Source organism: Akkermansia sp. JRP_AM1 (assembly GCF_049262625.1).
GTDB classification, from domain to species: domain Bacteria; phylum Verrucomicrobiota; class Verrucomicrobiia; order Verrucomicrobiales; family Akkermansiaceae; genus Akkermansia; species Akkermansia massiliensis.
The window spans coordinates 2,692,309-2,748,724 of the sequence record NZ_CP118234.1 but is presented as its reverse complement, the minus strand read 5'-3'; the positions used below and the strand labels follow the sequence as shown (position 1 = coordinate 2,748,724).

Genomic DNA, 56,416 nt, shown 5'->3' with positions numbered 1-56,416 from the left:
ACAGTGCCTTTCCCTGCTGGGGGAACAGGAGTATGTGCTTGATTCCCCCGCGGCCAGGACGTGCGATTTGTGGTTTCCCTCCGTGATGCTGGAGGCGGTGTCTTACGGGCCGTGGTCGTTTGCCACAAAGGAGTCCGTGCTGGAGTGCCCGGAGGGAAACGGCCGGTTCCCCTTGCCGGAAGATTGCCTGAAGCTGTTGAAGGTGGATGCCAGGCATTGGCGCATGTCCGGCCGCACGGTGGTTTGCGAGGAATGCCCCTCCCGCCTGCAGGTGCGGTTTCTTTCCAACGATCTGGCCCTGGCGGAGATGCTGCCGGATAATGCGCCCTTGTTTGTGGAGGCGGTGAAGTGCCTGTTGGCCGCCAAGATGGCTACGACGGTGACGGGCAAGCCGCAAAATGTGGGCGTGTTCCTGGATTTGTACAGGCGCTACATTGCCGACGCCCTGCACCACGACGTGAGCCAGCGGGGAAGCAATGACCAGCACCCCCTGAATGATATTTTAAACCGTTCCATTTTATAGGGTTATGGGAAGCATTGGTTCATACGCGACGAATAAGGGCAACGCGAAGAGCGCCCTGGCGCAGGGACGTGCGGCGAGGGATGCCGCTTACGTGAACGCAGCCAATACGGAAGCCGAGTCCGCTTCCGCTCTGCGTCTCACTGCCGAGAATATGGCTACGGCCAGGCGCAACCAGACGGCCGCCACGGCATCCGTGCGTGCCGCCCGCGGGGCTTCCGGCCTGACGACGGAGGGGAGCGGGTTGCAGGCGGAGCTTGCTACCGCAGAGATTCTGGAGAAGCAGATTTCTGACATGTCCTTGGGCGCGGCGATCAACGACCAGAGTAAACGCCACGAGGCCGCCATGCAGCGCTGGGAGGGGGACGCTACGTTGGTGAGTGCGCAGAACCAGGCGGCGGCTTACAGGTCCGCGGCGAATGGAGCCCTGGTTTCCACGGGGATTCAGGCGGTGGGCGCCCTGGCTGGAGGCATTGGCGCCGGCTTGGGGGCTTTCGGTTCCACGACGGCTGCCCAGGGAGCTTTTGCCGGATATAACCTGGGAGGGCTGGCCGGGAGCGTGTTTCCCGGTTCTACGGCAGATCCGCGCCTGGGCATGATGGAGCTGGGGTCCTGGGCGGCCAGTCCGGCCAGGAGTGATTTCAGCTTTTATAATTACGCGCAGAAGTTTAACCCCTTCTTGAGATGATGAATGCTTTTGATGCAACCGTGGCCGCTTATGCGGAGGTGGGCCGGGATTTGTGGACGGATGTGCGGGATTGCGCTTCCATGGGGCTGGCTTTTGTTTCCCCGGAGGAGGTGTGCCTGGCTCTTCCCGTGGACCAGCTGGTGGAGATGTGTTTTCCGCCTGAAGAGATTCCGCCGCTTCCGGAGATGTGCCTGTTTGTGTGGTGGGCCGCCGGGAAGCCGCGGGAACTGGCCCGCCTGGCACAGCAGTTTGCCCGGAGAGGTTTTACGCATGTGGCCTGGCAGCGGTTTTTGCGCGGCCCCAAGGTGCATGTTTTTCCTATTGAACAGTTAATCAGTTACGCAAGATGAAAGAGATTCCATTGTACGGAGGGCCGTCCCTCCAGACGGCGAAGGCTAATCCCGGTACCGCCGCCCGTGCTGCCAACGGGGACCAGGGGCAGATGCTGGGCGCGTCCGTCCAGAAGGCCGAAGAAGCAGTCCAGGGGAGCGCCGAGGCGTTTGCCAGGATTTCCGATTTCGGGGAGATGCAGCGCCAGGAGGTGGAGCTGCGCCGCATCCGGGACGAGTCCGACGCAAAGTTTTCCAAGATGCTGGCTTATGCTCCTGGAACGGATGGGAGCGTTTTTGAGAAGGACGGTTCCATCCGCCAGGGGAAACTAGATGATTTGGCTTACGAGTTCGGACAGAAGATTGAAGGGCTGGGAGGGAGCTTCTTCCACCCGGAGAATGCTTTGAAGGCCGGAGCCACCAGGGATTCCGTGAAAGCGAGTCTGCCGGAGCGTTATTGGGGGCTGGCGGCCAAGCATCAGCTGGGCGTAGCCAGGCAGACTTTTGAGACGAGCTTGAAGCTGGCCGAGGAAAAGGGGGATTGGGGAGGATATGAGTCTTCCGTCATGGGAGCCGTGGAGTCCGGAGCAATTTCTCCCAATGAAGGGGAACTTCGATTGTTGAGGGGAAAGAAGAAGGAAACCCTTCAGGACTTTGGTAATCTATCCGCAACCAATCCGGACCTTGCCGCTGAAAAGATCAACCGCGGGGAGTTGGACGGCCTTTTTTCCGCCGCCGAGCAGGATGAGATGATGCGGTCTTTGCGGCGCCAGGACGACAGCAGGCTGACGGAGTTGATTGAGCAGATGGCTTCCAAGCCAAAGTCGCAGAGCACCAAACAGAATGCTGTTGATGTGATGATGTCGGGTCCCATGTACACCGATGAGGTTGGGTTTTTGGATGTTCTTTCCAGGGATGGCAATTTTGAAGCCTGTTCTCCTCAAATTGATTCCTTCATTTACAGGGTGGCAGATATGGTTCAAGCCGGCGAGGAAGGCGCAGCCTTTGCATCAAAAAAGGAAGATGTAATTCGCCTCTGCAAGAAGTACGGGAAATCCAGCGAGTTCAAGCAGGATGTGCTTAACCGCATGGATAAGCTTGCCAAGCGCAAGGAGGAATATCCGATGTTGAAGGTTTCCGAGCGCATGAAGGAGATGGAGGGAGCTCCATTGTTCCGTCAGGCGGATTACAATAACGCCATTGGCACCCTTGACGCCGAGGCGAAGAGTGCCTATCAACTTTATGCTGATTCCGCCAAAGGGTCCGACATGCCGAAGGACAGTGAAGACACGTGGACCAAAAAGTACAAGAAAGAGAAGATTGAGAACCTGCAAAAGAATCTTGCCGCCAAGACCGAGATTGCCGTGCGTGAACGGTTTGAGGCTTGGTATGAGGGAGAGAAGCAAGGAAGCGGGAAGGAGCCTTCCTATGTTTTGCAGGAGGACATGCTTCAGACTATTTTAAGAGAGACTACTGGTCGCAATGATTTGGTTGTTCCAAGCCGCGGGCGATTGCTGAATGAATACCAGCAAAATGTCAGCGAAAAATGGAGGGACTGGAACAAAGAGCGATTTAGCGCAGGCCCCAAGAAGTTGGCTGAAGCTGAGAAACAGGCTCTACAGCAAAAGGAGGTGTTGCGGAAGCCTGTTACATTCCCCGCCACGGTTTCCGTGGATACTGTGAATACAAATGCCCCCGCCGGTATTCTCCTTCCTGAAAGCATGAGAGGGCGATTTGGAGATGATCTTTCCGGTCTGGCCGCCCTAGTTCCCTCTTCCTCTTCTTCCCGCCGCGGGAAGCCGCTGCCTGTGGTGGGTTACACCAAGGAGAGTTCCCCGCAGTTGACCTTATCCGGTGCCAGTAAGCTGCGGATGACGTTTTCCTCCAAGATGGATGTGAATGTGACAATCTCCCCCGCAAGTCCTGAAATGAAGGAGTTTTTCAAGAGAGAGTATCTGGGATATGGCGACGGAGCGCCCCCTGATGATTACGGACTTCTTCCAGCGGAGACGGCTACCCCCGTTTCTTCCGTCTACACCAATGATGCAGGTACGACCAATTCACTTCTTCCTCCCCTTCAATAATTTACAATACTAACATTTAATATTTTATGGACTATTCGTCTTTTGCGGAAACTAATACTGACGCCACTGTGCAGATGCTTGAAACTCCGGAGGCAGCCATTGAAACCGCGACCGCTCTTCATCAGGAACCAGACAACAACCTTTTGAGTGGAAGCGACGTGATGGAAACTACTCCTTCCATATTTCCAGCTCCAGTAGATGCGCCCGAAACGGAATTCCGCCCACAGTTAACGGAGCTGGAAGCCCTGTACGAACAGGGGGCTACGATGATGTACGGCATGGCGGAGCGTGAAGAGAAACGCAGGAGGGAGAAGCAAGCACGGCTGATGGATGTACTGCGGGCCGGGGCCATGGATGAAGAGGGTAGAAAGAAAGCCACAGAGCTCTGGGGCCAAGACACTCTGAACCGCCTGGATTTGGCAAATGAACATGACCGAGCCTATATGCTTGGGAATCGTCTAATGGAGACTATCGGTGACGGCGATAGAGATATAGGGCATCAAATTTACAAGAACGCCAACAATTTGTGGGGGACAGGTGTTGTCACAGCAGACCAAATATGGAAGGATTTTCAGGGGAGGCATCAGAAGGACCTGGATGCCTATAATGAAAATCTGAGGTTGATACGGCAGGAACAGGAAGAGATTTCCCGCCGGATGGTGGATTGCGTTGCGGGGAAGGAAGGCAACTGGGATGCGTGCCCTGCTGATTTGCTGAAGTATGCCGAGAGGCCGCAGGAGGCCGCCGATTCTATCATGAGGGCGCGCCGGGCGTATGCTTTTGCCGAGAGACGAGGATTTGAGGATGTCTGGCGTTCCGACGCGCTGGACATGGCCGATCTGCTCACGGTGAATGTCAACGGGAACGAGGTGCTGGACCAGCAGGCGTTGAGGCTGCTGATGACCGCGGTTGACCGGAAGGTTCAGGAGAGCCAGACGGATAGCACAGCTTTCTGGCGCAATTTGTACGGGAGTTTTGCCGACACGGTGCGCGGCGCCGAAAGCCTGGGCATCAAGACGATTCAGGCCGTGCGTGATGTGCCGGGGATGGAGGGCGTGGAAAACCTGTATTCTGGGACGGTGGCGTCCGCGCTGGGCATGAAGGGGACGTTTGACGGACAAAGGCAGCTCTACGACCGTTACGAGCAAAGGCGCGGGGCACTGAACACGATGCAGGATGTCATGCACGAGTTCGGCCAGCGGATGCGCGGCACGAGTCCCGATGCGTCCTGGTACGTCAAGGCGATTAACGGAGCCGGAAATATTACCGGACAAAGCCTTTCCTACATGGCTCCCGGAGGCTGGGCCCTGGCCCTGGCCGGGGATATGGGGCACGCAGGCAACGCTGCCGCCCGCAACGGGGATTCCCTGGTGGACGTGACGATCAACGGCCTGCGAAACACGGTGGAGGAAAAAGGGTTCGGGGTGTTTTCCGTGTTCGGGCGCATGGGGGCCATCAACAAGCTGCTGACCAAAACAGGAACCGGCGCTCTGGCGAGGCTGGCCGCGAAGGTGCCGGGACGCACGTTTTTTGCAGGGACAAGAACCGGCAAGATGCTTTCCGCCCCGGCGTTTGCCTACGTGGAAGAGATGGGCGCGGAACCTCTGGCCGGGGAGGTGTTCGAGTGGACGGCCCGCAAGCTTTCCGGCCTGGTGGGCGCGGAGGTGAAGCCGAAGGATTTCGAGGTGGTGGGGCCCGTGTTGCAGGCGATGGGGGATGTGGAGCAGTCCGGCGGGTGCGCCTTGTTCGTGGCGGCCATGGCCGCCGGCCACGCCCCCAGGCTGAAACAGGAGGTGGCGGCGTTCGTGATGGATGCCCAGCGGGCCCAGCTGGCCGGTTATACGAAGAAGCACGCCGAGGAAATGGCGTCCTTTTCAACCATGGAGCACAAGGCCGCCCTGGCCCAGCGTTATTTCGAGTCTGATGTTTTAAAGGACCCCGAAGGAGCCGCCGAACGGGCGCGGAGGGCCGGCGCCGAGCTGGCGGAACGGCAGGAAGCCCGGCTGTACCAGATGTCCGGCGCCCTGGATAGGGTGCTGGAGAAGGCCAATATCGGCAGCATCCGCAAATTGGAAGGAACAGACAGGTACGAAGTGAGCCTGCGGGAAGGCGCCGAAGTAAACGGCGTGCAGATGGAGGAAGACAGGACCGTGGAGATGAGCGAGGAGCAGACGGGCGCCCTGGTTCAAGTAGTGCTGCAAGGAGCCTATCTGAATGGGGTTCGCTTGATGCAGGATGCCATGCTTGGGAATGCCGCCGTTTCGGAAGCCGGGAAGATGGATTTCATTGAAACGCTGGACATGCTGTCCGAGGAGGCGCCGGCGGAGTACCGGAAGGCAGCCGCCGAAACCGGCGGGATGACCGTTCCCGGGTTCATGGATGTGGCCGCCCGCGCCCAGGCGCGGATTGACGCGATTGTCCGGGAAGAGGGCGTGTCCGTCCAGGAAGCCCGAAGGAGGACGGATGCCGAGGTGATGGAGAAGGTGCAGCTTGGTTCCATTGCCGATTTGGCGGCGTCTTTCGAGAGGCGTCTTGATCAGGCGGTGCGGTCTGGAGAGATCACGAGGAGGCGGGCCGAAGAGATCAGGAGCGGCACGGCGGCGGCCAGCGCCGCCCACCGGTTCACGATGGCAGCCGACCCGGGAAGTTCTCTGCTGCTTTACGCGGGGGGCCACGCCCGGACGGCCAACGTGATGGAGGATGTGCAGGAATCCGCCCTGGTCCATTACATGAATCTGACCGGGAAGGATTGGCAGGATTTGTGGGAGCATTTGCAGGCGGCGGATGCCGTGCTGGGCCGGTATGGCGTGAGTCTGGGAACGTATGAAGGGCCGGCGCATGATGCCGGGGACGTGGTGGAGAGCTTTTCCAATTTGTCCCTGTCTTCCTCCCTGGCGGATATTGAGAATCTGCCCGTGCCCCAGTGGGTGAAGGATACCGCGGAGTTCGCCCTGAAGAATCTGGAGGATTCCGCCCGCATCATGCGCATGGGCGAGCAATGGAACGAGTTTGCCGCCACGGAAGAGGGAAGGCAATTCATGAAGGAGCACGGCGGCTTGGCAGAGGCGCTGCAAGCCGTGGGCGTGAGTACGGAGAACGTTTTCCGCCAGGCGCGGATGGATGCCGCCCAGAAGATGGATGTGGAGATGGTTCACGCGGACCTTGTTTCCGGGAGGGTTCCGGGGGATGCCACACTGACACTGGGGGAACTGGAGGCGCTGGAAGAGACGATGGCGCAGATGGACGCCGCGGAGGATGTGGAAGAGACTGCGGAGGATGAGGAAGGAGCGCCCCCCGTTGCCGGAAATCCGGCTTTCCCCGCTCCGCTGGTGGAGGATGCCGGCGGCGCCCTGGAAGGGGTGGGAGAAGAGGCCGAACACGACGAGGAGACCGGCGCGGAGTTCCGGGACCATGCGTTTGTGCGGGTGGCTCCGGACTGTGTGTTTGCCCAGGTGCGAGTGGATGCCTTGGCCCTGGCTCCGGACGTGGAGCAGTTCAAGCAGGGGGATCATAATGAACGCGGGGCCGTGAAGGGGCGCGAGCTCCAGGGAAGGTTCCGGGAAGATGCCCAGCCCGTTTCCGTGTGGCGGCGCAGGGATGGAGCCCTGCATGTGATTACCGGACGGCACCGGTTCAATCTGGCCGTGCGCGACGGGGTGGAGTTTATTCCGGCCTACGTGTATCAGGAAGACGAGGCGCATGACGCCACCTGGGCGAAGATGCACGACGTCGGGCAGAATATGCTGGACGGCCAGGCGTCCGCGCTGGAGGTGGCCTTTTTTGTCAGGAATTCCAATATGGGCCGGGACGAGATGGAGGCCCAGGGGTATTTGCGCCCCGGGTCCGCCAATGTGATGGGCTGGGATATTGCCACCCTGGCTGGGGATGAGGTGTTTACCCGCCTGAAGAACGGGGTGATTACGGATCATGAGGCGCACCGTATCTGCCGGCTGTCTGGAACGGAGGCGGGGCAGATGCTTGCCCTGCAGCTGCGCGAGAAGGGGAAGCCGTGGGATTACGTGGCAGCCTATGTGAAGGAGGCCGACCGGGTGGCTGCGGAGAAATCCCGGGAAGGTGAGGCATTTGATTTATTCGGCAATGATACGTCCTGGCAGGAAGATTGTGAAAAGGTGGCCCGCTTTACGGCCAGGGGGATTGCCCTGATTGCCGAACGCCTGTCCCTCCTGAAGAAGTCCAGGGGCATCAGCCGGCGCAAGGATTTGGCGGGCAAGATGGGCATCCGCCTGGAGACGGACGCCGATCTGAATGCGGCCATCCATGATTTGGAAGCGGCCAAGGGGGCGTGGCAGTCCCATGACCCGGCGCTGCGCCTTCATGACCGCGCCCTTGCCTGGGACGGTACGAGCGAGGTGAATCCGTTCGAGCATGTGCCCGTTTCCGGGGCGACTTTTTCCGTGGTCGCCATGGATAGCTCCGGAACTGTCCTGGAGCCGGAGACGTTCGTCACCCGGGAAGACGGAAGCCCTGATTGGTTTGTGATTCCTCGCCGCAAGGGGCAGCCCTCCATGCCGGTGCGGCTGCTGGTGGGTTCCGATGTCGGGGAGCATCGCGGCTACGGCCTGACGCATATTCTGGCTTCCCGCGGGTTTTCCTTCTGGAAGGACCGTTCCCCGGAACGCTATATCAGTTCCATTCTGGCGAATGTGAGCGAGCTTTACGAGGTGGCGCCCGGGCGTGAGCTGCTGGTCAAGGGAAGGCAGCCTTCTTCATGGATGCTGCTGCAACTGGACCGTCAAGACGGGTTTTATTCCATTGTTTCAGCTTATCCGGTGCGGCAGGGCAAGAAGCCGATGGGAAAGAAGCTCCCCCTTGCAGAGCGACAACCTGCAAACGCGAATAGCGGCACCGCGCGCCTAGGTCCAGGATCGGCAAGCAAGGCCGCTCTGCCGTCCCAATCCGCTGGCGGGGGAGATGGTTTTTCCTTACCACAAGGGGCGCGTGTTGTCAACGTGAATGAAGTGGAATGCCGGTTTGACGACGGCGCCATTGTTCCGGCAACGTTTTCCCTATCTCCGGAAGAAGAGGCAATCAGGCAGGAAGCTGTGGCTGCGGGTACGTTCCTGAAGGCTCCCAACGGGGAGGATACGAACCTGACGGAGGATCAGTGGCTTTCCGTGCGCACGGAGGCGTTTAAGCGTTGGTTTGGGGATTGGGAGCATGACCCGGAGCATGCTTCCAAGGTGGTGGACGAGAACGGGGAACCGAGGGTGGTGTATCACGGGACGCGGCATCAAGGCTTTACGGTGTTTGAGAAAAGCATGATGCGTTCAGGCGGCGCCAAGAAAAACAAGGGAAAGAATCTTTACGGAGACGGGTTTTATTTTGCCGCGGATTACTATACGGCACAGAGTTATGGAAGAAATATCCTCGAATGTTTCCTTAATATCAGGAATCCCGCTCCTAACGATTTGATGTTGGATGCGGAAAATGACGGCATCAGAGGCAGTGTGCCGGGTAGTGTCATTTTAATCGCTTTCGATTCTACACAAATCAAGTCTGCCACGGATAACCGAGGTACGTTTGACGGAGAAAACCCGGATATTACGTTTTCCATTCGAACCGAAGAACCGCCTAAGAATACAGGAATTGGGTATAAGGTTTTTTATCGGGGTAAGGATGGGAAACTCTATCCTCCAATGGTCGCCAATCCAGATGGAAAGGATACGCCTGTCGGTGTCTGGTTGGACGCCGACGAGGGAGTGCGCGCCGGTGTAAGCAAGACGGGACGACCCCGTGTGAAGGCTGGGGGAAAAGGCACACAGGGAGGAAGCGGCACTCTTGCCTATAGGCCGGGCTGGCATCTTGGGGAGATTCCCTATGCGCTGCAATTTAACCGCCGGAACCCACAGACGGGGGAGAGAGATTTGTTCCCCGCTGATTTTGTTTGGGCGGAAGTGGAGTATGCAGCGGATCACGATTACCAGCAGGAGGCCATGAGCCATGGTATCAATCCGTCTGGGAAGTTCCAACACTCTTTGGCGGGGCTCCCCGTATTCCGAAGGACGGTTTCTACCGATACCGCACCAACCCGAATCCGCAGACCGACCCGTGGATTATTACAGGAGCCATGAAGGTGAGGCGCATACTTTCCAAAGTGGAAGTAGATGATCTTGTCCGAAAAGCAGGGAGGGAACCACAGAACATGGACCCGACGGCGAGTTTTTCCCTTGCTACAAGAGAAAGTATCTGGGTGACGCTGGAACAGGAAGCACAAAAGAACCGTCTGAATGTCCTGCGCAACCAGACGGCAAAGGCACTGGAAACATGGCGCCGGGTTTGCGCGGCCAACGATTTGAAGCAGGGGGACGGAGCAGAGGCGTTCGGGCGCGTCATGGCTGTGGTGGCGTCTATTTACAAGACGCTGCCGCAGGGATACAGGTTCGGTCTTTATCCCTACATGAGAGCCGCCGAGAATCTCGCCACCCGTCTGGAGGACGGCCAGGCATGGCTTTCCGAAGAGCTGAAGAAGGAGACGCTGATGGACGATACCAGCGAGCGCATGGATGCCGTGATCGACAAGCTGCTGGCCCGCACGCTGGAACAGGCGGACCGATATGCCATCGACCAGCTGCGGGCGGAGATGGTTGCCCGCATCAAGGCTGTGCAGCCGACGAAGAAGGCGAGCGGGAAGTTCAATAAGGGAAAGTTGAGTGCGGAGGATTACAGGCATTTGCACGGGATGGTTTCTATGATGAATACGGACCTGGAGGCGAAAGAGAAGCGGATGCTGGAACTGGAGGGCGTGCTTTCCAGCAACCAGTCCACCGACGAGGAGCGGGATGCCGCCGAGCTGGAGCTGAAGGATTGGCATACGTTCGGACATTTGTCCGGTATGGGGCTGGAGCAGACGCGCGCCTGTGTGCGTGCCCTTGCCCTGTTTATCACGACAGGACGGACGGCCTGGTCTGCCAGGCTGGACGAGGAGAGGCGCCGGACTAAGTTCAAGGCCGAGAAGATTGTGGAGGGGCTTGGACAGGCCACGCCCCAGGGAGGACGCAACGCGGAGGAGGATGCGAAGGCGTCCACGAAAACGAAGGTGGCCAAGTATCTCAAGTACGGCTTGCAGTCCTATTCCCAGATGTTGAATGGATGGAAGAGGATTCCCGCCCTGCGCGATCTGGCTCATGGCGAGGTTACTGCGATTGCCGAGGCGAATGTGGCGTTGAGGAATATGAAGCATGCGCGGGACCGGGAGGTGACAGCTCTGGTTAAGCGGTGTTTTGGCGTGCAGCGCACCAGGGATGTGGCAAAAGCTCTGTCCGATTTCAAGAAGACCGGGGATTCCGGCGTGGCGCTGAATCCGCTGGTGAAGGTGGAACGCACGGTGAAGATTGCCGAGGCCCGCGAGTGGGTAAGCCTGTCTTTTGAGGAGAGGGAGGAGCGGCGCAAGGCGATCAAGAAGGAGTACAATGACCGGGGGCTTTCCGATGACAAGGCGTCCGTACCGGAAGCTCTTATTCCGGAGATGCGCCGGCAGCTTGCCGAGTTGGATGAACTGGTGAAGGCCGGAGACGGACGGGCCAGGAGGCGGAAGAATATTACGGCGAAGGCGGATGTGGTGCGCCAGGGCAAGAAGGGAGAGACGTTGAAGGTTTCCCGCGCCCAGGCGATGTATGCCATTTTGCTTTACGAGCAGGCCGAGTACGTGGAGACGATGCGGAATGAAGGCATTGGAGAAGCGGAGGTGGCCCGCCTGCGCCAGTTTGTGGGCGCCGAAGGGCTGGCGTTCGGCTACGGATTGCGGGAGATGATGAACCGGCAGGGAAAACTGCTGGCCCGCGTGTACGAGGAGCGGGAGGGGGTTCCCTTCCCCGCGGTGGAGAATTATTTCCGGGCCGTGTTCCGGGCGGACCACAAGCTTGATACGAAGGCGTCCTTCGGGGAGCAGACGAATGCCGTGGCCGGCGGAGCGAAGTATGGGATGCTGATTCCCCGGCGGAAGCACAATCTGCACCTGGCGTGGAATATGGATTGCGAAGCCGTGTTCCAGGCGGCGAGCGCCGAGGTGGAGAATTATATTTGCACGGCAGATATTACTTCCCGCTGGCGGGGCATCCTGGCGGACAAGGAGGCGGCAGCGTCCCTGAAGGAGCATATGGGGCGCCACGGGATCGATTCGCTGCGGCACTGGCTGGACGTGATTGACGGGGCCGGAGTGATGGAGGGGGGCGCCCTGCTGGCCGGGGCCCAGGCGACGAGCCGCTTCCAGAGCGCCAAGGCAGTGGCCCTGTTGTCCTGGAACGTGCTGACGATGCTCAAGCAGACCAGCGGCCTGATGCACGGGATGTTTGCCGGGGAGGTGGGCATGGGGAGTTTTCTGCTGCACCTGGGGCAGACGATGTCCATGAGCGGACGCATGGGGGTGTTTGAGATGATGAAGACGGATTCTTTCCGGGCGAGAACCAATGACGCGCAGGCGCAGATGGTGAGCCAGTTGATGGGGTATGCTTCCGATCAGCATTACAACGGGGCGATTCGGTTTTCCATGGCCGGCATGAGGGCTATTGAGAAGATGGACGTGTGGAGCAATGCCGTATCCATGACTGCCCTGTATAATGCGAAGTGGGCCGAACTGGAGGAGGCCGGCAGAAGGACCGGCGCCCCGATGACGGAGGATGAGATGCACGCCCTGTGCATGCAGAGCGTGACCAGGGCGCTGGAGCTGGTGGCCCAGCCGCTGACGCAGAGCCAGAAGAGCATGCTGGGGACTTCCACTAGCCTGTTTGCGAAGATGGCCTGTTTCATGAGCTCCGAGGTGCTGAATAAGGTCGGAATGATCGTGTCCCATGTGAGCGCCGGGAATTGGGGGCGGGCTCTTGCCCTGTACAGCGTGATGTCCGTGGCTGAACAGTCGGTGATTGCCCTGTGGCATGCCCTGCTGGATGACGAGGACGAGTGGGAGAAGAACGGCGGATGGTTCGGCGCCATGCTGGGGGCTCCTGTTGCCATGATCGGCGGGGTGCCGATGCTGGGCGCGGCAGTGGAGTTTGGCTACAAGCAGGCGACGGGCCAGCGCATTTACGTGGGCACCGCGTCCGGAGTGATTGATTATTCCGCGATTCACCGGGCAGCCAAGAATACGTGGAAGGCCGTCACGGGAGAGAAGGAAATGACATTTGCCGATTGGGCGGAACTGATTTTGCTGGACGCCAAGGCGGCGGCCTACGTGGCCGGGGCTGGCGCCGGGAGCCGCAGCAAGGCGGTTGATTCCGTGGCGTCGTGGCTGCTGTCCGTAGCAGGGGTGGCGAATTTGTCCAAGCCGGGGTTTAGCTTGGCGGAGTGAGGGTAAAAAGACACCCTCTCTGGAAGGCTGGAGAGGGTGGGATCAAAATATCTAAAAGAAAAGTGCGACTACTTAAGAATAGTCTCTGCTTTAACAACTTTTTCTTTTGCTTGTTTCTCCAAATTTGGAACTACCCTAAACATAGACGCAAGCTCTTTTGCATCTTCAATTGACATTCTAATTGAAAATTTGCCTGTCCCTGGATCATTAAAAAACAACTGAACATGAGAACTTGTTTTTCCAAGCACATCTATCATAGATTCATTCAACATGGATATAAAATAAATATCAAACGAATACTTTCTTGGATTTTTTTCTAATGGAGCATAGTAAGAGGCAACAAATTTATTTGTTTCTAATTCACTATCTTCCACTATGTCGGCCCATTTTGTACATTTTTCTAAACTTTTTGCTATATTAATTGCATCTTTGTTTGAAAAATATTGTACAACAAATCTAGGGTAGATATTTTTTTTACTTTTATCTTTTGGATGTATAAAAACCACCAAGTTACACCATTCATCACTTGAGACATACAAGTGTATTTTAAAATCACATTCATTCAAACAATGTATATTTAATATTTTATCACTCTTTACAGAACATTCGGTTCGAGCAAATGAGACTCCCGAAATAAATACCCACACCACAAATATCACATATAGAATCTTCATAGTGTTTCAATATTATTTGCTGGTTCCTCCACAAATCTTGCAGTTATCACCGCTTCCTGTATCACTCCAATACCCTTTACAGTTGTTATAGTACCGACAGGAAGAGTTATGCGTCTTCCCGGTTGAGCTGATCCAGTATTTCTTTTGCGCGGCTTCTACTTTTACAGAGGTCTGAGTGCTTTCCACCGGGCAAGCTCCAATGGAAGCCACGGAGAGGCAGACAACAGAGATAGCAGAGAGAAACAGTTTTCCCATAGTCATACCAGAAAGCTATGTCTTTTCATGGAGAAAGACAATAAAAAAGCCCCCTGGCCCGAAGGCCAAGGGGCGAAGTATCCTAACGTAGAGTGAGTAAATAATGACTTCTCTTCCGGAATATGCAAGCCTTAAAATAACTATTCCGTTAAAATGTCGGCCAGTTATGTACCGAATAAGGTGCAAAGTCAGTTATATTCTGATCCAACTCGTCAAAGTTGTTACATAGATGCCCGATATACGTCCTCCATCCATTGGTACAATGTCTTTGTACTCCGGATTGATCGGCTTGAGAACATATTCCAGCTTGCCGGTTTCCGGATTTTTACGGCGTCCCAGTTTTTTGAGAGTGACGCCTCGTTCGTCATTGTACTCCACAATTGTTCCTACTTTGGGAATGGGGGAACGGTATATTTCTTCACCACGATAAGAGAACCGTCCATGATTTTAGGCTCCATGGACTTCCCGTTGACCCGCAACACGTATTCTCCTTTTCCGAGCGGCCTGTCTGTACGGATCATAAAAGGTATCGTATCTCCTTCTTCCAAATTGCCTGCTGCAATATTACCGATGACCTCCGCCTCTTGAGCAGGCACGGGATTTACTGTACGGAAATAGCCCTGATGACTGCTTTCCTCTTTCTCTCCAAGGTTGATTTGGGGCTGGTTGGCACACCACTTTACAGATAGAGAACAATACTCGGAGAGTTTCATGCCACGGCGGAACGCTTCCTGTTCGGCCTTGTGCAGGGTAGCCATGTCTATTTCCACGGGTAGCCGGAACTTTGTCTCCATTTCAGCTTCACGGTGGAATTCAGGCCCGTACTCCTTCTTTCCGGTGATTTTGAAAATAAGAGTCTGAATAGTCAATTGAGCCTTAGAGGGAACCCCCCAATCTGACGACAGCCATGTATCCACCGTTGCCTTACTAACGCCACACTCCTTTGCAAGCCATGCGCGTTCAAGGTTGTTTTCCTTCATCCAGTTTTTAATCTCATTTTTAGTTACCCTCATGGCCTTGATATTATGCGATTATTACAAATTGTCAACACGTAATTCAGACAATAACTAGACGCTTCCGCATAATCATCTTGACCACTCTATGCGAAAAGCGCAAATTGACCCCATGCGAACAAATCCATCACGGAACAGATTTCTCCGAAGCATCCTGCTGTCCTCGGTATGGCATGGCGGTATGCAGATGCAGCGTAGCATCAAGCCATTCCTCCGTGGTCAACCCGCGCCTTTCCGCCTCAATCTGGATAAGCCTGTAGCGTTCGTTGGAAACCCTGATGTGGACATCTGTTTCGCGGTATACTTTGGCGTAATGGCTGTCGATGAGAGTATCCAGCAGCCGTTGTTTGTCAGCAGGAATGGGGACCGTAGACAGCCACTTGTCTATCATACCCTTTTTGACGGCGCACCGCTCCGCCAGTTCCTCCCGGGTCATACGCGTTTCCCGCAAAAATACTCTGATCTTGGCCTTGAGGTCATCCATGCGTGCATTTTTCGCATACACGAAATCTTAGCAAGGTTTTTCTTGGGTATTTTCGTACACAAGAAATATTTATTGACTTTTGCTAGAGATGAGAGAAAAAATGTTTTCGCAATCCAATAAAAATCCAAATTATAAAAATGATTTACCCAATCTATCCATCGGCCCTACTTCGCAGGCTTTCCGTATTCATCCGTATCTTCAGCGATTCGAGAAGGCAATTCCCTGGTATCGTTCAGATATACAGTCTCCAACACTCCCTGCTTGGAAGACAAAGCTTTCATAGCTTTCTCCTTACCTTCGTCCGTAGTGACATACCATTCAACAAGCTTCGAGATAAAAGCATTCGGAGTCATACCTTGCTGGAGAGCTTCTTGAGCAATCTTCTCTTGAAGTTCTGGTGTAAAGTTGACAAAGAGCTTTCCCAAATCAGGAATGTTTTTCAAATCCTGAAGTGGTTGATTCCGCGCATTTTCTCCCTTCATGAGCAATTCAATGATTGCCATTTTGGCAGGAGGAATACGTTTTTTTGCAAACCAATTTCTTACGGAACCTTCAGACACACGACATTGTTCCGCCAGCCAAGAATATTTGATTTTTCGATCCTTTAGCCATGTTTTGACCTCATCTGTGCTCCGTTGCATGGCTAATGTGTAATATTTTTATTACACATTGTCAAGGAGTTTTGAACAAAGTTCAGGATATTATTACATTTCTCTTGTCAAGATGCCATATTTTTATTACGTTTAAATCATCAACCAACCACGACAATGACAAAATCGCCCGCCATGGAAACCGACATTTTCGAACTAAGCGAGAAAGCAAGGACCGGCCTTCTAGTTCTTGCTGCTCAAAAGAACATTTCCCCTACACTTGCTATTCAACAACTCGTAGAGGAAGCCGCAAAAAATGACTTCTCCTTCATTAGAGTCATCCTGTCCACCAAAGACCAGCCCAAGAAGCCCGCGGCATGAACGAAAGCGCAACGCTCCACCAAGAGAGAACCATGAATACGAATACTGAACTGCCGAAGAACGCGAAGCTGCTCACCGTGGAGGAAGCTGAGGAGCTGGATGATAAAGGAGAACGCTACGTTGTAAATGACGGCGTGATTAAAAGGCAATCCGCCATCGCTCCGGTCCATCTCCATGGAACGAACTTCAAAGTAGTTGGCTATGAAGGAGTAACATTCCTTATCGCCCAAAATCATGAACTGGCATGATCATCGAATACGACACCGAAGACCGCTGCATCCGCGTGAACGATGTGGCTGTGAGTCACGGAGAAGCTGAACGACTCATGAACGAGCATGAAACCGCAGCCGCAGCCCTCGAAAACGCCCTTGTGCAGTATGAACGTGATCATGCCACCTGCGACAACCCCGATGGACACAGAGATTGAAATTGTCCCGGAACTGGCCGATGTGCTGCGCCTCTTGGGATACTTCGAACCCTAACCCTGAAATCCTATGACCTACCCTGAATCAGAGTTTTACGACTGCAAGACCTTGGCCCTGATGTACGATTCCGACCGGGATGTTATCAAGGAAACGGTGCATGCGTTGCGCAGCAAGGGGCATGTCATTGATGTCCTGTACTGGGGCAAGCAGGGGAAGCTGAAGGTACATGGCAAGCAGTTCCGAGTGGCGCTATTCCGTGAATACGGAGAAAGGGGAATGAGTAGATGAAGGCGTTACTCCGAGCCTTGGCCGTTGGCACATGCCGCCTGATTGCTGGCGGTGCCTGTGGACTCTTCGCCGTCGGCTTGTTCTGGCTGGCTAGAGATGGACAACGCCGATCTCCAGGCCGGCAAGTCCCCGCATTCCGGATTTACGCCTGACTGCCCGAACCCTTTTGACGGCTTCGCAAAACCGTCCCGCCCTCACGGTTTGAGGAAAAAATTAATAATCAATAAATAATCAATATAATGAAGAGTAAAGATATGAGGCTTGGCATGCCTGTTGCCATTTATGGGACCATCTGCCAGCTTAGAGAGCTTAACGGTGTGAGTATCAGGACGGACAACGGGAATACACTGGATGTGCCGTGTGGATGCTTGCACAAGTTGGTTGCTGAACCAGAGGGAACGGGAGAGAAGAAGCCTGTTTATGACTTGCCGTTTCATGAGGCTGTACGCCTGATGATGGAAGGGAAAAAAGTAGAGAGGAATGACGGTCTTCTACATCAGTTCGATAAAGAAAGAGCAATGGCCTTTGATAAGGAAAGACAAATGTGGGTGCATGCCATTTTTGACGAAGATGACTTCCTTTTTAAGTGGAGGGTTGTTTCTGACGACGAACAGTAAAGGATTTAACCGAAAGCAAGTAATCAAAATCCGATAACTAACCATCAATATTTATCACGATATGATAAACACTATACAAGCAAAGCCCTTCGATACGGGCGACAGGGTGATGTTAAACTCCCAACTTATCATCACCATGCCTAACCGTGGCAGAACTTATCGTTTCTCTCCGGAAGACGAGTTTATTGTTGTTCGTCGCAAGGACGAGAGAAATTTCTATGTCGCCTTTATCAAAGCTCCCTGGCTGGGCGTCTTTGAATTGGATGACGAAAGCTTCACCTTGGCAGACGAAGACTGATTATTCCTTCGTGCCTCCATTCAAGGGGCGCGTCGATTGAACCTGATAAACGAGATAAAATAGTAATAGTTAATTGATAATAAACAAGAATAGAAAGAATACGATTATGATCGCTACGAATACGACTACAGCCCTACTGGCAAACGCAGAACCCCTCTCCCGCGGCAACGGGAAAGGGGCCGATGTCGTGAATAATGGCAAGACGGCTAATCCTATCATTGCTCACAAGCCAGTAAGTACGACAGAGAGGAAGCCCTGTCAACCGGCAAAGGCTGCCAAGACAGCCAAGAAGCCAACTGCCCCACGGAAGAAGCGGTACGATGAAGAGGATTTGATCTTCTTTGCGGAGAATGCCTGCATGCTCAGGAACGCCGCGGAGGCCCTGCTGGACATGTTCCACGCCCTGTATTACTGCGACGACGACCAGAAGCAGATTGTCAACAGCGTGAAGGAAGCCTTCCAGGAGGGCGCCTTCCTCCTGGAAACTGCGGCGGATGTGTTTGAAGAAGAAATCCCTCTCAAGGTTCTGGACAAACGGAGAAAGACTTTCTCTGCTCTGGCTGAAATAGATGAAGAGGATATGGGTGTTCTTGCTGCGTTCACCGCCATCAACAGCGGGGGCTTCCGGTGGGATGAAGGAAAGGTTCACATAGACCAGACGCGCTATCTCATGGCAACAGAATTACTGGGGCGTGCGTTGGAATCTGCCGAGAAGTCCTTCTGCGTTGCCGAAGAATCAACTTTCAGGCCAGCGCTTGCCGCAACCCTCGCCTCCATGAAAGGAGGGTCCAAGTAATGAAGGTTGTTACCCTGAAAATACCCGTCTCTCAATCTATGTATGATACCGCCAAATTTGCGGTGGGAGATGGGTCGGCGAGAATCGAAGAAGAGTTCCTGGCTCGCGCTGCACTCAAAGGAATTTTCTCTGATTTTTTTGAAGATAGGCAACTACGCTTGGACTTAAGCGGCTATTTGGACGAGGCGATTAAAAACGTCTACACCGAGGAGCTTGCCGGGGAAACCCGGCAAGATTCCAAAGAAGGTCAATGCGAAGGCTGCATCTTTGAAAATGGCACGCGTGCGGATTGTTGTGAATGCTCACGCGGAATGACCGATATGTACACTCCCAAAAAGGAAGGAGAGAATAAATGAACTCTGTTGAAAGCTATGAAGTCAGGGTTATGAGGTATTCGCGGTTCGCACCGGATGATACCACTAGCGGCTATCAAGTAGTTCATCTGGTTAGCGGTAGGCCTGTTGCAAGATTCTATATAGGCAATCTCACGAAGGAAAGTGCGTTCAACCATGCCCGCATCCTGTGTGATGTTCTCAATAGGGAGGAGGCCGAACGTGACGCCTAAATGTCCGCTGTGTGGTACACCTTTGAAAGCCATACGAGGGTACGATGTCCAGGGAATAACAACCGACTGGGTTGCTGGTTGTTACAACTGCTTCTTTCAGAGTTCTCATTTTTGGAAGACTAAGAAAGCGTGCCTTGAAGATATGGATAGGCTTGTTTCCCTTTTCCCAGTTGCTGCTAGGTTGCGTTATGGCGATGAACTTTACGTGGATGGACACCCCGAACCTGTAAAATTGATTGCAGTACAGCCAAAGCCGGCTGGCGTTTTGCTGGTGGAAGGGAGTGACGGGAAACCCTTTTGGACCGCTGAACATAATGTTGATAAATGGCCGTGGGAAGATTGGACGGAAAGGAGGAACCGATGACCAGACTCCGCACTTTCAAGGACGTTCACGGGCACAACCTCATTGAACACCCGCTCATCCAGTTCCCACCGCAGCACATTGGCAAGGCCGATGCTCCACCGGAAGGCTGGATAGCCACCCGTGATTTGAGTAAACAACTGGGATGTTCTCCGGCTTCTGTTCGGCTCGCCTTGCACAACAGGTACGCCCGGTACGTCCATGTCCGGAAAGATGGTCTTTACTGGCATCATGAGGATGTGGGGCGTTTTCTGGATGACTACGCTCCGGAAGCCAAGCGGATTCCCTCTGGATTCATTGGTATAGAAGATGCCTGCCGCCTGCTCGGAACCGTCCGAAGTTACATTTACAGGCTTGCCAAAACAGGCAGGGTGCAGGAGTTCAAATGCCGCATGAGGACCCCAATGGGGTGCCGCCTCCGGTGTTTTTACAAGCGTAGCGACCTTGAACGCATCCAGTGTGAAAGGAGGACTGCATGATACCAGATCATGAACGAATTTGCGAAAACTGCGCTCATGAGGGAACCCATCCCTACGCAACGCCCTGTAGCGAGTGTCTCCGGAATCCTTTTGCACAGGTCTGCGAAGGCTTCCGGGACTTCTGGAAGCTGAGACAAGGCGAAGCAGAAAATGAGGTAGCTTGCCTTCCTATGGAAACACCTGAACAGGAAGAACACCGCTATATTCAGGAGCTTTGCCGCATCAAGGGGGAACTGGGGCGTACAGGCCGCTACGGCGTGTATTTTGACCTCACAGGCCCGGAAATAGAGTTTTGGGTAGAAGAGTTCGGCAAGCCGGATCTCCTGCTCCACATCAAACACCAGGACGCCGGCACGGTGCTGGATTACGTCCGCAAGAGGTGTGAAGAATTGCATTTGATTGAACCATAAACCATGAGAGTCATTACTGAAGAGTTTCTAACGTCTGACAAAGTCAACAGACTAGATTGTCAGGAAGAAGTATTCTTCCACCGTCTTTTGCAGGCGGCGGACGACTACGGCCGATATTACGCCTCCCCTGTGATGTTGATAAATATCATGCCTCGGAGAAAAGGCTGTATCAGCACGCAAGACATAGAAAGGCTACTCGCCGCTTGTGTGAAAGCAGGACTTGTGAGGGTATACGCCGCCAAAAAGAAGCTTCGCCTAAGGGTTTTACAGTTCAACAAAATGATTCAGGAAAGGTAAAACTCCATGGCATCATCAAGAGTAATACGAAAAGGGCTCCGTTCTTCGGACGTGATCGGACAACTTTCTTTCAAGGAAATTTGGCTTTATGAAGGCTTGTTGTTCGAGGCGGACGACTACGGTTTGTTTGAGGCCCGCAGCAAGAGCCTTCGCCGGGATATTACGGGAGAAAAGGAAGATGAATTCACCGTGGAGGAGGTTGAATCCTTTCTACAGCATGCGTCAGACCTTGGCCTTGTGATTCTCTACGAGGTGGAGGGAAGGCGCTATGGCTGGGTACAGAAGTTCCGTCAGCAGGTCAGAGCAAAACGGCCTCTTTTCCCTCTGCCTCCCGGGTATGTAATTCGTGATAAGCAAATGATAGCAGATGATAATCACATGCCGACAAATGATAATCACATGCACAGCACATGTATAACAGATGATAATCACGCGATAGGCAAAAATAAAGAAAATGACTCTGTCAGTGAGTTAGGGCAAATGTATAGCAAATGTATAGCAGATGATAATCATTTGCCAACAGATGATAAACATCTGCCAGCAAATGTACACTTAGACGAAGACGAAGACGAAGACGAAGACGAAGTAAAAGACGAAGACGAAGCACACCCCCTTAGCCCCCATCCGTGCACCGTGGAAGAAGTCGAAGCCCATTTGCGGTCCGCGGCCTTTGCGGGGCGTGTGCGTCTGACTCCCGACCAGATTCCGGACTGCGCCACGGCCTACTGGGGAAGCCGGGATGCCGTGAACTGGACTCGCAATGGCATCCCCGTGACCAAATGGCAATCTGACGCCATCAGCTTCGCCACCAGCTACGCCCTCAACCATCCGCCAGCCCCAGGGAACGGAGGGGAAAGGGACCCATTCCCGGATAGCTCCAATCTTGGAAGCAGATACTAACAACAGCAAAACCAATAACAAACAAGCATCATGAACATCACAGAAACACAACTCAACGCCGAGAAGACTGTTCTCGGGAACTGCATTGACGGCGCCGACAAGGTGGCTTCCCTCATCGAACAAGGCATCGGAAGGTCCCATTTCGCCTTTCCTGTTCATCAGAAGATATGGACTGCGCTCGAAACCCTGTCCAAAACTCCGGAGATGTGCAACATCACCGGCCTGATTAAACATCTGGAAGATGCCGGAGTCCTCGAAGTCGTAGGGGGGCACGTGGGACTTGTCGAACTTTCGACGAACTTTGCCTACCATTTCCAGTTCGAGGCTTCCGTGAAGATTCTGGTTGCCTCCAGGAAGCGGAGGGACATGGAAGCCCTGTTCCTTGCCGGACTGGAAAAGGTCAATGATTTCACGATCACCGAGGACGAAGTCCTGGCAGAAGTCGAGAAGTCCGTGTCTTCCATGCGCGAGATGTGCGGGGTTTCCGCCGTTTCTCGCATTGGCGACAGTGTCCAGAAGGTGATTGAGAACATGGAATACCGCATCAAAAATCCGGGACAGGTGAAGGGGATTCCCACAGGGTTTCAGAGGATGGATAGGATTCTGGACGGCCTGCAAGATACCTCCATGATTGTCATTGGAGCCCGGCCAGCGGTGGGGAAGACTTCATTCATGACCAATATCCTGCTCAATATCGCCAATTCGGAGATTCCGGTAGGCATGTTTTCCCTGGAGATGTCCAGGGTCCAGATTCTGGAACGCATCATGTTCGGGCAGTCCGGCATCAACGCCGCAGCCCTGCGACAGGGAAAAAGGCTTTCCTCCTACCAGCAGGGAGCTTTTACTTCTTCCGTCCGCAAGGTGAAGAGCCTGCCTTTCTATGTGGATGATTGGGGAGCCTTGAGGATTGACCAGATACAGGCGACCGCCCGGCGCATGGTGGCAGATCATGGTGTGCGGTGCATCGGCGTGGACTACCTGCAGCTTGCCAATCCATCCAGCCGCGGCGCTTCCCGTGAACGCGAGGTATCGGAGATTTCCGCCGGCCTTAAAGCCCTGGCGAAGGAACTGAATATTCCGGTGATCGTGCTGGCCCAGCTCAACCGGGAAGCAGAAAAGCGCGCCGGGAAGGAAGCGGGGGTTCCCCGTGTGTCTGACCTACGTGACTCCGGCTCCATCGAACAAGACGCCGACCAGATCATGCTGCTTTACAGGCCGTTCACCAATGACAGAGACGCAAACCCTGAAGAAGCGAAGCTGATTGTCGGCAAGAACCGCTTCGGGGAAACAGGCTACATTGACCTGAAATGGGACGCTGCCGCCACTACCTACAAGGAGGTTTAATGTGATGAACGCGTCGTCAGTCAGAAAAGACCTGCTGCGAAACATTGTCCGTCAGAGAGTGCGGCCGTCGCAGCTGCTTGTCCTGATGGAGGTCCGCGATCACCCGGGAAGAACGTCACGGGAGATTGCTGACAGGTGCCATCTGGACCCCAGCAATGTATCCCATCGGCTGGATTACCTTGCAAAGACTGGCGACGTGGTGAAGACGGGATCACGTCCCTGTGTGCATTATTTGAGCAAGCAGGGGCGTGATTTCCTCGATGGAGTTGAGGATTCAAAGCCAGCAGGTTGATGCTACTGGCAAGAAACGTTGACACTCGGCAACTCGACACACCGAAAAACAGGAGGGTAAAATATTGGTATGAAGAGAGAGGGTAACAAATCCAGGACGACGGAGAAGAAGAAGGAGTTTGCAAGGCTCTTGGTAGAGACAAAATTGTCCAAGGCGGACGCATACCGTAAGGCATACAAACGCAAGGACATGAGCAATGAAGCGGCAAGTAAGGCGGCTTCCCGTTTGTCCAAAGATGCTGAAATTGTGCGAATGATTGACGAATTGAACGCCCAGTTGAATAAATCCGCCGTGCTGACCAAGCAGGAACGCATGGAATGGCTTTCCCGCGTTGTGACAACTCCCATCGGTGATATTGACAACACGTCAGAGCTTTGCCAAGAGTCTTCCATTGATGAAAATGGCATGAAATTCAAGATGCCATCGAAAATTGCAGCCATTGCCGAGCTCAACAAGATGGATGGAGCCTATGCACCAGAGAAGATGAAAGTAGATGCAGGAGAGAACTTTATGATTCTTTTGGCGTCCCTGCCATTTGATCCTCCCGTAAAGTCCGGCAAAAAGTAGTGACACTCGGCAACTTGAGATTTTTCCGGGTTTGCCTCATGAAGGAGGCATGCTTAATTTTCTGGGGATTACACGCCATTTGTCCACGACAGCCGGCTATGCCAAGCGCATAGGCTGGCTTTTGCGTGAGGACGTGACTCAATCTCCGTTCCCGGTAACGGGCGTTTCTTTTGCGGGCACCGTGAAAACGGAGGAAGGAGAGCTGCCCATCACAATCGAGCATGGCGAACAGGAGAATTACCTGGAGCTTACCTTTCCCGCCCTTCCTATTGGCCGCTGGCCGTATGCCATCCACGCCCAGGACGAATCCGGAGAGGATTTACGGCTATTTGCGGGTTACATCGGTGCCGTGGAGTCGGTCCCCCCATTGAGGCTTCCACGGTATACGATATTCCGGTGATGGGCATTGCGATTCCTATCGAGGCAGGCAAGACCATCAAGGCGCAGTGGCTTTCCAACACGGCGGCTTCCCTCGCCGCCCAGCAGGCACAGCAGGATGCTTCCAGTACCCGCACGGACGCGGAAACAGCGAGTCAGGCAGCCACGACGGCAACCGGAGCAGCCACTACAGCCACGGAACGGGCCAATGAAGCGGAAGGCTATGCCGGCGCCGCTCAAGCCTCCAAGGTGGCGGCTGGCAATTCAGCGGCCTCTGCCAGCACGTCCGCTGCTGATGCAGCCCGTGACGCCAGGAGCGCCAATGACGCCAAGGCAGCCGTGGAAGGGATTGTTTCAGATTTTACGCAGACGGTCAGCAACGGAGAACAGACGATCAGCGCGGCCAGGGAAGAGGCTGTTTCCGCCATACAAGCCAAGCAAGCTGATTCCGTTCTTGCTGTAGGGCGAGCGCAGAAAACCGCCACGGACAAGGTAGCCAGCGCACAAGGCGCTGCTGTCACAGCCGTGGAAACGGCAAAGACGGAAGCCGTGCAGGCAGTGCAGACGGTCCAGGCGGAAGCCATGGAGGCAATCACGCCCTTTGTCGAACAGGCTGAAACCGCCAAAGGGGAAATAGACCAGGCGGAAGGCAGAATCAAGACGGCGGAAACCAATGCGGCAACCTCCGCCAAGAATGCCTCTGACTCCGCCACCGCAGCCCAGCAGGCCCTTGCCGCCATCCCGCAGGTGGACGCGGCGGGCAACATGACGCTGGCCGGCGGTCTGACTGCGACGGGCACCGTTACTGCCAACGGCGGCGTTCGCGTGCCGCTGCCTGCCACGGCCCAGGAGGCTATCTCTTACGAGGCGCTGATAGAGCAGCGGGCCGCAGATGATTGGCGGCGGATGGGGTACTACATGGAGACCCTGATCCCCTCCTGGGTAACTACCATTGTGAGGCAGATGCAGATGTTCGCCGCTTATAATGTGGGCACGGCCAACGTATCCATCAAGGAGGGCGTATACAGTAACGATTGGCAGGACATGCTGGTCACGATGACCAAGGCTGCCGGCGTATCTCTGATTGGTTGCAGCACTGGGGCGTGGAAGTTTGCCAACTACATGGGCAATAGCCGTAATAGAGATTATGCCGCCGCCTCTGTGTGGCGCATCATCGGCTCTGACAAGGTGTCTATCCTGCTGGGGAGTACGGCGCAAGGCTATTCCTCGGCGCCCAATCCGGCGGCGGATTGTTATGCGCATCCCATCCATTGGGTAGATTATGCCTGGGATAATGCAAATTACAGATACCCGCTGATCAACTCTGTCAACGGCGCAACCAGCAGAGACATGACGCCCGCCTGGCAGGTGACGATCTACCCCAAGGGCTACCTGGGCAGCAGCACGTCCTGCCTGTTGCGCGGCACGGATTATGGGCGGGATGTAGGTGATCAGCAGTATATGTGGGCATTGGCGCCCAGCGTTACTTATCTTTCTGTGGCGATAACTCCCCGGCAATCGGCTGACCACGCCAATGTTGAGAATCGCTGGGAGATGTTTGTGGACGGCCACTACGTGATGCCGATGACGAGCCTGTTTTGCGGGAGCGGCAACACGGCCTGCTTCACGGCTAAAGCCAAGGCGCACGAGGTGAGCAGCACGTATCAGGTGGGGCTGCGGATGGGAGGCATGAGGATTGACGCAGCCCCTGCGCTGGGCGTCACCGATGTCTGGCCGATCATGGAGCGCGTTGTGATGCGTGATGCGACGGTCAAGCCCGTGCCGGATGTGACGGCCTCTGCTCTGGAGGTGCCTGCGGCGGGCGGCGAGGTAACGCTGACGGTATCGTCCACGCTGGCGGAGGCTATATACGTCATCAACGACACCATGTGCGGGCACGATCCCGCCGCCGTGTGGTGCAGCCAATCCGCGGAGCAGATACCAGCCGGAGGCGGCCAAGTTGTCCTGACGCTGACCCCCAACACGACCGGACAGCCCCGGCAGGCGTGGGCGTTTGTGGGGCACCACTATGCCCAGACCGCTGTCGTGGAAATCAACCAATTAGCGCAATAACACCATGCAAGAGATACATTTACAGTTTCCCACCCTCGGCGACTGGCAGAAATTAACCCTGACGGCCATTTACCAAGATGCGGAGGGCTACGCCCACACGGACCGCTACACGCAAGACGACATCCCCGCCGACCAGGCCCCAGCCCTGTCTTCCGTGGTGTCCGCTCTGGTTGGCATGGCCGAGCCGTGGCAGGCGTCCCAAGTGTGGGCGAGGCTGGGGCATGTAACCGCCCTTGCTCCGGATGAGCCATTTGAGCCCGCGGAGATAGAGATTGAGGCCGTAGAGCTAACCATCGAGGCCATTAATCCCCAGGGAGGGCGCAGGCTTTTCACCATTGCGGACTACCCGGAATTCACGCTGACAACTCTTCCAGTCGTCGCATTTTTCAAACACTTCACTAAACAATAACATAATCATATGACTACTAATAATCAATGCAATCACGCCTTGGAAATTGCCAAGGAGATGTACATGACCTACCAAAAAGAGCAGAAAGAAGCCTGGCTTGTGTGGGACGGTCTAAAAGCCGACCAGCGGAACGGATGGCTCGCTGTCGCTAAACAAGCTCTCCCCATCATCGGCAAGCACGCCCTGGGGGATGTCCAGGATTACCTCACAGGACAGGCCAAAACCTCCACCGGCTGGTGGAAAAAGGCCCTGTATGCAGCCGGAGCGGTTGCCGCTGGTGCCGTCCTTGGCGGCTTGGGAATGTCCCTGTCCGGCTGCGGGCACAGCGTAGACGTTACGCCGGACCGGACGGAGGTATGCAAGGACGGGGCCTGTCTCGTCATTGAGCAGGGGCATATCTCCTATTCCCAATCCCAGCCCGTCACCGACGTGCCGCCCGTCGTTCAAGCCTCCAAGAAGTAAGACCATGTGCAAACTCTCCGAAGTGCCGGCACGTTTCCTTGAATTCGCCAAGGCTTCCCCCATGTTCGCTTGCGTCATTTTGTCGCTGTCTATTTGCGGCGGGGCGTGCTGGTACATCGGGGAAGTCATGAGCCATCACAATGACCGACTTTGCGATCTGATGACCATGCAGACGCAGGCCCAGGTGGAGACGGCCAAGGCAATCCAGCTCCTTGCTCTCCGAGTGGAGGACATTGAGCGGAAACTTGAGAAATAGGCAACTGTAAAGTTTTTCTTACAAGTTCAACCTCCGAGGATTCCTCGGTAATTCTAACCACTTCTAACAAAATTAAGTTATAACTATGAATATCGCTTTAGACATCGGACACGCCAATAACACCGGCAGCCGCGGCAACGGCCTGGAAGAACACGCCACGGCCAAGACCATCGCGGACCATCTCGCCCCCATGTTGCGAGCCCAGGGGCACGCCGTCACCATCATCGACTTCCCTCGCATGGACAACGACGACGATCTTGCCGCTACGGTCAAGGCCATCAATGCCGGAGGCTATGATATTTCCCTTTCCCTACACTGTGATTCTGCGGGATCAGCTACCGCCTGCGGGGCCCATGTCTGCCACCACCGCAACTACCACGACGACGGTTCTTACACGGATTCCCCTTCCGGCAAACGTCTGGCCGAAGCCATTGCCGGGCCTCTCTGCAAGCTCATGCCGGGCCGCGCTGACCATGTACAGGCACGTCCTGACCGTTCCTGCAAGCCCAACAAGACCAGCCTGTATGTGCTCCGCAAGACCGTGCCGCCTGCTGTGCTGGTGGAGTGCGGCTTTTTGTCCAACCCCGGAGACGCTTCCGTGTTACGCGATACTCCCGGCGCCATTGCCCGTGCCATCGCGCAGGGCGTGGATGCCTATAACCTCAACCAGTAAATTACCATGGGCTCCATCTTCAAACCCAAAGTCACACAAGCCCCGACCCCGCCGGCAGTAGAAGAACCTCTGAACCCGGCCGCCACGGAGAAGTCCGTTTCGGACGCATCGGAGGACGTACAGACCAAGAGCAAGCGCAGATTGAAGCTGTCCGACACGGTGAATAATCCGAATCTGTCCGGCGGCCTGTCCACGCTGCGCAAAACCCTGGGATAACAGTCATGGAGGTACGCGATTACATTGCCCTGGCGGATAACCTGTGCACGGAACGCGCCGCCTTTGAAGGCGGCTGGGATGAAATGCGCCGCATCATCATGCCCAGAGCCACGGGCAATGCCCATCCAGACAGCGTACCGGACAACGGCGGCGGACTGGAGCACAGTGATGTTGCCAATAACAGCCTGAAAAAGCTGGCTTCCGCCCACCTGACGTACATCACGCCTTTGGACAGGCGATGGTTCACACTTCGCCCCGTTGGCTACAAGAAGGATGGGAATCAGACCTTGAATGACTGGTACAACAAGGCCACGGAAGTGATGGAGCGGGAGCTTGCCGTTTCCAATTTCTATTCAGTCATGCACGAGGTATATCTGGACCGTTGCCTGACCGGGACCGGCTGCATGTTCTCCGAGATGAATCTCAACAAACAGCTGATTTTTAGGCACATCCCCACGGGCACTTATGCCATTGCAGAATCGGAGTCCGGAGACGTGGACACGCTGGTGCGCTGGTTCAGGCTGACAGCTCACCAGGCTGCACAGAAATGGGGAGAAGAAGCCCTGGGGGCCAAGGTACGGAGAGCTCTCAAGGATGCAAAGCGCCGGTATACGGATTCTTTCGAGTTTGTTCAGTGCGTGCTTCCCAATCAGGCTGGCAGGCTGCTTTCCAATAATTTGCCAGCCAAGAAGAGGCCGTGGCAGGACGTGATTATTTCCCTGGACGACAAGAAGATTGTGTTTGAGAGCGGTTTTTACGAGTTTCCGTTCCTGGTAACACGCTTCCTGCGCTGGGGCGATAGTCCCTACGGGGTGAGTCCTGCGTGGCACGCACGGCGCACCATTCGCATGGCTATCGACATGGAGAAGATTCTGTACACGCTGGGACAGACGAAGGCTTACCCAAGGCTTTTCCTGCTGGCTTCACAGTACGGTGATGTAGACTTGCGCGCCGGCGGCCAAACCACCATTTCTGCCGAAGCGGCCAATCTCGGGCTCCCACGCGAATGGGGTACACAAGGGCAGTATGATATTGGACTGGAATACCTGCGCGGACTGTACGCCAAGATTGAAGAGGCTTTTTACGTTCCCATGCTGGAGACCGTTTCCCGCATTGACCGCCAGATGACGGCCACGGAGGTAGCGGCCCGGGAAGCTGAAAAGGTGCTTGGATTTACCCCCTCTTTCACGTTATTCGTGAGCGATTTCCGGATGATGTGCCAGCGGATTATGGCATTGCTGTACCGCGCCGGCAAGCTGCCGGACCCGGTGCCAGGCGTGTTTGAGACCAACCGCCGGGGAGTCCCCACGCGTTTGGCTGTTCCACAGGTGCTGTTTATGGGCAAGATTGCCCAGGCGATTGCCCGGACGCAGACGGACGGCTTGATGACGGCCCTCGAATCCATCGGCACCCTATCCCAGATGACCGGACGGCCGGAGTTGCTGGATATTGTGAACCTCATCAAGGCCGGAGAGCTGATTTACGATTCCAAGGGCGCTCCGATGGAGTGCAAGGCGTCGGAAGAAGAGATGCAGCAGAAGGAGACCGAGAGGAAGCAGCAGCAGGAAGCGGCCACGCAGGCTGCCCTTGCGGAACAGTCCTCCGTGGCAAACAGGAATAACGCCCAGGCGCAACAAGCTTTACAAACAGCATGAAGACAAATCCCCAGGATGAGTACGAAAAGCGCATGAAGCACCGCAGAAGGATTTTCCGGGAAGCTTTCAGAAATCCGGAAGTTCTGGCGGAGCTGAAGAAACATTTCCAGACCGACCTTCCCTGTTTCCAGGGGGCGGCCGGTTCCTACGACCCCCTTGACGCCATGCGCCGAGATGCCTACCGCGAGATGATTTTGTTCATCGAAATGGTAGTAGGCAACAACAACGAACCAGAAGAAGAAACCACAGAGTAACCACTATGTCCTTATTCAGATTATACCACAACCGATTCCTCCGTGAAGAAGCCCCTGATAATGGAGGCGGAGGGAATCCTAACCCTCCCGCTGCGCCTGGCCGCCCCAGTCTGGCCGACCCCGTGCCGGATCCAAACACGGCTCCCGCCAATCCACCGGCTGACCCGCCTCCGGCAAATCCGGAGCCTGGGAAGACCGAACCTCCCGCCCAGGAGGATTACGTGCTGGCCTTTGACGAAACGTTCACTGGTGACGAGACGCTGCAGAATCTACTGACCGAAACCGGCAAGGCTCACGGGCTGCCCGTTGAGGGGCTTTCAGCCTTCATTAAGGACATGGACACCCGCATGGCGGCCAATGCGGCCGAACAGCAGCGGGCCCAGGAGGCGGCCATGAATGAGGCGTGGAGCAAGCTTGATGGCGAATGGGGCCGTGACAGCGACGCCCGCCAGATGCGAGCGGTTCAAATGGCTGCGCGCCTGTGCCGCATGGCCGGAGTCGAGCAGAGCGTGTTCAATGAGATGGGCATTGCCGATCATCCGGCCATGTACAAAATCCTTGATGCGGTAGGCAGGCTCCTGGATGAACCGGCCCTTCCGGTTCCACCCGGGCGACAGGAACAACAGGCCCGCGGCGAAGCCCAGCGCATGATGCACGACCCGGAACACCCGGATTACGCAGCCTTCCACAATTCTGACGATCCGCGCTTTGCCGAGGTAAGAACCAAGTACATGCGCCTGATGGGTGCGTGAAGTCAACCCGGCTTTTTACCTGCAAGCCCTGTTCCTGGTCTGGGAGCAGGGCTTTTTTAAGGCAGGAGTTCCGGCAGGGATTCAGCGGCGGAACGCAACTGGTCCGCGGAGGGGCGGATGTATACGCTATGCACGGCGGTGGAATCATGCCCCACCAGTTCCATAGCCAGCCCCTGGGAAACGCCGGAAGCCTGCAACATGGTGGCGGCCGTCGCCCTGATGCTGTGGAATGACTTGCTGTTCATTCTCCGACGGCGGCCACCGGCAGCTCCGTGCACCACGCCGATGCCGTGCGTTCTCAATAACAACCCGAACTGGGCGGAAGCCCCATCCCCTAACGCAAGGAGCGGGGCATGAAGCAATGCGTCCGCTGGTTCCCCCTCTTCCTTCCAGCGGGCAAGCGCCCACTGGTAAAAGCCTTCTCTCATGGGTTGGTCCATCCAGCGCCCCGTCTTGCCTGTGTCAAAGCGCACGACGCGGCGCTCCCAGTCAAATTGACTCCAATTCAACCTCAAAATATCCCCCAGCCTCTGGCCGAAGGTCTCAAATGAGCAGCGTACCGCGGAACTCCACAGGGGAGGGAAATGCTCAATCATGTAGCGTATCTCGTCCAGGGTGAACGCTTCCTTGTGCAGTTTCTCGCCCGCGCGGTCCGGGGGAATGGAAACGCCGGTGCACGGGTTGCGGTCAATCACTTCGGAATCCACGGCGTCCGTGAATGCCTGGGAAAGGGCGGCCAAATCCTTGGCCACCGTCTTCTGGCGCACCTCTTCACGGCGGGCTGCCACGAAGCCCTTGATGTCCGCCTTGGTGATCAGGCGTAGCGGGGCATCAGCCCGACCGCCCAGATAAGCGTAGAAATGCTTGTAGGCCGTCCTGGCGTTGCGTGCCGTGTCTTCCGACACCAGCGCCGCCTTGCGCCTCACGTAGTCGTCGCACCAGGCACGCACGGATACATTATTGTGCGCCTGATATTCTTCCGCCTCCGCACAGGCAATCTGCACACCCCGCTGGTAGGCGAGCCGTTCCGCCAGCTTGGCTGTGATGCGGTCGCCCTCGAACTCTCCGCCATTCACAGGCACCTTGGTGGAGCGCCGCCGCATCTTGCCGTCCGGCCCTTGGAATGTTACCATCCAGTAAGGGGAAGATTTTTCCTTGTTGATGGACAGACGGCCGCTGTAGAAAGGCTTGCTCATACCTGTAATATTTCCTGTAAGGGTTTTGTAATATGGTTTACGTAAGTTTTCTTACGTGTACTTTATTCATAATCCCTAGCAATATCAAGGTTTGCGTAGGTTTTCTTACAGAAACTGTTGGAGCGGATGATGGGATTCGAACCCACGACATCAACCTTGGCAAGGTTGCGCTCTACCCCTGAGCTACATCCGCTTGGATGGGTCAGCGGACCGGAACCGACCGCTGGGGAGGTTTATACGCCCGTTGCGGGAAAAAGCAACCTTTATTTTGGCAATTTCCCCATACGCCATCCATCCTTTTTCTGCCGAACTGCATCAAAGTGTGGCTTATAAATGAAATTCTCTCGTCAGAATGAAAGACACATTCTATGCTGTGGCGGCATGAAAGAATTGCTCATTACCCTGATCACGCTGGCGGGCCTGTTCATCGGCGTGTATTATCACGATTCCCTGGCGGGAGGCGGACAGGCAGACCAGCAGAAGGCGGAAGCTCCCGCCTCTGAACAGTAGTCCCCGGCAATCATGAACACGGCTTTCCGGAAACCCTGTTTTTCCGCCATTCTCTGCGGAGCGGCCCTGCTGGCTCCGCAGGCACGGGCGCAGTCCGCCGACAGCGCCGGAATCCTTTCCACCACGCCGCAGTCCGTGGAGGACCTCCAGCGGATTGAACACCAGCTCCAGCAGGTGCTTCCCCGGGTGCTCCCCGCCCTGGTCTGCATTGAAGTGAACAACGGCAGCGGCACCGGCATTCTGGTTTCGGAAAAAGGCCTGATTTTTTCAGCGGCCCATGTCGTTGATAAACAAGGAACCGTGCTCAAGATCATCCTGCCGGACGGCACCCGCCTGCCGGGAAAAACCACGGCGCAGAACAGCGATTCGGACGCCGGAACGGCTGAAATCACGACCAAATTGAACAAGAACCTTCCCCGCGTGGAGAAGGCGGAGAAACTGCCCCGCGTGGGGGACTGGGTGTTCGCGCTGGGGCACGGAGGCGGCCTGGACCAGAAACGCGGCCCGATGGTGCGCCTGGGGAGGGTGGTTTCCCTCAAGCACGGCGTCATTCAGACGGATTGCAAGCTGATCCGCGGGGATTCCGGCGGCCCTCTTTTCAACCTGAACGGGGAATTGATCGGCATTCACAGCCGGGTGGGTTCCGGGCTTGAAGACAATCTCCACGTTCCCATGAAGGATTTCGACGCACTGATGGAATCTCCCGCAGGCGGAAAGGCCCCCCTGCCTCCGTCACCGGAACGGGACGGCTAGCTTTTTCCCTCCATGGTCATGAAACTCTCCTCCTGCGCCTGCCTGCTGCCCCTGGCCTGTTCCCTTCTTCCCTCCGCCCTGGCGGAAGGGTTTAACGGGAGCCTGGATTTTGAACAGCGCATCAACGGGAAAACCGTTCTGAAAACCATTGAGCCCATCCGGGAACGGCTCCAGGATTTGAGCGCGGTTTTCTTTTCCGGCCATGACGTCGTGATTTACGGCATTGTACTGAGTCCGGACGGCTACATCGCCACCAAGGCCTCGGAACTCCATTACCACCAGAACCTGGTGGTCCGGATAGGTTCCTCCAAGTACGGCCATTTCAAGGAGATTGGCACGGACCCGGCCACGGACATTGCCGTGGTGAAGGTGGACGCCGCCAGCCTGCCCGCCCCCGGCCCCGTCAGCAATGAGGCCGCCATGGGCATGATGGTGGTCAGCAACGGCTCCACCACCCGCACTTCCAGGCGCCCCCAGCTGGGCACCCTAAGCGCGGCGCGGCGGCCCATCCCGAACGGAGACACGGCCTACATGGGCGTGATTTTCGGCACCCCCTGCTCCATTCAGGAGGTCGTCAAGGACGGTCCCGCCGCCAAGGCGGGAGCCATGGCCGGAGACGAGATTCTGGAGGTGGACGGCACGCCCATCACCACGCTGGAAGCCGTTTCCCCCATCCTGTCCAAGAAGGAGATTGGGGAAAAAGTGACGCTGAAGGTCAGGCGCAAGGGCAAAAAGCTTTCCTACGCCATCACGCTGGGCTCCCGGCGGCAGGCCCTGGGGGAAGACGCTCCCGAGGATTCCAACGACCTGATCAGCGGGGGCTTCAGCAAACGCAGGGATGATTTTCCGATGGTCCTCCAGCATGACACCCCTTCCCGGCATACGCTGATGGGCGGCCCGCTGCTCAACCTGAAAGGGGAGCTCATCGGCATGAACATCGCCAGAGTGAACCGGGCGGAAAATTACGCCCTGCCCATCAGCGTGGTGCAGGAGAGCGTGCAGCGCATCCTGAAAAACGCGCCGCAGCCGGAAAGGAAGCCGCAGGGGGATTCCTGAACCGTCTTCCACTCCTTTCCGGCGCAGGGAACGGCCCGGCGTCCATTTTTCTTGTTTTTCCTCCCGCGCAACAACCGGCAACACCGGGCGGATTACATGCCCGGAACGTCCGCGGCGTCCGGCACCGTCTTGGGCTGCACGGTGGGGTCATAATGGACGGCTCCCGTCACGCGCACGCTGCCGTCCGGGAGAAAGACCATGGAGGGGGTGCCCATCACCTTTTTGTAGTATTGGAGCTTTTCCATGGTTCCGCGGTAGTTGATGCGGGAATACGCGCCCAGCATGGGCGTGGTGGGGAAGAAGACGTGCACGTTCGCCTTGCCGTCCACCATGCACTGCGGGCGGGTGGTGCCCAGCCAGTCCCCGATGCATACGGCATTGTAGGCCACGCCCGTATCCGGGTCCTTCGTCTGCACGTACAGTTTCTGGATTCCGCGCACGGCAATAGTGCAGATGGAGAAGGTGCACCGCTTGGCGCTGGAGGGAATGGCTACGGTCTGGGACCACATGGGCGTGCCCGTCCGGACGGCGAACAGGGATTTCTGGGAGGCGAACATGTCCTTCTGGTTGGGCATTTTCACGACGGCCTGCACATGGTAGTTCCCCTCACGTGACAGGTCATAGAAGTGCCGCAGGTCAATTTTACGGGAGACGCTCATGCCGGCCGGCACCTTGAGCGGAGGGAACATGGCGAATTTGGACTGGGGGAGTTCCGCGCCCGCGGTGGAGTGCTCCACATGGATGTCCAGCCAGGAGGAATATTCCTGGCTTTTCAGTTCCACGGGCACGCCGGAGTTGTTGGTGATGGTCAGCCTCATGTACATGGCCTCCCCGCTGAGGAAGGTTTTCTTTTCCGGAACTACTTTCACATAGATCTGGGCCAGGGCCCCGGACGCCCCCATCAGGGCCAGCAGCAGCATTGCAAGGATGTGTTTCATGGTATTGGTTTGTCGAGTATGTGTTTTTAAACAGGTCAGCGGACGTCCCGCACGATTCTGAAGCCCAGGTTGTCCCGGCTTTCACCGCGGGAGCGCAGGTATTCCACCCGGTTGGTGATGCCGGGCTGCCTCCAGTCCCCGCCGCAGGCCACCGGGCCCGGCGGCTCCTTCACGCGCGCGGGGTCCTTTTCCATGGAAGAGGTCCATTCCATCACGCCGGAAGCCATGCCGCAAATGCCCGTCTTTAAGTCGTAATCATTGCTGTATCTGTCAATCACCAGGGTCTTGTCTCCCTTTTCACCCGTTTCCAGCATGTTCCCCAGGGCCATCCATTCCCCGCGCGCGGGCAGGCGGTAACGCGGCTCTCCGGGGGCCACGGGCTTCCAGCTCGCGTATGCCCAGGCATCCCAGAAGGTGACGTTGACGACGGGGAGCGGGGCGTTATTTTCCTGCCCTTCCATTTGCCTCCTGAAGTGGAGGCCGCCTTCCACATGGCTTCCCAGTCCTCGGGGATATGGGTGGCGGTCTGCTTGTCCGGCTGGTCCGGATGGGAGTATTCCTCCCTCAGTTCCGGGGTAAGGCGCGCCCACTGGTCCAGAAACAGGCGGTAGGATTCCAGGGTAATTTCATGGGCCCCCACGATCAGTTCCCCGCCGCCGGGAAGGTTCACGCGGACTTCCGTATGGTCGCTGGCGCAGAAATCCGGATAGTGTTTCGGCGCCGGGGGCGGAGCAGGCGTGGAGGTTTCCTCCCGGGGGAATAAAAGAAAAACGGCAGCCGCGGCTATTCCTGCGCCCAGCAGGCCCGTTCCGGTCCAGAGCATCCATTTTCCGGAGTTTCTGCGGGGTTCCACGGGAACGGTATAGCGGTGCGTGGTGGCGCGAGGGGAAAGCCCCAGCTGTTCGCGGACCGCGGCAATCAGCTCCATGACCTGGTCCCACTGCATCGGCTTGCCGTTCTGGCCCTCCCGCATCCATTCCAGCAGGGTGCGCATGCGGGTGGTTCCGGGCACGTCCGGCGTCACCAGGGGCAGCAGGTCGGCCCCCAGGCGTTTCATCTGCGCACGGGATATTTCTTCATGAAAGTCGCCGGGCATGGCCGTATTCATCAGCCGCACGGCGGATTTGTCATCCAGGAAGATGTGGCGCGGCTCCATGACGTTGAAGGCGGTTTGCAGGCGTTCATACCTGCCGCACATGCCGCCGACCGTTTCAATCACTTTCAGCAGGTCCTTCATGGACAGGGTCTGCCCGCGGTCCAGCATGGACTGGAGGGAGGCCCCCCAGTTGCTCGCTGGTGACGAACCAGTACCCCTGGGCCTGGGATGCCTCATAGACGGTTCCCAGCACCGGCGCGCTGACGGCGGCGCGCGTGCGGGCCTTCATCAGAAAATCCTCCACGCCCACGCCTTCCGGGTTGTCCGGCTCCAGCAGCTCCAGGAACACGGAGCGGTCCATGCCCTGCTGGATGGCCTGGTAGAGCATCCCCCCCGCGTGCGGCCAATGAACGCCACCAGCGTATAGTCGCCGAAGTTGTGGGGGAGGTCGAACATGGACGATTCAGGCATCAGGGAGGCAGCAGGGAGTCATAGGAGTCGGAAACCGGAGACGCCTCCACCGGGGGAAGCAGGCCGCCGTCATAAATTTCAGGCATGCCGGAAGGGGAACTCTGGTTCATCTGTTCCAGCAAAAATAGCACAGGCGGGGAGGCATGGCAATCCATCGGTTCACCCTTGTAGTACAATTTGGCGGTGTAGCCGTAGTACTTGAGGCTTCCGTAAGCAATCGTCTCCTCCTCCGTCAGGGGGGGCATATAGTAGGTCACCTCCATGATTTCCTCTCCGTCCGCCCAGTCCGCAGGTTCCGTGACGCACCGCGAGGAGGGTTCCGGAGCGTGCGTTTTTTCCACCTTTTTGCCGTTGACCTTGTCAAAGAACTGGACGATGACGCGCAGGTCCTCCGGCCTGACGTTCAGGCCATCCTTCATCAGGATGGGTACGATCAGCTTGACGCGCTCCCCGGCGGGGCATTCCGGGTCCCGGTATTCCAGAATGGTGCCGAAGGACATATCGCCCCGCAGGTCCGCAGGGCTGGAAAAACCGGCCTGGAGGTGCTGGGCCGCGCGCGCAAAGTATTTCCCCGCCTTTTCCCGCTGGGTGTATACTTTCAGAAAAAATTCCCGGGATTTATCCGCATTCCTCAGCCATTCATAGGTGAGGCCGTAGTAATAAAGCACCACCGGGTTGTCCGGCTCCAGCCTCATGGCCTGCTCCAGCTTCACCACCGCTACTTTAAGGTCTCCGTCAATCTGGGCATACCGCGCCGCCTTGACCAGCTCCGCCACCTCCTCCGTCATGGGCGGCATGGCTTCCGCCGGGTTCTCAGCCGGCAGGGGTGACTGGCCGGAGACGCCTTCCCCTCCCGGGACTGGGGCTGCCACTGCCGCAGGGACCGGGTCGCCCGCCGGATCCGACAAATCGGCGGCCCGGAGCATTTCCTCCACGGAACGGGGTTTTTCAGAAGAACCCGCCGGAACGGCCGCAATGCCTGCCGTATCCGGTTCGTCCCCTTCTTCAACAGCCGCCGGCCCTTCCGGATTTTGCTGCACCGGAACGGGTACGGGCGTTTCCACCACTTTTTCCACCACCACGGTGCGGGCGGTCAGGCTGAAGGAGACGCCCACCATCAGCAGCAGGACGAACGCCAGCGCGCCCAGCGTCCAGCAGGCGATGCCGAACGCGCGGTCACGGGCGTTCTTTTCCGGTGGAAGGGATTCGCTCATACGGCATCCTCGTCATCCTTCCGGGCAGGCGTGCCGCCGGACTCCGGAGCTTCTTCATAGTCAACTACCTCACCCCGGTAAAGGGAAAGAAGGGCCTTCATGAAATCTTCCGCGTTATTGGGGGAATCCTCCTTCCGGAAGCCGCCGTAGGTCAGGCCGTCCAGCCTGATCCGGTCCCCTCCGCATTCCGGGTTCAGCGTCGCAATAGCCAGCCCCTTCATCTTCCATCTGCGCAAGTCCAGCCGGGCGATGTCATCCACGTGGAAGACCCTGCCGGCAGCCGTTACCTGCCCTTCCTTCAGGGCCATTTTCCTGCCGCGCGTCCTCACCAGGAAAAACAGCGCCACCAGGGCCAGCACCATGCAGATGCTTCCGGCCACCCATTGTTCAAAAATCTTGGAGGCGTCATACGGGTGGTCCACCGGCTTGATGGGGTAGCGTTTTTCTCCGGAATAGGATTGCCACGCGGCGCTCCAGCCCTTGCCGGGGGCGGACATCAGCCTGTAATCCGCCAGAACGTCAGGCCACGGCGTCGCGTCCCGGTCCACGCCGGACGGGACCTGGTACCCTTCCGGGAATTCAACCGTGCGCTCCAGAACGGTGCGCTCCCAGTCCTGCGGGGAGGCCCCGTTCCCGCTCACCTCACGGTCAAAGAGGGCTCCCGCGTCCACAAACGCCTTGTGCATGAAAAACTCCAGGTTCTTCTGGGGATACCCGGTGGAAGCATCGTAATAAAAATACACTCCGAACCCCAGGAACATGAGAGCCATGATAACCGCCCTGCCGGTAAACCACATGGTCGGCTTACATTCTACCGTGTCAGACTGCATGTTTCTTACATACCAGCAATTCCATGCCCTTGACCATAAAAAAAGTGCACGGCATCCACCTTTGCGGGAAAGCGGGGCGCCATGCCGCCCGGAGGACAGTCCGGACGCACGGCTCCGGAAGAAAAAAAGCCTCGGCATTCCCCGCCGGAAACATACTTGAAAAATCACTTTTTACCTTCTTCTTGGCTTGATTTATTTTGTGAAAGTTAAATAATAACACGCGCAGGGATTCCCCGGCACGGCCATACCGGCCGGGAATGCTGCAATCCCGCACACCGGCCGCATCATTTTTACCGCGTATGAAACCAAGCAATCCCCAATACCGCCGCATGGATGCCGATCCCGGCTACCATCCCCAGGAAGACGACCAGGTGGATGCCGACATGGAACAGGCCCAGCTCCGACTGGAACAACTGCGGAAGGAAAAGGAGGAGGTGGAAAGCTCCCGCCGCCGCCTGGAGGAAACCCACCTGCGCAAGGCCCGCTTCATGGACCAGCAGAACGAACTGGGCGACCGCATGGTCAACGCCGCGGACCTCATCGGCAGGGAGGTGGAAAGCCTTCGCCAGGAAAGCAATGAGCTGGAGCAGATTCACATGGCCCTGACGCGGAGCCTGAAAATGCTCAGCACCGTGCGCCCGGACGAATGGCCCATTGAAAACACGGACAACCTCATCAACCAGGGCCAGCAGGTCATCGACCGCTGCGAGGAGGAATTCGCGGACGCCGTCCAGCAGTGCGCCCGCATGCAGCACACCAAGGTGCTTACGGGCGTGCGCCGTTCCAGCAAGGTGCGCATCAGCTCCCGTGAATTCATGACCCAGTTCCTCCAGGGCCTTTCCTTCCACCTTCCCCTGCTCCTGATTGCCCTTATCATCCTCTTCTTCATCTGGATTTTCAGCCCCTCCGCATCATGATTAAAAGAAAGACCAAACGCCGTTCCTCCGAACTGGCAGAACTGGACCGCGCCTCACGGGAAATTGAGAACCGCATCCAGGAATTGGAAGCCTCTCTCAAACGTCCGGCCCAGCAAACGCGCATGCGCCTGGACCGCAATACCATGCCCCCGCCGGACCGCGTGCGGGAAGGCACCCAGAACCGCGCCCTGCGCGCCGTGGTGGCCCGCGACGGCCGCGCCACCAACATGAGGCGGGAGCTGCGTGAAAACTTCATGCTGCTGGGCCTGCTGGTCTGCGCCATCGCCGCCTCCTTCTGCTGGATCGTCCGCCTGCTGGAACAGCAATAGGCCTCACCCTCCCTTTCTCTTATATATTACGCACGTTCCCATCATGAGCACGCCCCAAATCGACGTAGCCTACATTGCCAAACTGGCGCGCATCGACCTGACGGAGGAAGAAGCCGCCCTCTTTTCCAAGGACCTGGACAAAGTCCTGGCCTACATCACCAAGCTGGAATCCTACGACGTCACGGGCATCGCCCCCATGAACCATCCCCTGCCCACGATGGACGTAATGCGCAAGGACGTTCCGGAACCCGGCCTTTCCCAGGAGGAAGCCCTTTCCAACGCCCCCCAGCAGTCCCAGGGGCAGTTCCGCACGCCCAAGGTGGTGGAATCCGCCTGACATCCTCCCGGTCCCTCCCTTTTCACGTTTCAACCGTTCTTATCCCTTTCTTTCCATGTCAAGCATTCAAGGCACCCTGGCCCAGTGGCGCGACCGCCTGCGCCGCAAGGAACTTTCCCCCGCCGAACTGGTCAACCTGACGGCGGACGCCATTGAGGCGGACCGGACCACCAACGCCTATATCTCCTTTGACCGCGAGGCCGCCCTCAAGGCCGCGGCCGCGGCCGATACGTCCAGCCCCCTGGCCGGCATCCCCATCGCCGTGAAGGACAACATCAACGTCCTGGGCCAGCCGACACGCTGCGCCTCCCGCCTTCTGGCTCCCTATGCTTCTCCCTATGACGCCACCTCCATCCGCCTGCTGAAGGCGGCGGGCGGCATTCCCCTGGGCCGCACGAACATGGATGAATTCGCCATGGGCGCCAGCGGTGAAAACTCCGCCTACGGCGTCACGCGCAACCCGAACGCTCCGGACCACATCCCCGGCGGTTCTTCCAGCGGCTCCGCCGCCGCCGTCGCGTCCGCCACAGCCATCGCCGCGCTCGGTTCGGATACGGGCGGCTCCATCCGGCAGCCCGCCGGGCACTGTGGCATCGTGGGCCTCAAGCCCACCTACGGGCGCGTTTCCCGCTACGGGCTGGTGGCCTTCGCCTCTTCCCTGGACCAGATCGGCCCCATGACCCGGACGGTGGAAGACGCCGCCATCCTGCTCCAGGCCATCTCTGGTCACGACCCGAAGGATTCCACGTCCGCAGACGAGCCCGTGCCGGACTTTGAGGACGCGCTGGGCCGTGACGTCAAGGGCCTGAAAGTGGGCATCCCCGCGGAATATTTCACCTCCGGCAACCATCCGGGCATTTCCGAGGCCGTGCAGAACACCGTGAAGCAACTGGAAAGCCTGGGCGCGGAACTGGTGGAAATCAGCCTTCCCCACGCGGACGCCGTGGTGGCCGCCTATTATATCATCGCCTGCGCGGAGGCCTCCTCCAACCTCTCCCGGTTTGACGGCGTGCGCTACGGCAAGCGGGCGGAAGACGCCGCCGGCCTGGTGGAACTTTTCTCACGCACCCGTGAAGAAGGCTTCGGACCTGAAGTCAAGCGCCGCATCATCCTGGGAACCTACGTCCTCAGCTCCGGCTACTATGACGCCTACTACTCCCGCGCGCAGAAGGTCCGCTCCCTGGTCGCCAGGGACTTCGCGGAAGCCTTTTCCAGGGCGGACATCATCGTAGGCCCCACCTCTCCCGCCCCCGCCCCCAAAATCGGGGACTCCGCGCTGGACCACCTCCAGACCTACCTGGCGGACATCTACACCATCCCCGCCAACCTGGCCGGGCTGCCCGCCATGTCCATCCCCTGCGGAACCGTGAAGGAAGGCGGCATGGAGCTCCCCGTGGGCTTCCAGATGACGGCCCCCCATTTCCGGGAAGACCTTCTCTTGAAAACCGGATTTGCCCTTGGGAAATAATCGGAATTTTTCAACGCAAGCGCCCGGCAGACTGTCTCACCCGCTATTAAGAATCATGGACACCCGAGAATTCAACGAAATTATCGCCGCGAACTCATCGTGGATTTCTGCTCTCAGAACGGAGGTAGGCAAGGTGGTCATCGGCCAGCAGGCGCTGGTGGACAGGTTGATCCTCAGCCTCCTCTGCAAGGGACACGTCCTGCTGGAAGGCGTGCCCGGCCTCGCCAAGACGCTCTCCGTAAAAGCCATGGCGGGCACGCTGCACGCGCAGTTCGCCCGCATCCAGTTCACGCCGGACCTTCTGCCGGCGGACTTGCTGGGCACCATGATCTATAATCCGGAGGAAAGGCAGTTCACTGCCAAGAAAGGCCCGATCTTCGCCAATCTCATCCTGGCGGACGAAATCAACCGCGCCCCGGCCAAGGTCCAGTCCGCCCTGCTGGAAGCCATGCAGGAACGTCAGGTAACCCTGGGGGAAACCACCTACCGCCTGCCGGACCCCTTCCTGGTGCTTGCCACGCAGAACCCCATTGACCAGGAAGGCACCTACCAGCTTCCGGAAGCCCAGCTTGACCGCTTCCTCTTCAAGGTTCTGGTCACCTACCCCACGCGCGAAGAAGAACTCCAGGTGCTGGACCTCATGGCCAGCTCCGCCAAGCCGCCGGAAACCTCCCCGGTCACCACGCCGGAACAGGTGGCGGCCTCCCGCGACCTGGTGAACCAGATTTACATTGACGACGCCGTGCGCGGCTACATCGTGGACCTGGTGCGCGCCACCCGCTTCCCGGAAACGGTGGACGTGAAACTGCGCGGCCTCATCCGCGCGGGCGCATCCCCGCGCGCCACCATCAACCTGGCCCTGGCGGCCCGCGCCAACGCCTTCATGCACCACCGCTCCTTCGTCACCCCGCAGGACATCAAGGACCTGGCCCATGACATCCTGCGCCACCGCATCCTTCTCTCCTATGAGGCGGAAGCGGAAAACATCTCCACGGACGACGTCATCGACCACATCCTGACGAAGGTTCCCGTGCCGTGACGGCAGGAGGCGGCTCCCCCGTCCGCCCTTATCCTTCAGCCCCCGCGGGGCGCCTCACCGGAACCTGATTGAATTCAAACAGGGAGGATCACTTCATGGATAAAGCCTCAGACATTCTCAAGCGCGTGCGCCGCATTGAACTGCGCGCCAGGCATCTGGCCACGGAAAACTTCGCCGGGCAATACCAGTCCGGCTTCCGCGGCCAGGGGCTGGACTTTGACGACTTCCGGGAATACACGCCGGGAGACGATCCCCGCTTCATTGACTGGAAGGTGACGGCCAGGATGAACTCCCCCTTCGTGCGTCGCTTCCGGGAGGAACGGGAGCAGGCCGTCATTCTGGCGGTGGACGTCAGCGGCTCCATGCACTACGCCTCCTCCGCGGCCCGGGCTTCCAAGCTGGACTATGCGGCGGAAGTGGCCGCGGTGCTCGCCTTCAGCGCGGCCCAGAGCGGGGACAAGTGCGGCCTTCTCATTTACGGGAACAGCCACTCCCATTACATTCCCCCGGCCAAGGGCATCAAGCAGACCCTGCGCATCGTCCGTGAAATCGTAGCCAGTAAAAACGACGGGGCGGATCAAAGCATCGCGGAGGTAGCCCGGCAGCTCGTCCTTTCCCAGAAAAAGGCAGCCATGGTCATCATGCTCAGCGACTTCTGGAGCGAGCACAACAAGGCCGCCCTGGGACAGCTCAACTTCAAGCACGACTTCATCCCCATCCGCATCGCGGACCCGATGGAGCTGCACCTTCCGGACGCCGGGCGCGTCATCCTGAAAGACCCGGAAACCGGCAAAAGCATGTTCCTGAACCTCGCCCGCCAGGACGTCCGGGAAGCCCACGCCAACGTCGTGCACCTGCACCGTGAAAAATGGACGCAGGACTTCCGCCGCCTGGGCATCGATTTCCTGGACCTCCAGACCACGGACAACTTCATGCCGCCCCTCCAGGCCCTCTTCACCAGGAGGTCCCGCAAATTCTCACGCTAAACCCTTCTCCGCCAGCCATGCCAGCACCCGCCACCTTCCAGACTCCCCCCACGGCCATTCCGGAACCGCCGGCCTTCCCCACGCTGATGGAAACGCAGTCCCCGGACGCCTACCTTCAAGCGGGCTTCTGGGATACGTGGGGCATCTCGATCATGCTCGCCTCCATCCTGCTGGCCGTCGCCATAGCCGTCATCGTGCTCATCCGCAGGAAAGGGCGCACCCCCGCCGCGCCGCTCAGCCCGGCGGAAACCGCTATCCGGGACATCACGATGCTCCGGGAAACCCACCCCTCCCTCAGGCAGGCCGCCGTGGAATTCTCCCTGCTCCTCCGGAAATACCTGGTGGGGGAAACCAAAGACCCGGCGCTGTATGAAACCCAGCAGGAATTCAACCGCCGGGCGGACGCGCTCACCGCGCTCCCCTCGGAACTCCAGGGTCCCACGCGCGACCTGCTGGACCGCATGGCCTCCCTGAAATATGAGCCGGACACTCCGGAAAACGACTCCCTGGTCAACGAACTGGCGGACGACACGGTCCAACTCATCAACGACATAGAAGCGGACGCACACCGCACGAAGGAGGAAACGGACCTCGTCGTCAAAAAACCTTCCCCACGCCCCAACCAACGCTAGCACACCATGACGGAACACTTCCAATTCGCACAACCTGAATGGCTCTATGTCCTTCCCTTCATCTTGTGCCTCATTATCCTCCGCCGCAGGCGGGGGGCGGAAGGCTCCATCACCTACCCGACCGTTCGCTTCATCTCCTCCCTGGCGCGCAATCCCCAATCCCTGGCCGGAAAAATAGGGGCCATTTGCTTCGTGCTGGCGGCGGCGGCCCTCGCCATCGCGCTGGCGCGCCCCCAAAAAGTGGAGGATAAAACCTTCCGCACCGTCAACGGCATTGACATCATGATCGCCTTTGACCTCTCCTACTCCATGGAGACGCCGGACATGGTCCTCAACCGCATGCCCATCAACCGCCTGGTGGCCGCCAAGCATGTCATCACCCAATTCGTCGACAGCCGTCCGGACGACCGCATCGGCATCGTGGGCTTTGCCGGGAAAACCAAATCCTTCTGTCCGCTCACGCTGGACCACGCCCTGGTCAACGGCATCATCCGGGACTTCCATCCTCGCATGATCCAGGCGGACGGCACGGCCATCGGCTCCGCCATTGCGGCGGCGGCCACCCGGCTGGATGACCGCAAGGACACCAAATCCAAAATCATCATCCTGGTGACGGACGGCGCCTCCAACTCCGGCCAGATATCCCCGCTGGTGGCGGCGGAAAACGCGGCCAAGCTGGGCATCAAGATTTATACCATCGCCGTGGGCACGGAAGAAGGCACCCTGGCGAACGGAATGGTGGTGCAAAGCGAATTTGACGAACCCACCCTGCGGAAAATAGCCCAGCTCACGGGCGGGGAGCACTTCCGGGCCACGAACATGGCCTCCTTCAACAAGGCGTTCGCCTCCATCGGCAAGCTGGAAAAAAGCGAGGCCAAGGTGCAGACCGTCCGCCACATTGAAGAATACTTCATGTACTTCCTCGTAACGGGCGCCGCGCTGACGCTTCTGGGCCTCTCCCTGCAAGTGCTCAAACCGGCCCCCGCCCCGTAACACCATCCCTTTCCCGCCATGACCTTCCTTTATCCCAACGTTCTGTACGCGCTCATCCTCCCGGCCCTGCTCGCGGCGGCGGCCTGGTGGCTGTGGCGCCGCCGTTCCAGAAAATGGGAAGTGCTCGTCTCCCCGGAATACCGGCAGGAGCTGGTTCACGCTCCGGCCACCTGGCACCGGGTGCTCCCCGTCATCTTTGCCGTGCTGGCTTCCATCTTCGCCATCCTCTCCATCGCGCGTCCGGTGGACGGCTACACGGAGGTAAAGGAGATTCCCAAATCGCGCAATATCCTCATCGCCATTGACTGCTCCCGCTCCATGCTCAGCAAGGACGCCTCCCCCACCCGCCTGGGAAGGGCTAAAACCGCCGCCTACGACCTGCTGGACGCCCTGCCGGGGGACAACTTCGGCATCATCATCTTCTCCGGGGACGCCGTCCTGCTCATGCCCCTTACCCATGACCACAACGCGCTGAAGGAAACCATCGAACAGCTTCAATTCGGCTGGGTCTCCCAGGGAGGCACCAATCTGGAAAACGTCGTCCGGCTGGCCCTCCAGACCTTCAAGCGGGACAAGGAGGCGGACGCCAAAAACGCCCTGGTCATCCTCAGCGACGGGGAAGACACCGTCAACATCACTTACAAGACGGCGGAAGCCGCCAGGCAGCACCAGCTCATCATCGTAACGGCGGGCATCGGCACCACCATCGGCACCACCATTCCGGATGAGCAATCCCCCTCCGGCCTGTACCGGGACCGCCGCGGCCAGCATGTCGTCTCCAAGCTCAATCCGGAAAGCCTGCAATACCTGGCCCGGCAGACGGACGGCCAGTATGTGCAGCTCTCCGACGGAGCGGCGCTGAACCGCTTCGTCAGGGACATCGCGGACCGCCTGGACATCACGGAAGGCCGGGAGGAAGTGCGCCGCGTGCCGAACGACCGCTACGTCATCTTTGCCGTTCCGGCCCTCATCTGCCTGCTCCTCACTCTTCTGGCGGGTACCCGCTGGCGCTCCTTCCGCCGTTCCGGACGCCGCGGCATGACCGCCCTGGCCGCCGCAACCCTGCTCTGCGCCGGACTGCTGGGCACGGAAGCGCGCGCGGACACGAGCGCCCTGGACAACGTCACGGACCTGATCCGGACGGGAAAGACAGAGGAAGCCGTCAAGGCCATTGATGAAATGCTCGCCGTTCCGGACCTGGCGGAAGAAACGCGCCAGGCCCTGGAATTCGCCAAAGGCTGCCTGGAACAAAAAGCGGACAACCCCAAGGAAGCCGCGGAAGCATTCTCCCAGGCGCTCCTTTCTCCCAAAGCCTCCCTCCAGGCGGATTCCCACTTCAACCTTGGCAACCTGGAAGCCGCCCAGGCCCGTAAAACCATGATCTTCTCCCGGCCGGAAGGGGAACAACCGCAGGCGCAGCCCTCTTCCATTGATGACCAGATCAAGGAAATTGACGCCCGCCTGGCAAAAATACCCGTGGCGAAAGAACACGTCAAGGAAGCCGTCAAGCGCTTTGACGACGCTCTCTCCGCCTACGGCTCCCATGAAGGAGCGGCCGCCAACAAGGAGGAAATGCTCCGTTACGACAAATCTCTGGACGAATACCGCAAGCAGTTGGAGGAATTAAAGAAGAAATTGGAAGAGGAAAAGAAAAAACAACAAGAGCAGCAGAACAAGGACCAGAACAAGGACCAGAACAAGGACCAGAACAAGGACCAGAACAAGGACCAGAACAAGGACCAGAACAAGGACCAGAACAAGGACCAGAACAAGGACCAGAACAAGGACCAGAACAAGGACCAGAACAAGGACCAGAACAAGGACCAGAACAAGGACCAGAACAAGGACCAGAACAAGGACCAGAACAAGGACCAGAACAAGGACCAGAACAAGGACCAGAACAAGGACCAGAACAAGGACCAGAACAAGGACCAGAACAAGGACCAGAACAAGGACCAGAACAAGGACCAGAACAAGGACCAGAACAAGGACCAGAACAAGGACCAGAACAAGGACCAAGACAAGGACCAAGACAAGGACCAAGACAAGGACCAAGACAAGGACCAGAACAAGGACCAAGACAAGGATAACGCCGCGGGCAAGGAAAACAAGAGGGACGAAAATGAAATGAAAAACGCCCAGCTCCCCTCCTCCCCGGAAAAAGACAAGCTGCCTGAAACGCCCGGCATGGAAAAACCGCAGCCCAAGCCGCAGCCGGAAGAGGACAAGCCCGTACCGGTAGCCACGCAAAAGGAAAGCAAGGAGGAAAAGGAACGCCGGGAGGCAAGAGCCATCCTGATGGAACGCAGGGACATTGAACCCGGCTGCCCCGTTCCCCAGCGTTCGCCGGAAATTCCTCCGGACAAGGATTATTAACCCGTTCCGCCCGCATCCACGATGCCAACCCTTCAAACATATCCCGCAACATGATGAAAAAACTGCTCGCCATTCTTTCGCTCTTCTTCTGCATGACTGTCACGCTCATGGCTCAGCAGGTGGTCACCACCTGGCTGTCCGACGCCGTTGTGCCGGGAGAACAAACCCGCCTGTTCATCATCCTGACGGACGGCAGCATCGCCCGCCAGGACCCGCTTCCCAGGGTGAAGGGCGCCAGCCTGCGCTGGGTCAGCCAGGGCAACTATATCCGCTGGCCGGGGTCCCCCAACCAGTCCGCCTTCCTGATGGCCATTGAAGTAACTCCGGACGAAGTGGGCACCGTGGAAATCCCGTCCCTGACCCTGCAAGCCAACAACGGCCGCTCCTATACCACGCTTCCCCAGACGCTGACCGTCTACCCGTACAGCGCCATCAAGTGGAACACGCTGAACCTGAACGGCACTACGGTTCCGTACGGCATGCTGTGGCATGTGGACAACCAGAAGCCCTATGTCCACCAGCCGGACCGTTGCGAACTGAAAATTTATGCTCCGGAATACATTCTGGAATACACGGCGCCCACCATCACCACCTCCAACCTGGCTACATGGCGCTTTGAACCCACGCTGGTGGAATTGCTCCGCGGCCAGCCCCGCGGCTCCGTGCTCTATAAAGGCGTCAACTGGAACGTCATGACCTTCCAGAGCACTCTGTTCCCGCTGCGCGCCGGGGAAGTCACGGCGGCGGGCACTGTCACGGCACGAGCCGCCCTGCCGGAAGCGGACCCCCTCATCGCCAACTTCATCCGCTCGGAGGTGCTGGTGGAAATGTCCATTCCGGAAGTGAAAATCACGGCCCAGGAACTCCCGGAGGGAGCGCCCGCCTCTTTCACCAACGCTGTGGGGGACTTCCGCATCTCCGCCAGCACGGATGCCCGGGACCTCAGCGCCAATGAACCCATCACCGTTAAAATCAAGGTGACGGGCACGGGCAACATCCACAGCATTGCCTGCCCGGCCCTCACGGACGCTTCCAACTGGAAGCTTTACCCGCCCAACAAGCTGGACCCGGGCCAGAACACGCGCTCCATCCAGGGAACCGTGGAATTCCAGCAAATGATGCGCCCGATTGCCCAGACGGACGCCATCCCGCCCTTTGAACTCACCTTCTTTGACCCCAGCACGCAACAGTACAAAACCGTAACCACCTCCCCCATTCCCCTGGAATGGAAGGCCTCCGCCATCACCGGAACGGCGGCCGGCGGAGCCGCTCCCGCCACGCCGCCTCCGGCAGGCACCATTCCGGTAGCGGAAATGACGGACATTTACGGGATCATGCCCGCCGCCGTCATGAACGCCCTCACCGCTCCGGCCCACTGGGGATGGTACTTCCTGGCCTACATCCCCGCCGTCGTCCTGCTGGGCATGGCCCTGATCCGCTACATCCGGAGAGTCCAGAAGGAAAGCTTCACGGCCCGGGAACGCATGCGTTCCTTCCGGAGGCTCTCCTCCACGCCGCGCCAGGCCAGCTCCACGGAATTCCTGCGAGCCGCCGGCAACTTCATTGAATCCTACATTCCTCCTTCCAAGCAGAATGAAGAAATGAAAACCATCCTTCAGCTCCGGGATGACAGGGCGTTCAAGCCCTCCGGCTCTTCAGACGAACTGCCGCACGCGGAACGCCAGCACATGCTCCAGGCCATTAAAAAAGCCATCGCCAAGCTTCCCGTGCTCATCATGGCCGCCGTCCTGACCCTGTCCGTGGCCGGAGCAGCCGGAAACGCCGCGGAAACGGACAACCTGGGCGTGCAGGCCTATGAACAGGGAGAATACGCCAAGGCCATTGACTACTTCAGCAGGGAAAGCAACGATACGGACCTCTCCAAGTCGGAACGCGCCTATGCCAGCTTCGGCATCGGCAACTCCTACTACCGCATGAACAAGCCCGGTCTGGCCGCCCTCAACTACCGCCGCGCGCTGGAACTCTCCCCGTACTTCACGGAAGCCAGATACAACCTGCAATTCGTCGAACGCAAGGAGGGGGCCATCCTCCCCGCCAACACCACGGAAAACCAGTGGCTCACTTACATTAGCCATGATGCGCTCGGCCCCATCTCCATCCTGTCCGGCGCCGTCATGCTCACCTTCCTGGTGCTCCTGACCGTCACCCGCAGGCACGGGGCGCTGCTGACCATCCTGGCCACCCTCAGCGGACTGGTCACCGTGGCGGCCATCATGAACTACATCATGTACCCGGAAACCCCGGAATCCATCCCGGCGGACCGGCTGCTGGTCGTCACCCAGAAAACGCCCGGCAGGCACGCGGCGGACATGAACAGCCCGGCGGTCATCACCCTGCCGGAATCCACCCCGCTCATCCTGCGCGCGGAACGCGGCTCCTGGTACTACGCCAGCACCTTCCAGAACACGCCTGTCTGGATACCCAGGACGGACGCGCAGCCGCTGTAACGCTTTTTATCCCGCCCTCACCATGGGCCGCCCTTCCCGGAACACCGTATTTCCGGAAGGGCGGCCTTTTTTACGGCTGCGTTAAAACCCTCTTCGCAACCGGAAGAGGCTGGAACCAGAAAATGGCAGCACCTCTGATGCACCGTTCATGAGCGTTTTCCTCCCTTTTCCACTATGTGGCACGGAGATTTGCCGCCTTTCCCTGCTTCCTTTTCCATTTCAAGTAGAAAAAATCTCCGGAAGGTCCCCTTCCGGAGACGCACAGGCGATTCCCCGGTCTCCATGAACAAAAAAAGCCAATGCCCCATCATATCCACAGGGCACGCGTGTGTTAAAAACCGTTCGCTGGCGCCCTTCCGCCCCAGTTGACGCAAGGGCTTGCGGCGCTCCTGATGATGCGGAAAAAATCCGTGCGCCCCGTTTCGCCCGCGGGCCGGCCCGCACCATGGCTCACCAGGAATCCAGATGCACCTTCCTGCCCGGAGGCGGAAAAGCCTCGTCCAGCAAATCCACATCCTCCGCAGTCAGCTTAATGGACAAGCTCCGGTAATTCTGCTGAACATGCATGACGGAACCGGCCTTGGGGATAGCAATCATTCCGGGGCGGCGCAGAATCCAGGCCAGCGCGATCTGCACCGGGGTGGCCTCATGCTTCTGCGCAATCTCCATCAGAACCGGATTGCGGGACAGCCGCCCTTCATCCGCAGGCGAATAGGCCATCACGGGAATGTGGCGCTCCCGGCACCACGGCAGCAGGTCGTACTCCACGCCGCGATGGGCCAGATTATAAAGAATCTGGTTGGCGGCGCAGGAGACTCCCCCGGGACGGCATAAAAACGCTCCATTTCCGGAACATCCATATTGCTGACGCCCCAGGCCTTTATCTTACCCTCCTGCTGCAGCTCAATCATGGAGGCAACCGTATCTTCAATGGGATGGGGACCGCTCCAGTGAAGCAGGAACAAATCCACGTAATCCGTCCGCAGCTTGTTCAGGCTCCGTTCGCAGGCGGCCTTGGTTCCGGTCCTGCTGGCGTTGCCGGGCAGAACCTTGGTAACCAGGAAAACACGGTCGCGCAATCCGCGGATTGCCGTTCCCACCAACTCCTCGTTGCCATACATCTCCGCCGTGTCAACCACGCTCATGCCAAGCTCAATGCCCGCACGCAGCGCCTCTACTTCTTCGGCTTCCCTCAAGGCGGATTTTCCCATCTTCCAAGTTCCCTGCCCCAGGGCGCAAACCTTCCGATGGTCCGGAAAAATTACTGAGTGTTCCATCATCAACTATTCTTTCTACCTGATCGTACAATTCCATGCTGTATAAACCTTTGACAGCATGCGAGAAAAAGCTCAAGAATCAGGACGTTTCCCATGGCCGCCTCATCCAACTTCTTCTCCCCTTCTCCCGGCGCGGCGCAAAACACCCCTCATTAAAACATTACTCAACATGCTACTGGTGAACGCATTTTAAAACAACCTCCCATCCGGGCATGCCGGCATCAAAAAACCCGCGCAACCGTCCTGTCATACGTGCTGCGGGGGCACCCCGCCTCCTGCCTGAAAAAATCTTCTCCGTCCCTCTTCGGCAGGAGGCCGCCCCTCCGGCACTTCCCCTCTTTCCCGTGAACTTTATCCCTCCGCTCCTTCCGGAAAAGAATTTCTCCCGGCTCTTCACAGGAACGGCAGCCGCACGGCGGGAGAGGTACTCCGAACCATTCAGGCTGAAAATTGCCGGTGCCGATAGCCCAGGCCATAACCGTCCTCCTTCCGTGTGGCGACAGTACCTTCCGGGAAAATCCGCCTCTGCGGACAACCGCAGCCGCCCCCTCTCCGTTCAGCCCTGCAAAGGTAAAATCAATCAACCGGAGTCCACGCCATTTCTTATCGCGGCGCCGGCATCCGTCAACGCCTTAATCCCTCCACGGGCATTTCAACGCCGTTATTTCCCGGGATCTGCGGCTCCTTTCCGTTGCTCGCCCTGAATCGTCATTGCCTGATATTCCTGATAACCCGGGCCGGAACGCCGCCTACAATCGCGTTGGCCGGAACATCCCCGGTGACGACGGCCCCGGCGGCCACGATGGCATTTTCCCCCACCGTCACGCCGGGCAAAACGGTAGCCCCGGCCCCTATCCACGCCTTCCGTCCTATCACGATGGGGCGCCCATAAACATGACGGCGCAATTCCGGTTCCTCCGCGTGATTCTCCGTAATCAGCTTCACTCCCGGACCGATCAGCACGCCGTCACCAATCGTGATTCCGCCACGGTCCATGAACGTGCAGCCGCAATTCACGAACGCGTTCCTGCCGAATCGTGTAAAACGGCCGAAATCGGTATAAAAAGGCGGCACGATCCAAGTCGTTTCATCGATCAACTCCCCCGTCAATTCGCTCATGACAGCCCGCGTCTCTGCGGCATCATGGTAGCCCGCATTCAACTCTCCGGTGATGCGGAAGGCCCTCGTGATCAACTCTTCTATGACCGGGTACTCGGGATCGTCCAGCCGTATCAACTCTCCCCGGCGCATTCTTTCCAATATATCCATCTGTTTTTCTTTTCAATTCTTCAAGTGACAATATCCATGGACCATTCCGCGCCCATGGAACTACCGGGCGCCCCGGCAACGGGAAAGCGGAGAACCCTGAATAAAATCCATCCACTTACTCTTCTTGTACGCCATGGCCTTCTGCCAATGATGCAATAAAAGAGGCTCTCCCGTTCACACGGTCCCAATAAAACCTTTCCTTCCGTTCTCTAATCGTGTGCTCCGGGAACATTACCGGGAAAAAGCTTCCATGGGATACTCCCGGGCAGCACCAGGCCTCACTTCAGGTTTTTACTGAAAAAATCCGTCAATTTGTCAAAAGGGATCATATTCACCCGGTCGTACAGGTCCACATGCCCGGCCCTGGGCACCCGGTAAAGCTCCTTCGGCTCGGCGGCGCGCTTGTAGGCGTCTTCGCTGAACTCCCTGGAATGAGCTTCCTCCCCGGTGATGAAAAGCAGGGCGCGGGGAGAAATCGTCTCAATATCGGAAAACGGATAGAAATTCATGAACTTCACGTTGCTGGCAAGCGTCGGATGCGTGGTAAGCTCCGGCGACTGTCCCTCCGGAGTAAACTCGCCGCGGGGAGTGCGGTAGAACTCAAAAAACTCCCGCTCAATGGGACTGGAATCTTCGCGAAGTTCATGCACAGTCCCGCCGGTATACTTGACGGGTCCGCCGGAAAACTCCACATACCGCTGCTCCGCCGCTTCCGCCAGAATCTTCTTTCTCTGACCGGGTGTCTGCGAATTCCGGAGACCGTTCCGGCTGGCAGCTCCCATGTCGTACATGCTGACGGTCGCAATGGCCTTCAGGCGGGGATCAATCTTGGCGGCGCTGATGGCAAAACTGCCGCTACCGCATATCCCGATCACGCCGATGCGGTCCCGGTCCACAAAAGGCCGCGTGCCCAAATAATCCGCGGCCGCGCTGAACGCCTCCGCATACATATCCGGAGAAACGGAATTCCTGGGTTCTCCGTCGCTCCCGCCCCAGAACGGTAAATCCAGGGCCAGTGTCACAAATCCCCGTTCCGCCATCTTCGCGGCGTACAGGTTCGCGCTCTGCTCCTTCACCGCTCCCATGGGATGGCCCACGATAATGGCGGGGCACCTGGCCTCCTTATCCATGTCCTTGGGCAGGAACAGGTTCCCGGCCACCTTCATGCGATACTGGTTATTGAACTTAACCTCCTGCTGGGAGACCCGGCCGCTCTTGTAAAAATTGTCCGCGTCCGAGGGCTTGTCCGCCGGAGAAGCCATGCTGCCGGACACGGCAAAAGCGCCCAGCGCGGTTGCCGCCAGAATTCCGGCGTTACGGGTGATGATAAATTTCGTATTCATTGGTTGTTCTTTCCTGTTTTATTGTTCCGGCGTTCCCACCGGACCCTGCCAATATTAACAGGCAGAGGAAAAAACAGGTAGCCCGGTCCTCCTGCATTATTGCCTGATCCTGCAAAATGAAACAAAATGAAGTTGCTCCCGCACCCTGCCTTGAATAACATGAAGCCTTCATGAAGGAAAAAGAAAAGGAACAGGGGGAAACGTCCGCCTCCCTGCCAACTCCTGCTTGCCGTCAACGGAAACCGCTGCGCCTTGCCGGAATGATTGCAGGCTGGACGTATGGGAAACACCAGGTGAGCACGGCCATTCCCGGGCTGGAGCTCCACCGCTGGGAATCCCCCACGGAACCGCACAGCTATATGTTTTCCCCCATCTTTGCCTGATCGCACAAGGAACCAAGCAGATCCTGCTGGGGGACGAAGCCTACCTATATGATGCGCAAAGTTTTGTTGTTTCCTCCGTGGAGCTTCCCCTCGTCTCTAAAATCATGGAGGCCAGCCCGGAAAAACCTTACCTGGGATTGACGCTGGAACTGGATTTACAGGAAATCTCCCAACTGATGCTTCACGACAGCGTGGCCACGCGTCCGGAACGCCCCACAGACCGGGGCATCGGCATCAGCAAAATGACTCCCGCCCTGCTCAATGCAGTGGAACGCCTGATGGAACTGCTGGAAACTCCCGCGGACATCCCCGTCTTCCTTCCCCTGGTGCGGCAGGAAATCTATTACCGTCTCCTGATGGACGAACAGGGAGGGCGCCTGAGACAGATTGTCGTGGCTGAAAGCCATAGCAGCCAGATAGCAAAAGCCATTGACTGGATAAAAAAGCACTTCGACCAGCCGTTGAGCATCGGGGAACTGGCAAGCCGCGCCGGCATGAGCCCGTCCAGCTTCCACCAGCACTTCCGTACCCTCACGGCCATCAGCCCGCTTCAATTCCAGAAACGCATCCGCCTCAATGAGGCCCGCCGCCTGATGCTTGTGGAAAACATGGACGCAGGAAACGCCTCCTTCCGCGTTGGGTACGAAAGCCCTACCCAATTCAACCGGGAATACAAGCGCATGTTCGGCAACCCGCCGCGGACGGACATTAAAAGGCTGCAAACCATGCCAATCTGAGAGGTAAACGGAAGAGAGCCGTCATCCCGTTCCACTACGGATTCTTACCGTCCTTTCTTAAAATAACAGGGGAACAGACCAAACACCAAACGATACGGTTGCGGAAAATAAAGCTTTGATCTGCTCCTCTTTCAAGAAGCAGTGCATGAGCGGCTTGCGCCCCGCGCAGACATGTGGACTTTCAATTAACGCACTCGTGAGAGTGCGACTAAAGATGCTTTCACGGATAGGGCCGCCGGAACCGTTTCAATCCACGCACTCGTGAGAGTGCGACATCACCAATTCCGGCGACGCGGAAGTGATGAAAAGTTTCAATCCACGCACTCGTGAGAGTGCGACCAGGCCATATAAGCCAGGGGACTTTCATTTTCGGTTTCAATCCACGCACTCGTGAGAGTGCGACCAGGCTATCACCCTGGCGGAATACAAGCTTATCGTTTCAATCCACGCACTCGTGAGAGTGCGACGCGAGGCTGGCGCGGGCGTCGTCCACGCGTTTTTGGTTTCAATCCACGCACTCGTGAGAGTGCGACGCGAGGCTGGCGCGGGCGTCGTCCACGCGTTTTTGGTTTCAATCCACGCACTCGTGAGAGTGCGACGGATGATGATAAAGCCGGATGGCTGAATACTGCTGTTTCAATCCACGCACTCGTGAGAGTGCGACTTAATAAAAAAAGCATAATAACAGGGGTTACAAAGTTTCAATCCA

At 57.5% G+C, this 56,416-nt stretch carries 57 protein-coding genes, 1 tRNA gene, 3 pseudogenes and 1 CRISPR repeat array (2 of these 62 running past the window's edge); of the genes and pseudogenes, 45 read left to right on the top strand and 16 right to left on the bottom strand.

Annotated elements, in window-relative coordinates; genetic code table 11:
- The 6 genes from PVA48_RS13265 to PVA48_RS13240 all read left to right on the top strand — a co-directional run.
- A protein-coding gene (locus PVA48_RS13265) for a hypothetical protein (RefSeq protein WP_423231883.1) crosses the window boundary here: on the top strand, window positions 1-523 show its 3' portion. The gene continues 23 nt to the left of window position 1, outside the view; 523 of the gene's 546 nt are visible here — the last part of the coding sequence; its start codon lies off the left edge, out of view; the stop codon is at window positions 521-523.
- Window positions 524-527: 4 nt separating this feature from the next.
- Window positions 528-1,208 (top strand): hypothetical protein, encoded by a 681-nt coding sequence (locus tag PVA48_RS13260; RefSeq protein WP_423231882.1) that lies wholly within the window; start codon window positions 528-530, stop codon window positions 1,206-1,208.
- A complete protein-coding gene (locus PVA48_RS13255) occupies window positions 1,205-1,558 on the top strand; it encodes a hypothetical protein (protein WP_418388621.1) in 354 nt (117 codons plus the stop codon). Before PVA48_RS13260 ends, PVA48_RS13255 begins: the two co-directional genes overlap by 4 nt.
- A 191-nt stretch (window positions 1,559-1,749) precedes the next feature.
- Window positions 1,750-3,621 (top strand): hypothetical protein, encoded by a 1,872-nt coding sequence (locus PVA48_RS13250; protein ID WP_423231881.1) that lies wholly within the window; start codon window positions 1,750-1,752, stop codon window positions 3,619-3,621.
- A gap of 26 nt (window positions 3,622-3,647) precedes the next feature.
- Window positions 3,648-9,713 carry a hypothetical protein gene (locus PVA48_RS13245; RefSeq protein ID WP_423231880.1) on the top strand — a complete coding sequence of 2,022 codons (6,066 nt, stop codon included), beginning with the start codon at window positions 3,648-3,650 and terminating at the stop codon, window positions 9,711-9,713.
- A 71-nt stretch (window positions 9,714-9,784) separates the two neighbouring features.
- Entirely contained in the window at window positions 9,785-12,925 is a 3,141-nt protein-coding gene (locus PVA48_RS13240) for a hypothetical protein (RefSeq protein ID WP_423231879.1), read from the top strand.
- Between the two features lie 68 nt (window positions 12,926-12,993).
- Here PVA48_RS13240 and PVA48_RS13235 read toward each other — a convergent pair whose 3' ends face one another.
- From PVA48_RS13235 to PVA48_RS13215, 5 genes are all read right to left on the bottom strand, one after another.
- The gene (locus PVA48_RS13235; protein ID WP_278614405.1) at window positions 12,994-13,599 is read right to left on the bottom strand and encodes a hypothetical protein; all 606 of its coding nucleotides are present in this window, start codon (window positions 13,597-13,599) and stop codon (window positions 12,994-12,996) included.
- Window positions 13,600-14,046: 447 nt separating this feature from the next.
- The gene (locus tag PVA48_RS13230) at window positions 14,047-14,232 is read right to left on the bottom strand and encodes a hypothetical protein (protein WP_423231878.1); all 186 of its coding nucleotides are present in this window, start codon (window positions 14,230-14,232) and stop codon (window positions 14,047-14,049) included.
- Window positions 14,233-14,240: 8 nt separating this feature from the next.
- Entirely contained in the window at window positions 14,241-14,834 is a 594-nt protein-coding gene (locus PVA48_RS13225; protein ID WP_423231877.1) for a S24 family peptidase, read from the bottom strand.
- A 160-nt stretch (window positions 14,835-14,994) separates the two neighbouring features.
- Window positions 14,995-15,351 carry a hypothetical protein gene (locus tag PVA48_RS13220; protein ID WP_278614402.1) on the bottom strand — a complete coding sequence of 119 codons (357 nt, stop codon included), beginning with the start codon at window positions 15,349-15,351 and terminating at the stop codon, window positions 14,995-14,997.
- Window positions 15,352-15,515: 164 nt separating this feature from the next.
- Entirely contained in the window at window positions 15,516-15,992 is a 477-nt protein-coding gene (locus tag PVA48_RS13215) for a hypothetical protein (RefSeq protein WP_418388624.1), read from the bottom strand.
- A gap of 144 nt (window positions 15,993-16,136) precedes the next feature.
- Between PVA48_RS13215 and PVA48_RS13210 the strand changes: the two genes are divergently transcribed.
- From PVA48_RS13210 to PVA48_RS13090, 25 genes are all read left to right on the top strand, one after another.
- The gene (locus tag PVA48_RS13210) at window positions 16,137-16,322 is read left to right on the top strand and encodes a hypothetical protein (protein WP_278614399.1); all 186 of its coding nucleotides are present in this window, start codon (window positions 16,137-16,139) and stop codon (window positions 16,320-16,322) included.
- 32 nt (window positions 16,323-16,354) lie between these two features.
- Window positions 16,355-16,570, top strand: coding sequence for a hypothetical protein (locus tag PVA48_RS13205; protein ID WP_423231876.1), 216 nt, complete (start codon window positions 16,355-16,357; stop codon window positions 16,568-16,570).
- The gene (locus PVA48_RS13200) at window positions 16,567-16,749 is read left to right on the top strand and encodes a hypothetical protein (protein ID WP_423231875.1); all 183 of its coding nucleotides are present in this window, start codon (window positions 16,567-16,569) and stop codon (window positions 16,747-16,749) included. The genes PVA48_RS13205 and PVA48_RS13200 overlap by 4 nt, the downstream gene beginning before the upstream one ends.
- Window positions 16,750-16,816: 67 nt before the next feature.
- A complete protein-coding gene (locus PVA48_RS13195; protein WP_278614395.1) occupies window positions 16,817-17,035 on the top strand; it encodes a hypothetical protein in 219 nt (72 codons plus the stop codon).
- Window positions 17,036-17,274: 239 nt separating this feature from the next.
- A complete protein-coding gene (locus PVA48_RS13190; protein WP_423231874.1) occupies window positions 17,275-17,652 on the top strand; it encodes a hypothetical protein in 378 nt (125 codons plus the stop codon).
- A 136-nt stretch (window positions 17,653-17,788) separates the two neighbouring features.
- Window positions 17,789-17,950, top strand: a complete 162-nt coding sequence (locus PVA48_RS13185; protein ID WP_423231873.1) for a hypothetical protein — start codon at window positions 17,789-17,791, stop codon at window positions 17,948-17,950.
- Between the two features lie 106 nt (window positions 17,951-18,056).
- Window positions 18,057-18,746 (top strand): hypothetical protein, encoded by a 690-nt coding sequence (locus PVA48_RS13180; protein ID WP_278614392.1) that lies wholly within the window; start codon window positions 18,057-18,059, stop codon window positions 18,744-18,746.
- Window positions 18,746-19,102: a hypothetical protein gene (locus PVA48_RS13175; protein ID WP_278614391.1), complete on the top strand. Its 357-nt coding sequence runs from the start codon at window positions 18,746-18,748 to the stop codon at window positions 19,100-19,102. The genes PVA48_RS13180 and PVA48_RS13175 overlap by 1 nt, the downstream gene beginning before the upstream one ends.
- 569 nt (window positions 19,103-19,671) lie before the next feature.
- Window positions 19,672-20,151 (top strand): hypothetical protein, encoded by a 480-nt coding sequence (locus PVA48_RS13170; RefSeq protein ID WP_423231872.1) that lies wholly within the window; start codon window positions 19,672-19,674, stop codon window positions 20,149-20,151.
- A gap of 170 nt (window positions 20,152-20,321) precedes the next feature.
- Window positions 20,322-20,561 carry a hypothetical protein gene (locus PVA48_RS13165; protein WP_278614390.1) on the top strand — a complete coding sequence of 80 codons (240 nt, stop codon included), beginning with the start codon at window positions 20,322-20,324 and terminating at the stop codon, window positions 20,559-20,561.
- Between the two features lie 3 nt (window positions 20,562-20,564).
- Entirely contained in the window at window positions 20,565-20,858 is a 294-nt protein-coding gene (locus tag PVA48_RS13160) for a hypothetical protein (protein WP_423231871.1), read from the top strand.
- Window positions 20,859-20,909: 51 nt separating this feature from the next.
- Complete coding sequence (locus PVA48_RS13155) at window positions 20,910-21,758, top strand: hypothetical protein (protein ID WP_423231870.1); 849 nt, start codon at window positions 20,910-20,912, stop codon at window positions 21,756-21,758.
- A 30-nt stretch (window positions 21,759-21,788) separates the two neighbouring features.
- The gene (locus PVA48_RS13150) at window positions 21,789-23,102 is read left to right on the top strand and encodes a replicative DNA helicase (RefSeq protein ID WP_423231869.1); all 1,314 of its coding nucleotides are present in this window, start codon (window positions 21,789-21,791) and stop codon (window positions 23,100-23,102) included.
- Between the two features lie 4 nt (window positions 23,103-23,106).
- A complete protein-coding gene (locus tag PVA48_RS13145) occupies window positions 23,107-23,394 on the top strand; it encodes a MarR family transcriptional regulator (protein WP_423232534.1) in 288 nt (95 codons plus the stop codon).
- A gap of 69 nt (window positions 23,395-23,463) precedes the next feature.
- A complete protein-coding gene (locus tag PVA48_RS13140; RefSeq protein WP_423231766.1) occupies window positions 23,464-23,961 on the top strand; it encodes a terminase small subunit in 498 nt (165 codons plus the stop codon).
- Between the two features lie 49 nt (window positions 23,962-24,010).
- Window positions 24,011-24,361 (top strand): hypothetical protein, encoded by a 351-nt coding sequence (locus PVA48_RS13135; RefSeq protein ID WP_423231767.1) that lies wholly within the window; start codon window positions 24,011-24,013, stop codon window positions 24,359-24,361.
- Complete coding sequence (locus tag PVA48_RS13130; RefSeq protein ID WP_423231868.1) at window positions 24,358-26,412, top strand: hypothetical protein; 2,055 nt, start codon at window positions 24,358-24,360, stop codon at window positions 26,410-26,412. Before PVA48_RS13135 ends, PVA48_RS13130 begins: the two co-directional genes overlap by 4 nt.
- Window positions 26,413-26,416: 4 nt before the next feature.
- Entirely contained in the window at window positions 26,417-26,821 is a 405-nt protein-coding gene (locus PVA48_RS13125; RefSeq protein ID WP_249853060.1) for a hypothetical protein, read from the top strand.
- Between the two features lie 9 nt (window positions 26,822-26,830).
- A complete protein-coding gene (locus PVA48_RS13120) occupies window positions 26,831-27,283 on the top strand; it encodes a hypothetical protein (RefSeq protein WP_249853059.1) in 453 nt (150 codons plus the stop codon).
- Window positions 27,284-27,287: 4 nt separating this feature from the next.
- Window positions 27,288-27,539: a hypothetical protein gene (locus PVA48_RS13115; RefSeq protein WP_102722411.1), complete on the top strand. Its 252-nt coding sequence runs from the start codon at window positions 27,288-27,290 to the stop codon at window positions 27,537-27,539.
- A gap of 85 nt (window positions 27,540-27,624) precedes the next feature.
- Window positions 27,625-28,212: an N-acetylmuramoyl-L-alanine amidase family protein gene (locus PVA48_RS13110; RefSeq protein WP_423231867.1), complete on the top strand. Its 588-nt coding sequence runs from the start codon at window positions 27,625-27,627 to the stop codon at window positions 28,210-28,212.
- Window positions 28,213-28,218: 6 nt separating this feature from the next.
- The gene (locus tag PVA48_RS13105; RefSeq protein WP_102722413.1) at window positions 28,219-28,428 is read left to right on the top strand and encodes a hypothetical protein; all 210 of its coding nucleotides are present in this window, start codon (window positions 28,219-28,221) and stop codon (window positions 28,426-28,428) included.
- A 5-nt stretch (window positions 28,429-28,433) separates the two neighbouring features.
- Window positions 28,434-30,083 carry a portal protein gene (locus PVA48_RS13100; RefSeq protein WP_215709518.1) on the top strand — a complete coding sequence of 550 codons (1,650 nt, stop codon included), beginning with the start codon at window positions 28,434-28,436 and terminating at the stop codon, window positions 30,081-30,083.
- Window positions 30,080-30,337, top strand: coding sequence for a hypothetical protein (locus tag PVA48_RS13095; RefSeq protein ID WP_102733280.1), 258 nt, complete (start codon window positions 30,080-30,082; stop codon window positions 30,335-30,337). The genes PVA48_RS13100 and PVA48_RS13095 overlap by 4 nt, the downstream gene beginning before the upstream one ends.
- Window positions 30,338-30,459: 122 nt before the next feature.
- Window positions 30,460-31,089 (top strand): hypothetical protein, encoded by a 630-nt coding sequence (locus PVA48_RS13090; RefSeq protein WP_102733281.1) that lies wholly within the window; start codon window positions 30,460-30,462, stop codon window positions 31,087-31,089.
- A 56-nt stretch (window positions 31,090-31,145) separates the two neighbouring features.
- Here PVA48_RS13090 and PVA48_RS13085 read toward each other — a convergent pair whose 3' ends face one another.
- Both PVA48_RS13085 and PVA48_RS13080 read right to left on the bottom strand, forming a co-directional pair.
- Window positions 31,146-32,285 (bottom strand): tyrosine-type recombinase/integrase, encoded by a 1,140-nt coding sequence (locus tag PVA48_RS13085; RefSeq protein WP_102733282.1) that lies wholly within the window; start codon window positions 32,283-32,285, stop codon window positions 31,146-31,148.
- A gap of 118 nt (window positions 32,286-32,403) precedes the next feature.
- A tRNA-Gly gene (locus PVA48_RS13080) sits at window positions 32,404-32,478 on the bottom strand.
- 188 nt (window positions 32,479-32,666) lie between these two features.
- Between PVA48_RS13080 and PVA48_RS13075 the strand changes: the two genes are divergently transcribed.
- From PVA48_RS13075 to PVA48_RS13065, 3 genes are read left to right on the top strand one after another with little or no spacing between them, the layout of a single operon-like run.
- Entirely contained in the window at window positions 32,667-32,795 is a 129-nt protein-coding gene (locus PVA48_RS13075) for a hypothetical protein (protein WP_257228587.1), read from the top strand.
- A gap of 12 nt (window positions 32,796-32,807) precedes the next feature.
- Complete coding sequence (locus PVA48_RS13070; protein ID WP_022397151.1) at window positions 32,808-33,548, top strand: S1C family serine protease; 741 nt, start codon at window positions 32,808-32,810, stop codon at window positions 33,546-33,548.
- Between the two features lie 12 nt (window positions 33,549-33,560).
- On the top strand, window positions 33,561-34,604 hold the full coding sequence (locus PVA48_RS13065; RefSeq protein ID WP_022397152.1) for a S1C family serine protease: 1,044 nt from the start codon (window positions 33,561-33,563) through the stop codon (window positions 34,602-34,604).
- 92 nt (window positions 34,605-34,696) lie between these two features.
- Here the strand turns inward: PVA48_RS13065 and PVA48_RS13060 are convergent, their stop codons facing one another.
- The 6 genes and pseudogenes from PVA48_RS13060 to PVA48_RS13035 form a co-directional block, all read right to left on the bottom strand.
- Window positions 34,697-35,542: a hypothetical protein gene (locus tag PVA48_RS13060; RefSeq protein ID WP_022397153.1), complete on the bottom strand. Its 846-nt coding sequence runs from the start codon at window positions 35,540-35,542 to the stop codon at window positions 34,697-34,699.
- Window positions 35,543-35,577: 35 nt separating this feature from the next.
- Entirely contained in the window at window positions 35,578-35,856 is a 279-nt protein-coding gene (locus PVA48_RS13055; protein WP_423232547.1) for a hypothetical protein, read from the bottom strand.
- Window positions 35,857-35,922: 66 nt separating this feature from the next.
- Window positions 35,923-36,003 (bottom strand): annotated as a pseudogene (locus PVA48_RS13050) (hypothetical protein); the annotation flags it as partial.
- Between the two features lie 750 nt (window positions 36,004-36,753).
- Entirely contained in the window at window positions 36,754-37,026 is a 273-nt protein-coding gene (locus PVA48_RS13045; RefSeq protein WP_423231866.1) for a hypothetical protein, read from the bottom strand.
- Between the two features lie 82 nt (window positions 37,027-37,108).
- Window positions 37,109-38,323: a tetratricopeptide repeat protein gene (locus tag PVA48_RS13040; RefSeq protein WP_102728127.1), complete on the bottom strand. Its 1,215-nt coding sequence runs from the start codon at window positions 38,321-38,323 to the stop codon at window positions 37,109-37,111.
- Window positions 38,320-39,093, bottom strand: coding sequence for a hypothetical protein (locus PVA48_RS13035; protein ID WP_215451157.1), 774 nt, complete (start codon window positions 39,091-39,093; stop codon window positions 38,320-38,322). The genes PVA48_RS13040 and PVA48_RS13035 overlap by 4 nt, the downstream gene beginning before the upstream one ends.
- A gap of 359 nt (window positions 39,094-39,452) precedes the next feature.
- Between PVA48_RS13035 and PVA48_RS13030 the strand changes: the two genes are divergently transcribed.
- The 10 genes from PVA48_RS13030 (at window position 39,453) to PVA48_RS12985 (ending at window position 50,698) form a co-directional block, all read left to right on the top strand.
- Window positions 39,453-40,070: a hypothetical protein gene (locus tag PVA48_RS13030; RefSeq protein WP_102733284.1), complete on the top strand. Its 618-nt coding sequence runs from the start codon at window positions 39,453-39,455 to the stop codon at window positions 40,068-40,070.
- Entirely contained in the window at window positions 40,067-40,399 is a 333-nt protein-coding gene (locus tag PVA48_RS13025; RefSeq protein WP_022397158.1) for a hypothetical protein, read from the top strand. Before PVA48_RS13030 ends, PVA48_RS13025 begins: the two co-directional genes overlap by 4 nt.
- A 43-nt stretch (window positions 40,400-40,442) precedes the next feature.
- Window positions 40,443-40,736, top strand: coding sequence for an Asp-tRNA(Asn)/Glu-tRNA(Gln) amidotransferase subunit GatC (gene gatC / locus PVA48_RS13020; RefSeq protein WP_022397159.1), 294 nt, complete (start codon window positions 40,443-40,445; stop codon window positions 40,734-40,736).
- A 55-nt stretch (window positions 40,737-40,791) separates the two neighbouring features.
- The gene (gene gatA / locus PVA48_RS13015; protein ID WP_102728124.1) at window positions 40,792-42,204 is read left to right on the top strand and encodes an Asp-tRNA(Asn)/Glu-tRNA(Gln) amidotransferase subunit GatA; all 1,413 of its coding nucleotides are present in this window, start codon (window positions 40,792-40,794) and stop codon (window positions 42,202-42,204) included.
- Between the two features lie 55 nt (window positions 42,205-42,259).
- Window positions 42,260-43,243, top strand: coding sequence for an AAA family ATPase (locus PVA48_RS13010; protein WP_012420813.1), 984 nt, complete (start codon window positions 42,260-42,262; stop codon window positions 43,241-43,243).
- Window positions 43,244-43,338: 95 nt separating this feature from the next.
- Window positions 43,339-44,229: a DUF58 domain-containing protein gene (locus PVA48_RS13005; protein ID WP_022397161.1), complete on the top strand. Its 891-nt coding sequence runs from the start codon at window positions 43,339-43,341 to the stop codon at window positions 44,227-44,229.
- Between the two features lie 17 nt (window positions 44,230-44,246).
- Entirely contained in the window at window positions 44,247-44,861 is a 615-nt protein-coding gene (locus tag PVA48_RS13000) for a hypothetical protein (RefSeq protein ID WP_423231865.1), read from the top strand.
- Window positions 44,862-44,867: 6 nt separating this feature from the next.
- Complete coding sequence (locus PVA48_RS12995; RefSeq protein ID WP_022397163.1) at window positions 44,868-45,854, top strand: VWA domain-containing protein; 987 nt, start codon at window positions 44,868-44,870, stop codon at window positions 45,852-45,854.
- An 18-nt stretch (window positions 45,855-45,872) separates the two neighbouring features.
- A complete protein-coding gene (locus tag PVA48_RS12990; RefSeq protein WP_423231864.1) occupies window positions 45,873-48,230 on the top strand; it encodes a vWA domain-containing protein in 2,358 nt (785 codons plus the stop codon).
- Between the two features lie 50 nt (window positions 48,231-48,280).
- A complete protein-coding gene (locus PVA48_RS12985; protein WP_102728122.1) occupies window positions 48,281-50,698 on the top strand; it encodes a tetratricopeptide repeat protein in 2,418 nt (805 codons plus the stop codon).
- A 450-nt stretch (window positions 50,699-51,148) separates the two neighbouring features.
- On the opposite strand, the pseudogene PVA48_RS12980 reads toward PVA48_RS12985, so the two are convergent.
- From PVA48_RS12980 to PVA48_RS12970, 3 genes and pseudogenes are all read right to left on the bottom strand, one after another.
- Window positions 51,149-51,975 (bottom strand): annotated as a pseudogene (locus tag PVA48_RS12980) (aldo/keto reductase).
- 708 nt (window positions 51,976-52,683) lie between these two features.
- Window positions 52,684-53,244, bottom strand: a complete 561-nt coding sequence (locus PVA48_RS12975) for a sugar O-acetyltransferase (RefSeq protein ID WP_102727150.1) — start codon at window positions 53,242-53,244, stop codon at window positions 52,684-52,686.
- A gap of 278 nt (window positions 53,245-53,522) precedes the next feature.
- The gene (locus PVA48_RS12970) at window positions 53,523-54,587 is read right to left on the bottom strand and encodes an alpha/beta hydrolase (protein WP_022397216.1); all 1,065 of its coding nucleotides are present in this window, start codon (window positions 54,585-54,587) and stop codon (window positions 53,523-53,525) included.
- A gap of 260 nt (window positions 54,588-54,847) precedes the next feature.
- Here PVA48_RS12970 and PVA48_RS12965 point away from each other — a divergent pair.
- Window positions 54,848-55,707: pseudogene (locus PVA48_RS12965) on the top strand (AraC family transcriptional regulator N-terminal domain-containing protein).
- Window positions 55,708-55,885: 178 nt separating this feature from the next.
- A CRISPR array of direct repeats spans window positions 55,886-56,416; the repeat unit is 31 nt; unit sequence GTTTCAATCCACGCACTCGTGAGAGTGCGAC; it runs 1,709 nt beyond the window's last position.

Bases quoted from the DNA above. Each gene is read 5' to 3' on its own strand.
- PVA48_RS13260 (WP_423231882.1), top strand. From the start codon at position 528: ATGGGAAGCATTGGTTCATACGCGACGAATAAGGGCAACGCGAAGAGC.
- PVA48_RS13255 (WP_418388621.1), top strand. From the start codon at position 1,205: ATGATGAATGCTTTTGATGCAACCGTGGCCGCTTATGCGGAGGTGGGC.
- PVA48_RS13245 (WP_423231880.1), top strand. From the start codon at position 3,648: ATGGACTATTCGTCTTTTGCGGAAACTAATACTGACGCCACTGTGCAG.
- PVA48_RS13240 (WP_423231879.1), top strand. From the start codon at position 9,785: ATGGACCCGACGGCGAGTTTTTCCCTTGCTACAAGAGAAAGTATCTGG.
- PVA48_RS13235 (WP_278614405.1), bottom strand. From the start codon at position 13,599: ATGAAGATTCTATATGTGATATTTGTGGTGTGGGTATTTATTTCGGGA.
- PVA48_RS13225 (WP_423231877.1), bottom strand. From the start codon at position 14,834: ATGAAGGAAAACAACCTTGAACGCGCATGGCTTGCAAAGGAGTGTGGC.
- PVA48_RS13220 (WP_278614402.1), bottom strand. From the start codon at position 15,351: ATGGATGACCTCAAGGCCAAGATCAGAGTATTTTTGCGGGAAACGCGT.
- PVA48_RS13215 (WP_418388624.1), bottom strand. From the start codon at position 15,992: ATGCAACGGAGCACAGATGAGGTCAAAACATGGCTAAAGGATCGAAAA.
- PVA48_RS13210 (WP_278614399.1), top strand. From the start codon at position 16,137: ATGGAAACCGACATTTTCGAACTAAGCGAGAAAGCAAGGACCGGCCTT.
- PVA48_RS13205 (WP_423231876.1), top strand. From the start codon at position 16,355: ATGAATACGAATACTGAACTGCCGAAGAACGCGAAGCTGCTCACCGTG.
- PVA48_RS13200 (WP_423231875.1), top strand. From the start codon at position 16,567: ATGATCATCGAATACGACACCGAAGACCGCTGCATCCGCGTGAACGAT.
- PVA48_RS13195 (WP_278614395.1), top strand. From the start codon at position 16,817: ATGACCTACCCTGAATCAGAGTTTTACGACTGCAAGACCTTGGCCCTG.
- PVA48_RS13190 (WP_423231874.1), top strand. From the start codon at position 17,275: ATGAAGAGTAAAGATATGAGGCTTGGCATGCCTGTTGCCATTTATGGG.
- PVA48_RS13185 (WP_423231873.1), top strand. From the start codon at position 17,789: ATGCCTAACCGTGGCAGAACTTATCGTTTCTCTCCGGAAGACGAGTTT.
- PVA48_RS13180 (WP_278614392.1), top strand. From the start codon at position 18,057: ATGATCGCTACGAATACGACTACAGCCCTACTGGCAAACGCAGAACCC.
- PVA48_RS13175 (WP_278614391.1), top strand. From the start codon at position 18,746: ATGAAGGTTGTTACCCTGAAAATACCCGTCTCTCAATCTATGTATGAT.
- PVA48_RS13170 (WP_423231872.1), top strand. From the start codon at position 19,672: ATGACCAGACTCCGCACTTTCAAGGACGTTCACGGGCACAACCTCATT.
- PVA48_RS13165 (WP_278614390.1), top strand. From the start codon at position 20,322: ATGGAAACACCTGAACAGGAAGAACACCGCTATATTCAGGAGCTTTGC.
- PVA48_RS13160 (WP_423231871.1), top strand. From the start codon at position 20,565: ATGAGAGTCATTACTGAAGAGTTTCTAACGTCTGACAAAGTCAACAGA.
- PVA48_RS13150 (WP_423231869.1), top strand. From the start codon at position 21,789: ATGAACATCACAGAAACACAACTCAACGCCGAGAAGACTGTTCTCGGG.
- PVA48_RS13145 (WP_423232534.1), top strand. From the start codon at position 23,107: ATGAACGCGTCGTCAGTCAGAAAAGACCTGCTGCGAAACATTGTCCGT.
- PVA48_RS13140 (WP_423231766.1), top strand. From the start codon at position 23,464: ATGAAGAGAGAGGGTAACAAATCCAGGACGACGGAGAAGAAGAAGGAG.
- PVA48_RS13135 (WP_423231767.1), top strand. From the start codon at position 24,011: ATGCTTAATTTTCTGGGGATTACACGCCATTTGTCCACGACAGCCGGC.
- PVA48_RS13125 (WP_249853060.1), top strand. From the start codon at position 26,417: ATGCAAGAGATACATTTACAGTTTCCCACCCTCGGCGACTGGCAGAAA.
- PVA48_RS13120 (WP_249853059.1), top strand. From the start codon at position 26,831: ATGACTACTAATAATCAATGCAATCACGCCTTGGAAATTGCCAAGGAG.
- PVA48_RS13115 (WP_102722411.1), top strand. From the start codon at position 27,288: ATGTGCAAACTCTCCGAAGTGCCGGCACGTTTCCTTGAATTCGCCAAG.
- PVA48_RS13110 (WP_423231867.1), top strand. From the start codon at position 27,625: ATGAATATCGCTTTAGACATCGGACACGCCAATAACACCGGCAGCCGC.
- PVA48_RS13105 (WP_102722413.1), top strand. From the start codon at position 28,219: ATGGGCTCCATCTTCAAACCCAAAGTCACACAAGCCCCGACCCCGCCG.
- PVA48_RS13100 (WP_215709518.1), top strand. From the start codon at position 28,434: ATGGAGGTACGCGATTACATTGCCCTGGCGGATAACCTGTGCACGGAA.
- PVA48_RS13095 (WP_102733280.1), top strand. From the start codon at position 30,080: ATGAAGACAAATCCCCAGGATGAGTACGAAAAGCGCATGAAGCACCGC.
- PVA48_RS13085 (WP_102733282.1), bottom strand. From the start codon at position 32,285: ATGAGCAAGCCTTTCTACAGCGGCCGTCTGTCCATCAACAAGGAAAAA.
- PVA48_RS13075 (WP_257228587.1), top strand. From the start codon at position 32,667: ATGAAAGAATTGCTCATTACCCTGATCACGCTGGCGGGCCTGTTCATC.
- PVA48_RS13070 (WP_022397151.1), top strand. From the start codon at position 32,808: ATGAACACGGCTTTCCGGAAACCCTGTTTTTCCGCCATTCTCTGCGGA.
- PVA48_RS13065 (WP_022397152.1), top strand. From the start codon at position 33,561: ATGGTCATGAAACTCTCCTCCTGCGCCTGCCTGCTGCCCCTGGCCTGT.
- PVA48_RS13060 (WP_022397153.1), bottom strand. From the start codon at position 35,542: ATGAAACACATCCTTGCAATGCTGCTGCTGGCCCTGATGGGGGCGTCC.
- PVA48_RS13055 (WP_423232547.1), bottom strand. From the start codon at position 35,856: ATGCTGGAAACGGGTGAAAAGGGAGACAAGACCCTGGTGATTGACAGA.
- PVA48_RS13045 (WP_423231866.1), bottom strand. From the start codon at position 37,026: ATGCTCTACCAGGCCATCCAGCAGGGCATGGACCGCTCCGTGTTCCTG.
- PVA48_RS13040 (WP_102728127.1), bottom strand. From the start codon at position 38,323: ATGAGCGAATCCCTTCCACCGGAAAAGAACGCCCGTGACCGCGCGTTC.
- PVA48_RS13035 (WP_215451157.1), bottom strand. From the start codon at position 39,093: ATGGCTCTCATGTTCCTGGGGTTCGGAGTGTATTTTTATTACGATGCT.
- PVA48_RS13030 (WP_102733284.1), top strand. From the start codon at position 39,453: ATGAAACCAAGCAATCCCCAATACCGCCGCATGGATGCCGATCCCGGC.
- PVA48_RS13025 (WP_022397158.1), top strand. From the start codon at position 40,067: ATGATTAAAAGAAAGACCAAACGCCGTTCCTCCGAACTGGCAGAACTG.
- gatC (WP_022397159.1), top strand. From the start codon at position 40,443: ATGAGCACGCCCCAAATCGACGTAGCCTACATTGCCAAACTGGCGCGC.
- gatA (WP_102728124.1), top strand. From the start codon at position 40,792: ATGTCAAGCATTCAAGGCACCCTGGCCCAGTGGCGCGACCGCCTGCGC.
- PVA48_RS13010 (WP_012420813.1), top strand. From the start codon at position 42,260: ATGGACACCCGAGAATTCAACGAAATTATCGCCGCGAACTCATCGTGG.
- PVA48_RS13005 (WP_022397161.1), top strand. From the start codon at position 43,339: ATGGATAAAGCCTCAGACATTCTCAAGCGCGTGCGCCGCATTGAACTG.
- PVA48_RS13000 (WP_423231865.1), top strand. From the start codon at position 44,247: ATGCCAGCACCCGCCACCTTCCAGACTCCCCCCACGGCCATTCCGGAA.
- PVA48_RS12995 (WP_022397163.1), top strand. From the start codon at position 44,868: ATGACGGAACACTTCCAATTCGCACAACCTGAATGGCTCTATGTCCTT.
- PVA48_RS12990 (WP_423231864.1), top strand. From the start codon at position 45,873: ATGACCTTCCTTTATCCCAACGTTCTGTACGCGCTCATCCTCCCGGCC.
- PVA48_RS12985 (WP_102728122.1), top strand. From the start codon at position 48,281: ATGATGAAAAAACTGCTCGCCATTCTTTCGCTCTTCTTCTGCATGACT.
- PVA48_RS12975 (WP_102727150.1), bottom strand. From the start codon at position 53,244: ATGGATATATTGGAAAGAATGCGCCGGGGAGAGTTGATACGGCTGGAC.
- PVA48_RS12970 (WP_022397216.1), bottom strand. From the start codon at position 54,587: ATGAATACGAAATTTATCATCACCCGTAACGCCGGAATTCTGGCGGCA.